This is a genomic window from Desulfovibrio gilichinskyi, from assembly GCF_900177375.1.
Lineage (GTDB): Bacteria > Desulfobacterota > Desulfovibrionia > Desulfovibrionales > Desulfovibrionaceae > Maridesulfovibrio > Maridesulfovibrio gilichinskyi.
Genome location: NZ_FWZU01000004.1, coordinates 115,343 through 173,013 on the forward strand (window position 1 = coordinate 115,343; position 57,671 = coordinate 173,013).

At 42.9% G+C, this 57,671-nt stretch carries 51 protein-coding genes, 2 tRNA genes and 1 pseudogene (1 of these 54 cut by a window edge); 28 read left to right on the forward strand and 26 right to left on the reverse strand.

The window, feature by feature from the left end:
- Window positions 1–154: 154 nt before the first annotated feature.
- The 7 genes from B9N78_RS12010 to B9N78_RS12040 form a co-directional block, all read right to left on the reverse strand.
- The gene (locus B9N78_RS12010; RefSeq protein ID WP_085102592.1) at window positions 155–1,492 is read right to left on the reverse strand and encodes an HD domain-containing protein; all 1,338 of its coding nucleotides are present in this window, start codon (window positions 1,490–1,492) and stop codon (window positions 155–157) included.
- Between the two features lie 80 nt (window positions 1,493–1,572).
- Window positions 1,573–2,841, reverse strand: coding sequence for a dihydroorotase (locus tag B9N78_RS12015; RefSeq protein ID WP_085102594.1), 1,269 nt, complete (start codon window positions 2,839–2,841; stop codon window positions 1,573–1,575).
- A gap of 15 nt (window positions 2,842–2,856) precedes the next feature.
- Window positions 2,857–3,780 (reverse strand): aspartate carbamoyltransferase catalytic subunit, encoded by a 924-nt coding sequence (locus tag B9N78_RS12020; RefSeq protein ID WP_085102595.1) that lies wholly within the window; start codon window positions 3,778–3,780, stop codon window positions 2,857–2,859.
- Window positions 3,781–3,843: 63 nt separating this feature from the next.
- Complete coding sequence (locus B9N78_RS12025) at window positions 3,844–4,986, reverse strand: amidohydrolase family protein (RefSeq protein WP_085102597.1); 1,143 nt, start codon at window positions 4,984–4,986, stop codon at window positions 3,844–3,846.
- 45 nt (window positions 4,987–5,031) lie between these two features.
- Window positions 5,032–5,379 (reverse strand): hypothetical protein, encoded by a 348-nt coding sequence (locus B9N78_RS12030; protein ID WP_085102599.1) that lies wholly within the window; start codon window positions 5,377–5,379, stop codon window positions 5,032–5,034.
- A gap of 92 nt (window positions 5,380–5,471) precedes the next feature.
- The gene (sppA, locus tag B9N78_RS12035; protein ID WP_085102600.1) at window positions 5,472–6,437 is read right to left on the reverse strand and encodes a signal peptide peptidase SppA; all 966 of its coding nucleotides are present in this window, start codon (window positions 6,435–6,437) and stop codon (window positions 5,472–5,474) included.
- A 161-nt stretch (window positions 6,438–6,598) separates the two neighbouring features.
- Complete coding sequence (locus B9N78_RS12040) at window positions 6,599–6,853, reverse strand: hypothetical protein (RefSeq protein ID WP_085102602.1); 255 nt, start codon at window positions 6,851–6,853, stop codon at window positions 6,599–6,601.
- A gap of 1,036 nt (window positions 6,854–7,889) precedes the next feature.
- On the opposite strand from B9N78_RS12040, the gene B9N78_RS12045 reads away from it, so the two are divergent.
- On the forward strand, window positions 7,890–8,729 hold the full coding sequence (locus B9N78_RS12045; RefSeq protein ID WP_085102604.1) for a class I SAM-dependent methyltransferase: 840 nt from the start codon (window positions 7,890–7,892) through the stop codon (window positions 8,727–8,729).
- A gap of 68 nt (window positions 8,730–8,797) precedes the next feature.
- Here B9N78_RS12045 and B9N78_RS12050 read toward each other — a convergent pair whose 3' ends face one another.
- From B9N78_RS12050 to chrA, 3 genes are all read right to left on the reverse strand, one after another.
- On the reverse strand, window positions 8,798–9,718 hold the full coding sequence (locus B9N78_RS12050) for a zinc dependent phospholipase C family protein (protein ID WP_085102606.1): 921 nt from the start codon (window positions 9,716–9,718) through the stop codon (window positions 8,798–8,800).
- 117 nt (window positions 9,719–9,835) lie between these two features.
- A complete protein-coding gene (locus B9N78_RS12055; RefSeq protein ID WP_085102608.1) occupies window positions 9,836–11,221 on the reverse strand; it encodes a phospholipase D-like domain-containing protein in 1,386 nt (461 codons plus the stop codon).
- Window positions 11,222–11,242: 21 nt separating this feature from the next.
- Window positions 11,243–12,418, reverse strand: coding sequence for a chromate efflux transporter (gene chrA / locus B9N78_RS12060; protein WP_085102610.1), 1,176 nt, complete (start codon window positions 12,416–12,418; stop codon window positions 11,243–11,245).
- 185 nt (window positions 12,419–12,603) lie between these two features.
- Between chrA and B9N78_RS12065 the strand changes: the two genes are divergently transcribed.
- From B9N78_RS12065 to B9N78_RS12075, 3 genes are read left to right on the forward strand one after another with little or no spacing between them, the layout of a single operon-like run.
- Window positions 12,604–13,767 (forward strand): cyclic nucleotide-binding domain-containing protein, encoded by a 1,164-nt coding sequence (locus B9N78_RS12065; RefSeq protein ID WP_085102612.1) that lies wholly within the window; start codon window positions 12,604–12,606, stop codon window positions 13,765–13,767.
- Entirely contained in the window at window positions 13,767–14,543 is a 777-nt protein-coding gene (locus B9N78_RS12070) for a motility protein A (RefSeq protein ID WP_085102613.1), read from the forward strand. Before B9N78_RS12065 ends, B9N78_RS12070 begins: the two co-directional genes overlap by 1 nt.
- A 17-nt stretch (window positions 14,544–14,560) precedes the next feature.
- Window positions 14,561–15,301 carry an OmpA family protein gene (locus tag B9N78_RS12075; protein ID WP_085102615.1) on the forward strand — a complete coding sequence of 247 codons (741 nt, stop codon included), beginning with the start codon at window positions 14,561–14,563 and terminating at the stop codon, window positions 15,299–15,301.
- Between the two features lie 27 nt (window positions 15,302–15,328).
- On the opposite strand, the gene B9N78_RS12080 is transcribed toward B9N78_RS12075, so the two are convergent.
- From B9N78_RS12080 to B9N78_RS12100, 5 genes are all read right to left on the reverse strand, one after another.
- The gene (locus B9N78_RS12080; RefSeq protein WP_085102617.1) at window positions 15,329–16,684 is read right to left on the reverse strand and encodes a DUF4062 domain-containing protein; all 1,356 of its coding nucleotides are present in this window, start codon (window positions 16,682–16,684) and stop codon (window positions 15,329–15,331) included.
- A 275-nt stretch (window positions 16,685–16,959) separates the two neighbouring features.
- On the reverse strand, window positions 16,960–17,946 hold the full coding sequence (locus B9N78_RS12085) for a glycosyltransferase family 2 protein (protein ID WP_085102619.1): 987 nt from the start codon (window positions 17,944–17,946) through the stop codon (window positions 16,960–16,962).
- Complete coding sequence (locus B9N78_RS12090) at window positions 17,946–18,812, reverse strand: ChbG/HpnK family deacetylase (protein ID WP_085102621.1); 867 nt, start codon at window positions 18,810–18,812, stop codon at window positions 17,946–17,948. The genes B9N78_RS12085 and B9N78_RS12090 overlap by 1 nt, the downstream gene beginning before the upstream one ends.
- A gap of 145 nt (window positions 18,813–18,957) precedes the next feature.
- Entirely contained in the window at window positions 18,958–19,179 is a 222-nt protein-coding gene (locus B9N78_RS12095) for a flagellar biosynthesis anti-sigma factor FlgM (protein WP_085102623.1), read from the reverse strand.
- 158 nt (window positions 19,180–19,337) lie between these two features.
- Window positions 19,338–20,336, reverse strand: coding sequence for a glycosyltransferase family 4 protein (locus tag B9N78_RS12100; RefSeq protein ID WP_245805544.1), 999 nt, complete (start codon window positions 20,334–20,336; stop codon window positions 19,338–19,340).
- Window positions 20,337–20,661: 325 nt separating this feature from the next.
- Here B9N78_RS12100 and B9N78_RS12105 point away from each other — a divergent pair, with 325 nt between their 5' ends.
- A complete protein-coding gene (locus B9N78_RS12105; protein ID WP_085102627.1) occupies window positions 20,662–21,294 on the forward strand; it encodes a LysE family transporter in 633 nt (210 codons plus the stop codon).
- Window positions 21,295–21,401: 107 nt separating this feature from the next.
- Here B9N78_RS12105 and B9N78_RS12110 read toward each other — a convergent pair whose 3' ends face one another.
- Window positions 21,402–24,287, reverse strand: a complete 2,886-nt coding sequence (locus tag B9N78_RS12110; protein ID WP_085102629.1) for an insulinase family protein — start codon at window positions 24,285–24,287, stop codon at window positions 21,402–21,404.
- A gap of 249 nt (window positions 24,288–24,536) precedes the next feature.
- Between B9N78_RS12110 and B9N78_RS12115 the strand changes: the two genes are divergently transcribed.
- From B9N78_RS12115 to B9N78_RS12125, 3 genes are all read left to right on the forward strand, one after another.
- The gene (locus tag B9N78_RS12115; protein ID WP_085102631.1) at window positions 24,537–25,169 is read left to right on the forward strand and encodes a peroxiredoxin; all 633 of its coding nucleotides are present in this window, start codon (window positions 24,537–24,539) and stop codon (window positions 25,167–25,169) included.
- A gap of 184 nt (window positions 25,170–25,353) precedes the next feature.
- Complete coding sequence (locus B9N78_RS12120; RefSeq protein ID WP_085102632.1) at window positions 25,354–26,157, forward strand: class I SAM-dependent methyltransferase; 804 nt, start codon at window positions 25,354–25,356, stop codon at window positions 26,155–26,157.
- A 101-nt stretch (window positions 26,158–26,258) separates the two neighbouring features.
- The gene (locus tag B9N78_RS12125; RefSeq protein WP_085102634.1) at window positions 26,259–26,690 is read left to right on the forward strand and encodes a glycine zipper domain-containing protein; all 432 of its coding nucleotides are present in this window, start codon (window positions 26,259–26,261) and stop codon (window positions 26,688–26,690) included.
- A gap of 81 nt (window positions 26,691–26,771) precedes the next feature.
- Here the strand turns inward: B9N78_RS12125 and B9N78_RS12130 are convergent, their stop codons facing one another.
- The 3 genes from B9N78_RS12130 to B9N78_RS12140 all read right to left on the reverse strand — a co-directional run bounded on the left by B9N78_RS12130 (window position 26,772) and on the right by B9N78_RS12140 (window position 30,210).
- Entirely contained in the window at window positions 26,772–28,148 is a 1,377-nt protein-coding gene (locus B9N78_RS12130; protein WP_245805545.1) for a glycerate kinase type-2 family protein, read from the reverse strand.
- Window positions 28,135–28,806, reverse strand: a complete 672-nt coding sequence (locus tag B9N78_RS12135; protein WP_085102636.1) for a tetratricopeptide repeat protein — start codon at window positions 28,804–28,806, stop codon at window positions 28,135–28,137. The genes B9N78_RS12130 and B9N78_RS12135 overlap by 14 nt, the downstream gene beginning before the upstream one ends.
- A gap of 72 nt (window positions 28,807–28,878) precedes the next feature.
- Complete coding sequence (locus B9N78_RS12140) at window positions 28,879–30,210, reverse strand: GntP family permease (protein WP_085102638.1); 1,332 nt, start codon at window positions 30,208–30,210, stop codon at window positions 28,879–28,881.
- Between the two features lie 519 nt (window positions 30,211–30,729).
- Here B9N78_RS12140 and B9N78_RS12145 point away from each other — a divergent pair.
- Entirely contained in the window at window positions 30,730–32,682 is a 1,953-nt protein-coding gene (locus B9N78_RS12145; protein WP_085102640.1) for a methyl-accepting chemotaxis protein, read from the forward strand.
- Between the two features lie 87 nt (window positions 32,683–32,769).
- Here the strand turns inward: B9N78_RS12145 and B9N78_RS12150 are convergent, their stop codons facing one another.
- The 4 genes from B9N78_RS12150 to B9N78_RS12165 form a co-directional block, all read right to left on the reverse strand.
- On the reverse strand, window positions 32,770–34,212 hold the full coding sequence (locus B9N78_RS12150; protein WP_085102642.1) for a hypothetical protein: 1,443 nt from the start codon (window positions 34,210–34,212) through the stop codon (window positions 32,770–32,772).
- Window positions 34,209–36,509, reverse strand: a complete 2,301-nt coding sequence (locus B9N78_RS12155; protein ID WP_085102644.1) for a hypothetical protein — start codon at window positions 36,507–36,509, stop codon at window positions 34,209–34,211. Before B9N78_RS12155 ends, B9N78_RS12150 begins: the two co-directional genes overlap by 4 nt.
- A 221-nt stretch (window positions 36,510–36,730) precedes the next feature.
- Window positions 36,731–36,806: transfer RNA gene (locus tag B9N78_RS12160), tRNA-Lys, on the reverse strand.
- Window positions 36,807–36,985: 179 nt separating this feature from the next.
- A tRNA-Lys gene (locus B9N78_RS12165) sits at window positions 36,986–37,061 on the reverse strand.
- A 422-nt stretch (window positions 37,062–37,483) separates the two neighbouring features.
- Here B9N78_RS12165 and B9N78_RS12170 point away from each other — a divergent pair.
- The 13 genes and pseudogenes from B9N78_RS12170 (at window position 37,484) to B9N78_RS12230 (ending at window position 49,607) form a co-directional block, all read left to right on the forward strand.
- Entirely contained in the window at window positions 37,484–38,749 is a 1,266-nt protein-coding gene (locus B9N78_RS12170) for a phenylacetate--CoA ligase family protein (protein ID WP_085102646.1), read from the forward strand.
- 13 nt (window positions 38,750–38,762) lie between these two features.
- Entirely contained in the window at window positions 38,763–39,938 is a 1,176-nt protein-coding gene (locus B9N78_RS12175; protein ID WP_085102648.1) for a ChaN family lipoprotein, read from the forward strand.
- A 40-nt stretch (window positions 39,939–39,978) separates the two neighbouring features.
- Window positions 39,979–40,803, forward strand: a complete 825-nt coding sequence (gene mutM, locus B9N78_RS12180; protein ID WP_085102650.1) for a bifunctional DNA-formamidopyrimidine glycosylase/DNA-(apurinic or apyrimidinic site) lyase — start codon at window positions 39,979–39,981, stop codon at window positions 40,801–40,803.
- Window positions 40,804–40,910: 107 nt separating this feature from the next.
- A complete protein-coding gene (gene murJ, locus B9N78_RS12185) occupies window positions 40,911–42,434 on the forward strand; it encodes a murein biosynthesis integral membrane protein MurJ (protein ID WP_085102652.1) in 1,524 nt (507 codons plus the stop codon).
- Between the two features lie 3 nt (window positions 42,435–42,437).
- A complete protein-coding gene (locus B9N78_RS12190) occupies window positions 42,438–43,172 on the forward strand; it encodes a tRNA1(Val) (adenine(37)-N6)-methyltransferase (RefSeq protein ID WP_085102654.1) in 735 nt (244 codons plus the stop codon).
- A gap of 105 nt (window positions 43,173–43,277) precedes the next feature.
- Window positions 43,278–44,618 carry an AAA family ATPase gene (locus B9N78_RS12195; protein ID WP_085102657.1) on the forward strand — a complete coding sequence of 447 codons (1,341 nt, stop codon included), beginning with the start codon at window positions 43,278–43,280 and terminating at the stop codon, window positions 44,616–44,618.
- Window positions 44,608–45,576: a metallophosphoesterase gene (locus B9N78_RS12200; RefSeq protein ID WP_085102659.1), complete on the forward strand. Its 969-nt coding sequence runs from the start codon at window positions 44,608–44,610 to the stop codon at window positions 45,574–45,576. The genes B9N78_RS12195 and B9N78_RS12200 overlap by 11 nt, the downstream gene beginning before the upstream one ends.
- Window positions 45,563–45,868 (forward strand): hypothetical protein, encoded by a 306-nt coding sequence (locus B9N78_RS12205; protein ID WP_085102661.1) that lies wholly within the window; start codon window positions 45,563–45,565, stop codon window positions 45,866–45,868. The genes B9N78_RS12200 and B9N78_RS12205 overlap by 14 nt, the downstream gene beginning before the upstream one ends.
- Before the next feature lie 2 nt (window positions 45,869–45,870).
- Window positions 45,871–46,515, forward strand: coding sequence for an AAA family ATPase (locus tag B9N78_RS12210; protein ID WP_425429861.1), 645 nt, complete (start codon window positions 45,871–45,873; stop codon window positions 46,513–46,515).
- A 130-nt stretch (window positions 46,516–46,645) separates the two neighbouring features.
- Window positions 46,646–46,891: pseudogene (gene fliN / locus B9N78_RS12215) on the forward strand (flagellar motor switch protein FliN); the annotation flags it as partial.
- A 147-nt stretch (window positions 46,892–47,038) separates the two neighbouring features.
- Window positions 47,039–48,631 carry an ArnT family glycosyltransferase gene (locus B9N78_RS12220; protein ID WP_085102667.1) on the forward strand — a complete coding sequence of 531 codons (1,593 nt, stop codon included), beginning with the start codon at window positions 47,039–47,041 and terminating at the stop codon, window positions 48,629–48,631.
- Window positions 48,632–48,965: 334 nt separating this feature from the next.
- A complete protein-coding gene (locus B9N78_RS12225) occupies window positions 48,966–49,202 on the forward strand; it encodes a helix-turn-helix domain-containing protein (RefSeq protein WP_085102669.1) in 237 nt (78 codons plus the stop codon).
- 21 nt (window positions 49,203–49,223) lie between these two features.
- Complete coding sequence (locus tag B9N78_RS12230; protein ID WP_085102671.1) at window positions 49,224–49,607, forward strand: hypothetical protein; 384 nt, start codon at window positions 49,224–49,226, stop codon at window positions 49,605–49,607.
- A gap of 57 nt (window positions 49,608–49,664) precedes the next feature.
- On the opposite strand, the gene B9N78_RS12235 is transcribed toward B9N78_RS12230, so the two are convergent.
- Both B9N78_RS12235 and B9N78_RS12240 read right to left on the reverse strand, forming a co-directional pair.
- Window positions 49,665–49,859, reverse strand: coding sequence for a hypothetical protein (locus B9N78_RS12235; protein ID WP_085102673.1), 195 nt, complete (start codon window positions 49,857–49,859; stop codon window positions 49,665–49,667).
- A 114-nt stretch (window positions 49,860–49,973) separates the two neighbouring features.
- Window positions 49,974–50,444 (reverse strand): DUF2628 domain-containing protein, encoded by a 471-nt coding sequence (locus tag B9N78_RS12240; protein ID WP_085102675.1) that lies wholly within the window; start codon window positions 50,442–50,444, stop codon window positions 49,974–49,976.
- 236 nt (window positions 50,445–50,680) lie between these two features.
- Between B9N78_RS12240 and hisS the strand changes: the two genes are divergently transcribed.
- The 6 genes from hisS to B9N78_RS12270 all read left to right on the forward strand — a co-directional run bounded on the left by hisS (window position 50,681) and on the right by B9N78_RS12270 (window position 57,559).
- Window positions 50,681–51,916 carry a histidine--tRNA ligase gene (gene hisS / locus B9N78_RS12245; RefSeq protein ID WP_085102677.1) on the forward strand — a complete coding sequence of 412 codons (1,236 nt, stop codon included), beginning with the start codon at window positions 50,681–50,683 and terminating at the stop codon, window positions 51,914–51,916.
- 22 nt (window positions 51,917–51,938) lie between these two features.
- Window positions 51,939–53,762 (forward strand): aspartate--tRNA ligase, encoded by a 1,824-nt coding sequence (aspS, locus tag B9N78_RS12250; protein ID WP_085102679.1) that lies wholly within the window; start codon window positions 51,939–51,941, stop codon window positions 53,760–53,762.
- A 164-nt stretch (window positions 53,763–53,926) separates the two neighbouring features.
- Window positions 53,927–54,448 (forward strand): peptide deformylase, encoded by a 522-nt coding sequence (gene def, locus B9N78_RS12255; protein ID WP_085102681.1) that lies wholly within the window; start codon window positions 53,927–53,929, stop codon window positions 54,446–54,448.
- Window positions 54,412–55,437, forward strand: coding sequence for a methionyl-tRNA formyltransferase (fmt, locus tag B9N78_RS12260; protein WP_085102683.1), 1,026 nt, complete (start codon window positions 54,412–54,414; stop codon window positions 55,435–55,437). The genes def and fmt overlap by 37 nt, the downstream gene beginning before the upstream one ends.
- A gap of 2 nt (window positions 55,438–55,439) precedes the next feature.
- Window positions 55,440–56,258 carry a DUF116 domain-containing protein gene (locus B9N78_RS12265; RefSeq protein ID WP_085102685.1) on the forward strand — a complete coding sequence of 273 codons (819 nt, stop codon included), beginning with the start codon at window positions 55,440–55,442 and terminating at the stop codon, window positions 56,256–56,258.
- A 17-nt stretch (window positions 56,259–56,275) separates the two neighbouring features.
- Window positions 56,276–57,559 (forward strand): transcription antitermination factor NusB, encoded by a 1,284-nt coding sequence (locus B9N78_RS12270; protein ID WP_085102687.1) that lies wholly within the window; start codon window positions 56,276–56,278, stop codon window positions 57,557–57,559.
- A gap of 101 nt (window positions 57,560–57,660) precedes the next feature.
- Here B9N78_RS12270 and B9N78_RS12275 read toward each other — a convergent pair whose 3' ends face one another.
- A protein-coding gene (locus tag B9N78_RS12275) for a tetratricopeptide repeat protein (RefSeq protein ID WP_085102689.1) crosses the window boundary here: on the reverse strand, window positions 57,661–57,671 show its final stretch. 745 nt of this gene lie beyond the right edge of the window; the window shows 11 of its 756 coding nt (coding positions 746–756); its start codon lies beyond the right edge, outside the window; its stop codon occupies window positions 57,661–57,663.

Below are 57,671 nucleotides of genomic sequence, written 5' to 3' on the forward strand. Positions count from 1 at the left end.
ACTTATACCAATATCGGCAACTTGTAACTCATCGTTGTACTTGTATAATGATTGTTTTAAATATCTTGTTTCAGATAAATATTTTCACAAAAGACAAAAAAGCCCATGCCTAAATATTTAGGCATGGGCTTTTAAAACTAATTGATATCAGCGGCTATTGGATCAGTTTTTCCATTCTAGCCTGATTTTTTACATACTCGATTGCTTCTTCCATTGTGGAAACATCACCTGAAATCTGTGCGATGAGCAGAGATTCACGAATGATACCGACAACAGGTCCGGGGTTGAGTCCGGTGTACTGCATGATTTCATTTCCGTTGAGGAAAGGATCAAGTGCTTCTTCCGGAATGTCCGCGCGTTCGAGCATTTTAAGGTTATGGTTGAATTCTTTATACTGTGATCCGCGGGCCTTGATGTCTGCACGGACCATTTCGATAAGGCGTGGGTATTCAGCTATAGCTTTAAATTTCCTGATACCCTTATCGGTAAGCATGAAATGAAAACGCATATGGTTGCGAACTATTCCGCAGATGAGATCCACATCCTCCTGCGGGAAGTTGAGGCGGGTAAGAATTTTTCTGGTAACTTTAGCTCCTACGCGATGGTGCTGCAGGAACTGCCATTCTCCGTCAACTTTTTCCGCGGTGAATACTTTACCAACGTCGTGGAACAGACATGCAACCACGCCGAACCAGTCGTAAGGAAGTTCTTCAGGGTAGAGGCGCATTACATCAAGGGTGTGATTAAATACGGTCTCAGTTTCACCTGTTTTGCTGTTTTTCACCTGTGTGAAGCGTGAAAGGCCCGCAATTTCAGGGATAAGTCCATGCAGAAGCATGGTTTCGAAAAGCAGAGAAACAAATATGTACATGTTTTCTGCTTCGACTTTGCGCCATTCATCCATGATTTCAGGGATTGGCACATAGTCTAAAATACGTTTGCATGCTCTGATGATGGATGCTTTGGTATTACTTTCAATGGGAAGATTATAGTTTGCAGCAAAGCGCAGTGCTCTGATTCCCATGAGGTAATCTTTTTTAAGAGTCTGGTCAGGAATTCCAAGAAAGCAGACTTCTCCAGTGCTTAGCGAGGCAAATCCTTCGTAAGGATCTCTTGCTTTAGGAATATAAGGACAAGCTGAAGACATTGGGATTTCTTGTTTCTTTTCCAAGGCCTTAAGCAGTCTCGGAGTCATGCGTGAAACGCACTCTTCAGGGTGAGAAGAGTTGCTTGTGTCAGACATGTAGAAATAGAAGGAGGATTCTCCTTCTTTCAAAATCGCTGTTACTTCGTTTTTTCCTGCTATTTGAATATTGGGAAAAAGCTTGCTCAGCCCCTTGAAATCGAGTTCGGTGGAAATATCAATGACTATTTCTTTACCTTTATCTTCAATGGTAAGCTTTTGAAGCCTTTCGCTGATAATGTAGGCGTCATAGCCGTTGCGCATAATGGTTTTACAAATTCCAACCGCGTCTTTAAAGGGTTCGCTCATAGTTTCTCCTTAAGGCGAAATATATTAAATCTTTAATCGTTTACCTAGTTTGCAGAAATGGTCTCTGCTGTTTCATGGAGTCATACTATTTTTTTGCCGCCAAGGAAATGACTTATCACCCGTCCTTTCAGGGTTTGCCTCAAGAAAGGCGTGTTTTTGCTTTTTGAGTGCATGTTTTCAGCACAAAGAGTCCATTCTTCGTCAGGAGCAAAGAGGAAGAAGTCCGCTACATCACCCTTTTTAAAACGGTTCAACGGTAGGGAGAAAGTTTTACACGGCGCAGTGGTCCACATTCTTATAAAATCGTCAAATGTGATTTTTCCGGCAGCAACAAGTGACCATGTAAGTGGCAGTGCTGAATCAATTCCTGATATTCCGCATGGCGCGACCATGAATTCAACTTCTTTTTCATGCGCTGCATGGGGGGCATGATCCGTTGCAAACATGTCGATAACACCTTCACGAATAGCTTGTAGAAGGGCTTCAACGTCGTCCGCTGTGCGCAGTGGAGGATTTACCTTTGTATTAGTCCCGTAGCCGTGCACAGCTTCTTCAGTAAGCAGCAGATAGTGCGGACATGTTTCAGCCGTAACCTTAACGCCGCGTTTTTTGGCCCATGCGATAAGATCAACTGATTTACGGCACGAAATGTGTGCAAGATGGATATGTATGTCGAGATATTCTGCGAAAAGCAGGTCCCGTGCAACTTGCGCAGCTTCCGCAACATCAGGCTGTCCGGCAAGTCCGAGAAGACTTGAGACTGCGCCTTCATTCATTCCTGCACCAAGTTCAAGATATGGATCTTCACAGTGATCAATCACAGGTTTTCCGGTATCTGAAGCATATTCTAATGCTCTGCGGAAAAGCTCAGTGTTTTTAACAGGTACACCGTCATTTGAAAAAGCAACGCATCCAGCCGAGGCAAGATCGTGCATAGAAGTCAGCTCTTCACCTTCAAGCCCTTTGGTCAACGCTCCGATAGGGAAAAGACGCGGTCCGTTTGGAAATGTCGCGCGGGCTTTTCGTATCATTTCAGAAGTGACTACCGCATTATCATTTACCGGGCTGGTGTTGGCCATGCACATAATGTTTGAAAAACCGCCGTGCGCGGCTGCTTTAAGGCCGGATGCAATGTCTTCTTTATATTCAAAGCCGGGATCTCTCAGATGCGTATGAACATCAGTAAGACTCGGCATCAGCAGATATCCTCTGGCAGCGACAACCTCGGCTCCTTCGTACATAGAGTCTGATGAAGGGATTATATCGAGTACCTTTCCGTCTGCTACGAGGAGATCGACCTCTTCACCTTTCCATACCGCTTTGCGGATAACCAGTTCAGGATTGGTCATAGTCAATTTTCCTTATTATTTCTTGCGGGTGAGATAGAGATAAAGAAGTGCCATACGCACAGCTACGCCGCTTGCCACCTGATCTAGCACAAGGCTGGCGGCTGAGTCAGCAATTGCTGAATCTATTTCAACACCGCGGTTTATCGGGCCGGGGTGCAGTATTTTAACATCCGGTGAAGCCAGTTCCATCTGCCGTTGACCCAGTCCGAAATAGCGTGAATATTCCCTCAAATCTGGAAGGAGTCCGGCTTTTTGTCTTTCGAGTTGCAGTCGCAGACACATGATAGCGTCGACACCTTTGGACGCCGCGTTTACGTCAGAAAAAACTTCAACAGGCCAGCTTTTGATATTTGGCGGGAGAAGAGTTCTAGGTGCGCAAAATCTGACTTTCGCACCCATCATGGTAAGCATTATTACGTTTGACCTTGCAACTCTACTGTGAGCTATATCGCCCAGAATGAGCACCGTTTTGCCCTCGAGTGATCCCCATTCCTGATAGAGTGTGAATCCGTCCAGCAGAGCCTGAGTCGGGTGGGCGTGTCTGCCGTCTCCGGCGTTGATAACGCTGCAATCAAGCCTTTCGGCAAGGAAGGCGGCTGCCCCGCTGGCCCAGTGGCGGATAACAACTCCGTCAATGTTCATGGCTTCAAGAGTAAGGCCGGTGTCTTTAAGTGTTTCCCCTTTGGTTAAGCTGCTTGAGCTTTTAGCAAGAGAGAATGTGTCGCAGGAAAGTCTTTTCCCCGCCATATCAAAAGAAGTTTTAGTTCTGGTGCTTGGCTCGGCAAAAAAAAGGACCACGCTATGGCCTTTTAATGTCGGTACTTTTTTTACCGGACGGGAGTTAATCTCCCGAAAGTAGGTGGCTGTTTCAAAAATATGAGCCACGTCCTCTTTCGAGAGCTGTGTAATATCCAGTAAGTCTTTGTGTCGCCACTCCATAAGCTGTCCTCTGCTTGCGCCTGTTTTTGAGGCGAGATTAGCGGTTTGCCGTATATAACGGAGTTATAGGAATAAAAGATCTTCAAGATGGCTTGGAACAGTCGCAAAGACCGGTCTTTTTCCAACTTCAATTGATCCGTATAAATTCTCTACCATCAATGCTTTAGCACCGTTTTTGGTAACCAGAGACAAAGCCTGCTGGGTTGTAAGGGGAATTTTGATATTTTTTAAGAGATATTCCAGTTCGTTCCACATATTCAGGTCATGGTTGGATGCTATGCTGTCAGTGCCTAAACAGGTGTTGATACCGGAGCTGATGATTTTTTCCCACGGAGCGCGACCTTCGCCGATGAATTCATTGCTTCGCGGACACAGGCAAACGTTGGTTTTCGTTTCTGCTAATATGTTTATATCATTATCTGAAACTCTTACGCAATGAATCGCCAGTGTGGAGTCGTCAAGTATTCCAAGTGAAAGAGCGTATTCCACAGGGGAGAACCCTTTCTTGCCGCAATCTGCCAGCAATCCTGCTCCGCTTAGCATCTGGGCGAACGCACCTGTTCCTTTTGCTACTATTTCGTCCTCTTCTTCGTTTTCAGCCAAATGAATAGAGTAGGGACGGTTTGCCGCTGAATCCGCTTTTTTAATAGCGCGGAGCATGTCAGCATGAGTAGAGTAAGGAGCATGTCCCGCACCTGACAAGCGGCCGAGAGGGTATGTTTTATCAGGAAAGAATGATGCTCCCTCTTTCGGAATCTGCGGTCCTATAGCTTCACAGAAAGCGTAGAATCCGATACCTGCTTCGTGCAGAAGTTCCGCAACCTTAGAGCAGTTTTGCGTAGAGATATCAGCGCAAAAAGCTGTTCCGGTTTTAAGCATGGATGAAACAGCATTACGGATTGCAGTTTCATCTATGGCATAGGTGGCGTTGCTAAGCAGTGATATTATCCAGGGCATGAACCCTTGGCCCTGTAAGGTTTTCCCTTCAAGGTGCGAAAGTTCAAGGTGAACATGTGCATTGATAAGGGCGGGGACAAGAATCACATCCCCTAAATCGGTTACGTCACCGGAAAAAGATTTTTTAATAGAGGACCATGTTCCTGTTTCCAGAATCTCGGTTCCGTTGTGGATACAGGCAAAGTCTTCGACTAATCCCGTTCCTTCCTGAAGTGTTATGGCTTTAGCCGCTCTGATACAGTTTTTCATAAGCAAAAAAATGCCGGGCCAAATGGCCCGGCTGAGTTTGTTGTTTTATGGTTGTTCATAAAAGACATAATTAGTGGAGTAGTCACTGAATTCAAAATAGACTTTCTTTTCGTCAGGATCATTTATGCCGTTGAAGTTGGCATCAAGAACACCGTATCCGAAACGGTAAGGGCGATAGAATTTGTCATCGGTTCCGGTTGCTGTGGACAACTTATCAATTTTTACAAACTTTCTGACAAGTTTACCGCCGGAATAAACTTCAAGAACGCCATTAACACCGGTCCAGTTCTGAATAGATCTGCCGATTTTATTTTGAGTTTCCTGAGTACATCCTGCGATCAAAACAAAAGAGACCAGAGTAAAGACTGCAAGTATGATTTTAATTTTGTTCACTGTGAATTTCTCCTGAGAGTGTTTGCCCCGTCTGGCGACAAACTTGCAGTTCATACATCTTTTTGTAACTAAAGCAAAGGATACCTGCGGTGCTATTCTGCGGCCGGATACCATAGATAATGAAAGCCGGCCTTGGGCGGCAGAAAATGTCCGGCATCTACATTAATAAGTGAAGGAGCAACTGCCTGTGATGATGCCGAATTATACAAAGTGTCGTTTGGATAAGTCTTACGTTTATACGTGATGACTTTTGCATCCTTAGAAATACCGGCAAGTTCACAAGCTTTATCAACAGCGTCCGGAATGTAGCCTATGCTGTCTACAAGACCTATTTTTTTTGCATCATCAGCACTGAAAACTTGCGCGGTGAAGATTTGTTTGAGGTCTGCTTCAGATATTGAACGGTGTTTTTTTACCAGTGACTTAAATCTGTTCGCATAATTGGTAATGATTCCATCAATTATTTCTTTCTGCTCAGGGGTATCCGGTTTGAAAGGGGCTCCCATATCTTTGTTGCGTCCAGATTTGGATACTTCAACTGAAACTCCGATTTTATCCATCAACCCTTCAAATTTCGGGCGGATGAAAATAACACCGACTGAACCGGTAAGAGTTGTAGGATGTGCCATGATCTCATCAGCCGGCAGACTGACATAGTAACCGCCGGAAGCAGCAACATCCATCATGGAGACAACAATCTTCGCCCCTGTCTTTTTCTTAAACAGCATGAGTTCGTTGTATAGAACATCACTGGCTGTCACCGATCCGCCGGGGGAATTGATTTTCAGCACCAATGCTTTGATGTTTTTGTCTTTTTCAGCGAGTTGCAACCGTGAGGAAACTTCTTGGACCAGACTTGGTCTTGCGCCGAAAAGGCTGTCCTTTGCCTGGTCGGAAATTGTTCCGTCAATTGATATAACAAGTACTTTATCTGAAGCGTCACCTTGAATAGTTTTTTCCAGTAGAGGGTCAGTGCCGTCCGGGAAAAGGTTCATTTTGGGTTGGCAGCCACAAATCAGTGTTGCAATCAGCAGGATAAAAAGGGAAATTTTTTTCATTTAAGAATACTCCGTTTGTTTGACTTAAAATAGCAGAACAGGAGTTTTTAAGCAAAGGATGTCTTCAGGAGAATGCTGAAAAAAAGGTGGCCCCTTGGAGAGTGAGATCCAAGGGGCCTGATGTGAGTGAGGAGTGCAGTATATATAAAATTAGCTGAACGCTAAGACATGCGAGCAAGTTGACGTTTGTACTCAGGGGAAATGTTAAGTCTTTCGATGTCGCGAAGGTTAACAAGAGTTCCTCTCATTTGAGCGCGGTCACGCTGTCCGCTACGGAAGCATAATGCTGTCCATACTGGAAGCCATAATCCGAAAGTTGCAAGGGTTATAACAGCGTGGAGGCTGTGGTTGACATTACTTCCGCTGAGAGCGTGACGCTTAGCTGCCCATGCTTTGATAGTTCTTAATGTGTACATTTTTATATCCTCAAAAAACTGGTTAGTTTTGTTTCGTTTGCAAGTCCCAACTATGTCCGGTCTCAATGCAAGTCAACAGCAATCAATGTATTAACTTAAAAAGTATAGTAAATTTTATTCAGCATATTTTGCACAATATAACATGCTAAAATATAAGTATTAATATTGTAGATCCTGTTTTTTACAAGTGTTTTTAGTCAATTTTTTTGGAATTGATTTTGTAATCATTGCAGAGACTAAAGTACTCGTTGCTATGATTCTTACATTTATGTTTAACAATAATGGTAAGAATTATGATGAATTAATAGTTTGATTTTATTAAGTTTAATAAATTACGCTATAATTATTTGCCAATTTTGTAATTCGCAATAAACGAATTTGGCATCTTTGAGTGATTGGTCAATCATACGCTGTTTATATTGTTTTAGTACAATGAAGATATATCTGATGCAGTACTGATGTATATCTGATGCAGTAATTCTAATAGTTGCATTAAATTTTAAAAAGTTACATTGATTATACATTGCTTGTCAGTTGTAAATAAGAATGGCAAAAATTAATCGGGTTTCAGGAATAAAATTTGTAGGTATGAGAATAAACAAGAATTTTAGAATTGTTTTATTTAAAACATTAGAATTTTATTCTTAATAATGGTCTGTTTTTTTAGGTCATAGGTAAATAAAAAAATATTAAAGGGTCAAAAAAATCTTATTTGCTAAATTTGCCTTTTGAAAATGAAGAAACGCGCAAGTTTCGAAGGATTCAGTCCGTCGGGTATAACTAGGTAATACATTGTGTTTTTAGGAAGTTGACTGTGCTGATATGTTTTTATAAATAAAGCGCATGTATTCCTAATTCGCTATAAGTTAAATCGTAATTTGTCTCTATGCGCTTAGTACGAAGATCCAATGATTACATTTTAGGTGATCACCTGAGTGTTATAGCGTGCAGAAGCACGAATGTAATGCATCGAATTTTAAGATTCTGGTGCAGTTATTTGTGTATTTAAAAAACGAGCATTTTCTTGGAGTACATAATGATCAATAATTTAATAAGGTTAGTTAATAGTCCCGTCTCATCAGCTTCTCTTTGGAACTCCGCATACAAAATCCCATGGAATGATCCTGTCTTTAGTGCAAGGATTTTAAGAGAACACCTTTCGCAAAATCATCAACTTGCCAGCCGTAAAACTGGAGTAATAGACGCACAAGTTAAATGGATCAGCGACAATTTCCTTAACTGTTCTTCGATGAATATTCTTGATCTAGGCTGCGGCCCTGGTCTTTATTCGCGTAAACTTACTGCTGGTCTTCACCAATATACCGGTTTTGACTTCAGTCCGGCATCTATCCAGTATGCTCAGCATGAATACGCCATCAAAGGACAGTGCGAGTTTATTTTGGGTGATATCTTAGAGGTTGATTTTGGAGCGAACTATGATCTTGCCATGATGATTTATGGTGAGGTTAATGTCTTTTCTCCAAGAAATTGCAGACATATTCTCTCAAAAGCATATGAAGCTCTTGCTTTAAGAGGGACTTTGTTAATCGAAGTTCAAAGCTTTGATGCAATAGAAAGAATGGCTCAAAGTCCTAACACTTGGAGTAGCGCAGAAGCCGGGTTATTTACTGAATCTCCGCATATTTGCCTAACTGAAAACAGATGGTTTGCTGACGAAACAACATCTTTCCAGCAGTTCCATGTGATTACAGGTGATGGAGATGATCATGTTACGTACAGAAGCACAACAAAAGCATGGACTGAAGATGAATTTGAAACTTTACTTCGTAGTGCAGGATTTGTAGGGGTGCGTAAACATACGGAGTGGCCAAACGCAAACAGTGATTTAATACTCTTTTCAGCTACTAAGAGTTAATAGAAACGGCCTCTTGCGTAAGCAGGAGGCCGCATTTGTAAGTGCGCTAGGGGCATGAATAGAAATGTTTAAGAAAAGAGACGAGGAATCCGGAGTGATGGATCTTTAAGTAGGCAGTCCACGCCTTCACACTTCGGGAGCTCAGTAATAATATTAGATACTTCAAATCTAGGCGCAAATTTAAGCGGGCGTTTTAATGAATTTCGCCACGTCTTATCTGCTTTAGCAAGTGCAAGGTGGTCGCTGCCGATGGGATCAAAGTTCAGAGCAATCGCATTATGCGGGTCGCAGAGCATGTTAATTACAAGCCTATATGAATAGTCGAGTATGGACTCAAGGTACTCAGCCTGATACGCAGGCACTACCTTTTTTGAAAAATTGAGTGAGGCGTTAATGGATTTTTTTTCCAACAATCCTATGCTTTGCCGGAAGACCCGCTTTTTCAGTAAAAAGCTTAATTTCTTGGAATCCATATATTCACGCAGACTGAGATCCGCGTCATGATTGGGTTGCTTGAACAGCCTCGCCGCCTGCTGCGATGACCAGTTGGCCTGATCATCTGCCAGCATTTCAATATATACATGACTGATCTTGCCGCCGGATGGAGCCTGTTTTATAAGATTCGGTACATAATAATTATGAGCAACAATATCCGCCGCAAGGTGTGAGAGGTAGCCGAGGGCATATGCCGTAAGGTGTGGGTCTTTCGCTGAGTCTAAAAGAGCAAATCCGGTTTGCCAGTTATGACTATGTTTTTTCTTGGCTTTGCTTCCTTTGCCTATAAAGATATCAGCACTCAGGCACCCGTATAAAAAAACAGCTGAGTTCGCGATCAGCATTCTTGCTATTCCGGCAGGAAGGAGTTCAGGCCTAGCAAGCACTGCGTTGCCTATTGCCATGTGGATTCCGGGGCCCCATGCATAAGATGTGGCCGCAAACCCCAGAAGAGTCAGCGCAGTAAAAAATAAAACCAGAACTGTTTTTTTCATATTCCTTACAGATTTTGTTCCAAGCGTTGCGAGCTGTTTACCTTTTAACTAAGGTCTAATTGTAAAGAGTAGTGCCGCCTCGGTTCGTGGTCAAGGGGTAATAAAAATGAACCACTTCTATAGAAGCGGAGCAATCAGCCTTGCCACTCCCTCTGCTGTGTCGCGCATCGGACCGACCGCTTGAACTCCCTGCTTGCCTTCTTTCATGAGACTTTCGACCCAGTCATGCACAGGTTTAATCTCTGCTTTGGAATATGAAAACATTACTATTTCGTAGTTCAGAAAAAGACTGCGCATATCCATGTTTGCCGATCCTACAACTCCCAGTCTGTCATCAACCACGACTACCTTTGCATGGACCATGTGAGGATATTTAATTACTTTGCCGCCGCATTCAGCCAGTTCGCGCAGGTGCGTTCCACGGGCAAGGTCTGCAAGTCTGTGGTTTGATTTTTCAGGAACCAGAACCCTCAGATCAACACCTCGCTGAGCCGCAAGTCTAAGGGCCTGAGCAAGAGCCTCGTCCGGTACATAGTAAGGTGTAACAATCCAGAGACGCTTTTCCGCAGTATAGGCCGCAGTCAGCAGGGCGTCATGGACAGGATCTTTAGGAACGTCAGGTCCGGAAGGAACAACTTGCACAACCCCTTTGCCGCTTTTTTCAGAAACTTTTCTGCAAGGAGGAATTATATTAACTGTTTCTCCTGAGGCGAATTCCCAGTCGGACTGAAAGACTTCTAAATAATGGCGCACAGCCGGTCCTTTCAAAACAAAGGAAAGATCCAGCCAGCGGTCTTCAAAAGGAGTGGGTCCGATATATTCCTTGGCAATATTCGTCCCTCCGGCAAGAACAAGCTTCTGGTCGGCAATTGCTATTTTACGGTGATTACGCAGATTGGTCCGTCCATGAAAAGGAGCTCTTAGAAGAGGCATGAAGTAGGCGACCTTGCCTCCATTTTTAAGCAGAGGGGCAAGAAATCTTCTGGAAGTAAAGAGCGAGCCTATATCGTCGAGCAGCAGTCTTACGGTGACACCGCTGGCAGCTTTTTTTGCCAGTTTTTCAACAACAGCCTTTCCTATTTCATCGCGGGAAAGAATAAAAGTTGTGATGAGAATCTGGTGCTCGGCTGTATCAATAAGTTTGATCAGTTCATTATATGTTTCCACCCCGTTCTGACAAAGCCGGACTTCATTGCCGCATGTTGCGCCTGGAATTCCATATTCGCGCAGAAGAGCATCAATGGGGTCGGCGTCTTCCAGTGGAATGGTATCCTGACCGACAAGGTGGATATTCTCTTTGGTATGAGCATCGCGTTTAAGTTTCCGCCCGCCTAAAGCAAGGTAGAGCGGTACTCCTATATATGGTGCGAAAAAGATAACCATCAACCATGCAAATGCGGAGGATGAAGTCCTCTGCTTGCGCAGAATGGACATTACAAGAATAGCGGCAAGTAAAAAACCGCAAACAACAGCAAAATGCCAGAAAAGTAAATTCCATTCCATAACGATTGCAGCTCCTTATCGTTAAAAAAGAGTACTGAAAAGAAGTGACAATAGGGCACAGCAAGGTACGACAATAACTATGTTCGTTCCCCGTCTTAATAATATAAAAGACGTAATGAGTATAAGGATATCTCCTGGTTCCGGCTTTACGGTCAGAAGAAACTGTCCTGTCATGGCGGCCATTAGTCCGACTAATGAGATTAAACTGCCGTATAAAGCTCTTTGCAGGATAGCACTGGAGCGAAGTCTGTCGTAAAAAGGCGCGACAAGATTGATCATAATAAATGACGGTGCAAAAACAGAAATTGTGGCAACAGCCGCTCCGAGAACCCCATCTAGCATGTAGCCGATAAAGGCGGAGGTCATGACAACGGGGCCTGGAGTAATCTGTCCGAGAGCTATTCCGTCCATGAATACGGACTGTGTCATCCAGTGGTAGTTGTTTACAACTTCGTGGAGCATTATCGGAAGGGATACATACCCGCCTCCGAAGGCAAAAAGATCGACCTTGGCCATGGTGAAGGCTAGGTGGAAAAATCTGCTTCCTGTAAGGAACAATACTGTAAGGATTAGAATGGCTCCTGCAATGAGAAATAACGGTCCTTTTACCCCGTATTTTACTTGTGAATGTTCTTTTGGATTCAGCCCTGTTATGTCGGTAAAAATAAGAGCGGATAAAGCACACATTACGACTAGAATTATAATAGGATTACCATTGAAAGCAAGCCAGCATCCGACCGCAAAGGCCATAAACTTTGCTGAATTTCTGCTGAGGTAGCGTAGTGAAAAATTGATGGCAGCGTGCGCGATAAGAGCTGTAACAACGGCTTTTAATCCGCCAAACATTGCTTCAATAGCCGGAATATTACCAAGAGATATGTACACTGCTGACAGTGCGCAAATCATAATAAAAGCAGGTAGTCCGAACCCTACGTATGCGACGAAAGATCCGGCAAGACCTCTTGTGTTCAGCCCGGCCCACGCTGTAACCTGCATAGCCGTTGCTCCGGGTACCAGCTGTGCCAAAGCTGTTCCGGCGGAGAAGTCTTCTTCGGATACCCATTTTTTTTTGTCCACAACTTCATTGCGGATGTACGGGATCATCGCCGGACCACCGAATGCGGTCATTCCTAGCCTTAGAAAACTGATGAAAATTGCAGGGAAGGTTGCTTTAGAAATTGGCTTATCTCGTTTCATTGTGCGTTAATTGTAACCATATTGTTCTTTATAATAAACTAAGCTACATATAGCTAGAAAACATAAATCTTATTGTGGCAGAATGAAATTGTTTGTCAAATAGAGTTCACCAATTTTTACTGAATTATCTTAGTCAAAATACTTTATTCAGCCCCTGCTTCGGGGCGTTATTTGGGGAGTCGTTTATGGGGCCCAGTAGTCCGAATATTAAATCCTTTTTCAAAGGTCAGGAGATTTTTAAAGAAGGACAGGAAAGCTCCGTTGCCTATATGATCAAAAAGGGCGCGGTAAATATTTATAAGGTCCTCAATAACGAAAAAATAATTCTTGCAAGGCTTGGCGAAGGCGAGATTTTTGGCGAGATGGGCGTTATTTCGAAAGGAACACGCTCAGCTAATGCCGAAGCAGCTGATTACTGTGATTTAATTATTCTTACCGATCAGATCATTTTCAAGCTCCTTGAACAATGCCCTAAAACCGTCCAGTACATGATCCGTCTTTTCGTAAAACGTCTTGCCCGTACTGGGGAGATGATTTCAGCTAAGGGACACCGCAGCAATTTTACAAGTATTTGTAGAATTTTAGATCTCTGCTATCAGAATCATTTGAATCTGCCCCGTGAACAAGCCAAAAAAGAGCGCAACCACGATATGGGGCTTGAATATAATAAACTCTGCAAGACCATTCGCGGAATAATTCTGGTTTCTCAGGGAGAGATTGATGCTGTAATTAACAAGCTTAAGAGCCTGAGAATTCTTGAGATCAGCGACATCCGTACAGGCAGAGCTTTCCCTGACAGATTTGTTCAGATCGTCGATCCCTTAAATTTTCTTGAAGTATCCAACAACCTTTTCAAAGAACTGCAAAAAACGGCTTACACTTCAACATCAGAGCTGCAAGTTGTCGACATATATGAAGTAGCTGAAATGCTCAATAGCGATCCAAAGATCCTGTATAAGAAGATTGCAAACGAAGATTTTCCAGAAACAATGTTCCTTTTTGACCGCTGTAAAGTAAGTGAATGGGCCGCTCATAAGGAGCCTGAATATTTCAGCAAGGTTAAGAAAAAGAAAAAAGGGCTTGATGAACTGGAAGATATTGAAGACATAATTTTTGTTGATAACGGAACTCTTAAAGAAGTTTTCAATCGCTTAGGATACCATAAGTTAGGTGTGCTAATAAGCATTGCACAAGATGATGCCCGTAAGAAAATTTTAATGAATCTTGCCAGAAAAATAGCTCAGATTGTTCAAGATGAAGTTCGCGGAAGTGTGGATGAAGCTGAGGCGGAAGATGTTGTCTTTGAACTTTTTGAAATGGTACGTGAGATAAAAGGGGGCAGTAAATAGTGAATATTGCAACCATATTCGGGATTATTTTCGGTATAGCCATTTTGGCTGTGGCAACTTATACCTCTACTGATTCTGTAGGTGTCTTTATCAATATTCCCGGCATTGCGATTGTAGGCGGCGGAACCATTGCGGCGACTTTTATCTGTTACCCGCTGCGCGAAGTTATGCGCGTGTTAAAGGTGTTCATGATGGCTATGGGAGCCGATGAACTGCCGCTTGAGAACTACATCAATGTTATTGTTAATCTTTCCAAACAGGTTGCGGCTAAAGGCGAAGAAAATCTGGAAGGAAGCCTTAAATCAATTGAAAATGAATTTTTGCGTGAAGGGTTGCAGATGCTTGTGGACGGATACTCTAAGGAAGAGATCAAAGAGATCCTAGATAACCGTATTCAGCAATATAATGAGCAGGAACATTGTGCTGCCGGGATTTATAGAACAATGGCGACTCTTTCACCTGCGTTCGGGATTATCGGAACCCTTATCGGTCTTATTGCTATGATGCAGGGTATGGGCGGCAATGTCGGCTCAATCGGGCCTGCAATGGCTACAGCTCTTACTACAACTCTCTACGGAGCCTTGTTCGCAAATATGCTTTTTACGCCTATCGCAATTAAGGTTGAAAACAGGATTGATGAAATTACTCTTCTTATGCGTGTAATCCGTGACGGTATCCTTTTTATTAAAGACAAAACTCCGTCAGCCATTGTCATGGATAAGCTCAAAGGCTATCTGCCTCCACGCAAGTGGGCGACAGTTAAAGCTTCTAAGTAAAGTGGCAGGGAAGATCAATGTCCGATGAATTCCTACTGAATAGAAGAAATAAGCATAAAGAGGATCTTGGCTGGGCATTGACGCTGGCTGATATGATGATGCTTTTGCTGTGTTTTTTTGTAATGCTTATTGCAATCGCTGACATTGACGAAAGTAAATATGAAAATGTTTCCGATTCTCTTGCAAGCGCAATGGGCGTTAAAGTTCCACCCAAGGGCGAGGTAGAAGTTAAAACGGAAGAAGGTGCACCTGTTGCCAGAAGAACAATCAGCAATGAACAGAGAAATCTTTTTCAGATGCAGCTGGAGATGTCCAGACTCGTCGGTAAAGAGGCTGATGCTCTGAAAATCAAGCTCAGATCTGATTCGGTAGCTATTATACTCAAGGGCGATGTTTTCTTCGGTCTCGGTAAAGCTGATCTGACGACGCGCGCGGAAAATGTACTTGCCAGGATTGCTCCGGCCCTTGCTAAATCTCCATATGATGTAGTTGTGGAAGGTCATTCAGATAATATTCCGATGTCATCAAGACAGTTTCCTTCTAACTGGGAACTTTCCGCCGCCAGAGCAAGCGCCGTTGCCAGATACTTGCTTGCGAACGGTTTTGATAAGCAAAGAATAAAAGTCTTAGGAATGGCGGATACCAGTCCTATGTGGCCGAATGAAGATGAAAAAGGAAATGCCCTTCCTGATAATCAAAAGCGCAACCGCAGAGTTGTTCTGCTGATATTTCCGCCGAAAATAGCTTCTGTTAAGTAACCTCCGTTTAAACTTTTAGTTTTATTTCTATTTAGATACGTTAATGGGAAAAGTATAGTTCTCAGCCTCATCATATTCTTCGCAAATAATACTAATATTTATAAATCCAGATCCTGCTTTTAAAGGTAATAGGACAAAATCATCAAAAGTTTTTTGTCTAGTATGGATTAAATTTTTTACGTTTATAGTAATAGTTTTGTCTTTTACAGAAGACCAAGAATTTATACTCTGAGATTTTGTTAAATGTGGGATGATGTCATCATAAGTTGAGGAGAACTCGAGACTGTATGGTTTTATTATAGAACCAAGCGCAACAAGACCTCCTGTGACGCCGAAAGATGTTTTCGGTTTTATATTATTATCCTTAATATATTTTTCCTTAGCTTTTTCTAGTAGAGATTTAGGAATAGGATTTTTAGGTAAAACATTTTTGTAGCTGTCGAATTTATCCTGAACCTCAACAAAATCAGGTAATTCAATTGTTACAAATATATCTTTTGCTTTTAGTTTTCCATCGTTTTTAATTGAGATATCAAAATCAATAGAAGCTTTTTTTAAATGATAATATCTAGTGTTTTTGTTGTATTCTTCGAATTCTTCTTTGGAAGGAAGAGAGTTATTGTATGAAGTAATGTCATAGTCTGTTATATAAGGAGTAAGATGAGCAGGTATGTGATCTCTTCTTAATAGTTGTGGATACTTCGAGGGAGAGGGGAGAGTTGGAACAGTTAATTCTATCGGGTCATTAGAATTAAGGCTGACACTAAGAACAGGTTTTTGGGTTACTAGTAATTTTTCTAATTCTTCAATTTTTTCCCTTAGTTTCCTATTTTCGGAAATTGTTTCTGCAAGTTCACTCGATACTGCTTGCAGTTTTTCTCCTTTGACCCTTGTCCATCCAATTTGTGGGTTTGCTGTAAATGCTTTTACAAGAGCTATAGCTATTTTACCTGGTAACTCTTCAGGTTTTTTCCAGAAGTCGCACATTTTTGTAGCACTAACTTTGTCAATAAAGTTATTTAGTTTGATGGACATTGAAGGATCTTGTTCTCTTTCATCTGTGGTGGTGGGAACATTTCTATCTTGGATAAATGTGAGAATAGGTATCTTGCATTCTTTCGCGTAGTCATATTCTTTTTCTGTATAGCTAATTCCTTCCTGCGTTAGGCTTCCATAGCGATGTCCGATAAGAATAATATAATAATCACTAAGATTAATAGTTTGTTTAATGACTTCCCATTGCTCTGAATCATCCGCGCTAAACATTTCCATGCCTATAGGGAATTGATAAAGGCCAAGAATTGTTTCCATAGCTTTATTTCGAGCAGTTATTAAATCTTTGTAGGTAGAACTGATAAAAATTTGGTATTTCTTTTTATTCATATCGTGTGGCTCGTTGTCGAATTATTGGGCTTATGTTGATGAAAATACTTGATAAAGTATATGTGATTTGTTGTATAAGCAGTTGCGTAGATCTGTGTCAACAGTTGAAAAGTTAGAAGAAGGTGTTTTTGATATCTTTCAAAATAAAAAAGGCTGGGTTTTCTAAAAGAGAAAACTCAGCCTTTTACTTTTTAAAATGAATATCTTTTAACAGGGATTCCAAAGGGCAAAGCCCGCTGGCCGCCGGAACCCTGTATAGGCAAAACTTGGCTAACCTAATCCTTTTTACTATCTGCAATCACCTGCGAAATAATCTCGCGTATCTGGTAGGTTTTTGTCCCCATAACGGCTTCATAGGTATTTGCTAAAGATTCGAGGATGAATCCTGTGGACATAAATCCTAGTGAGCTGAGGTACAACAGAATTGCCCCCATGAACGGAGGGCGTGTGCCCATGTGGATTCCGAAAAATATTTTGCCATAAAGCAGCCAGACCATGATGAGCGAGGCAACCATGAACAACAGCAGGCTGATGCGTCCAAAAAGGTAAATAGGCCTTTGTTTAAAAGAAGATTGGAACCACAGCATAACGATGTCAAAGAGGACATCTATTGAGCGGCCGATGCCGTAATGGCTCTTGCCTGCAAAACGCGGAGGCGCGGAAATAGGTACTTCGGATACAGATCCGCCCATTGAATAAACAAGAGCGGGAATAAGTCTGTGCTGTCCTTCACGGAGGGTCATGGAGCGTGCGAGCTTGCCCTTAAGGCAGGAGAGGCCACCCATGTCTTGAACCTGACAGCCGCTGGTTGCGCGCATAAGATAGTTGGCGATTTTGCTGGGTAGCTTGCGTTTAATCATGGATTCACCGCGATTAGTGCGGCAACCTGAGACCAGATCATATCCTTTGCGTATTTCGCGGATAAGTGAGGGGATCTCTTCAGGTTTATGTTGAAGATCTCCATCCATTATAACAACGTAACGGCCGCAACTTTCCTGAATGCCTGCGTATATTGCGGTGCATTGTCCTCTGTTGCGGGCAAGCATAATCCCCTTGAGATGAGGGTCATTTGCAGACAGTTCACGGATAATATCTTCGGTACTATCTGTTGAACCGTCATTAACCAGTAAAATTTCGTATGTAGCATCCATGCCTTGTAGAGCCGCGGAAATTCTGCTGTGGAATTCTCTTACGCAACCTTCTTCATTATGCATGGGGGTTACTATACTGATCTCAATTTCTTTTATTGTTTTATCTTGCATTACTTAAATTCTCCGGTTCGGGGATCAAGTTGGCCGTAGTTTACGGGCTTTGCACCGATTTTTTCGAATATTTTAAGCCATCCCTTCTGAGACAGCGAGTTGAATTCTTCTTTCCACTGAGCTTCTACACGCATTGGGCCGAAATCAGAAGGCAGCGGTCCGTCTCCTGCGTCTGGATAACCAGGATGGCATACAATCTCAATAACATCAGGTCTATATATATTAATATACTTTTCAAAAAGTATCGGGTCCAATTTGTCTTTTTGGTCAGCAATACCCCATACGCAATCAGCTGTGCGCGGTGTATCAAAAGATCTGCTTCCGAGAAGGCATATTTGTAGAAAGCGAGTTCTAAGCATTCCTTTATCTAAACGGCTGGCAGGGTTTTTTTCCAGAGGCTTGCGAATCCAGCCTACACCGTACTTACGGGCGAGTTTTCCGGCAAGTCCGAAGAGTCCGGGCCATGCATGTATATGTTTTTCGCTGTCAAAGTGTGTCAGTCTTACTTTGTGATCAAGAAGGTATTCTATTTGGGCCGACCATTCAGCTTCAACCTCTGAAAGCTTTATTTGCCCTGTTGCGTAGCGCATGAGAAGCGACGAGTAATTGCCGAACAGTAATCCGTCATCATCAACAAGAGACGGTATATGGTCTGGGTTGGAAATCGGTTTTCCGCGTAGCAAATTAAGATGCGCACCCAGTCCAAGCGAGGGGTGTGTATCTTGAAGCAATACAGATTCAGAGAGGTCAGGGCCGTTGGCCAGCAACGTTGATGACGTTACGACTCCAGCTTTAGCCAGTAAATCTACAGCTCTGCGCACTGCGGGGTGTAATCCCAGATCGTCCACATTGGTTACAACAAGCATTATACCTCCGGTTTGAGAAGGCGATAGTCTAAATCTATGTGTGGAGAAGGTAAAGCTTTGCGTAACGAAAGGGGTAATTAGTTGCTTAAAAAGCTATAGCAATGAGAATTTAGAAGCAAAAGGAGCTTAGATGATTAACTTAACGTTAAATTTTAAAGCACTCAGCTCCATATCTGCCTCTTACAAGATGGATAGCAATTTCACCGATAGTAGGCTTGTACGTTCCTGCCCGAATTTGTTCTTTAAGACTTAAGAGCATCTTTTTCCGCTCAAGCAATTCTTCATCTACCATTTCCGGCTCATTTATTTCAGATGTAAGGCCGCATGAAATAGTCATAAGTTCATTGTTTTTATCATGGAAAGGCATATTGACTCCAAGATCCATTATTATTTCTTAAGTTGTCGTTATATGTGTCATCGCAGTCCTTACTTTAAGTATCGGTTGATTCCAGTAGAAATTTAGCCGTATTTTAGAATAAAATTTTTATTTTAAAATATAGTGATATATTAATGTGTTAAATTTGATCAGCTTATTTTTTCAAGTCTGGCCCAGAGTTTTTTGGCAAGAGGATCTAAGCTGAATTTTTCAACGACTGTTTCGCGTGCTTTTTTAGCCATGCTATGTCTTAAATCAGAGTCATTAGAAAGTAGCTCTACGTACTTTGCCCATTCGTCATGTTCGTTGATCAGAAATCCGTTTACTCCGTGCTCGATTATTTCAGTATTGAATCCTACGTTTGAAGCTAGTGGGACCGCTCCGCAAGCCATATACTGTAAGAGCTTAAATCCGCATTTGCCCTTGGTATAGTCATCATCAGTCAGGGGCATAAGTCCTATGTCCATATTCTGAAGCTGCTTAACTTCATTTTCGCCTGACCATTTTTCAAATTGAGCTAACCCGGCAATATGTTTAGGCAAGGGCTTATCTGAAATTATACTTATTCTTGATGGTGTAACGTTTGCGGAAAGGCTTTTAAGAACATCCGGAAGAAAAAAAAGATTGCATGATGTCCCCATCCAGCCAATTATGGGGGCTTTATTATTGTCCCTTGTTTCAGGAGGAAGATATTTATCTGTATCAAGAGGTGTCGGAATTATTTCAATATTCTGATTGAAACTTTTTATATAATCACGCAGATAATTATTTCCGGCCACAACCAAGTCTGCTTTTAAACAAGTTTTTTTAAGCAGTATTGCATTGCGTTTATCTGTCCGGTCCCGTCTAGGTCCGAGCGGAACACTTGGATGAGAGGTCCAAAGGGCGTCGTCAAAATCGAAAACAAGAGCAGAGCGTCTGTTTTTGAGCAAAGCTAGTTGAAACCCTGTAAGCATTTTTTTTTGTAAAATTACAATGGTGTTTCTTGGAATGGTAAGAAAGAAGGCGAGCCTTTTATGAAAAGCTTTCGGTATTCTTTTCCAGTCTACAGTATGGCCTTCTTTTCTGGCATGTTCCACAAATGGCAGAACTCTAAAGCGTACACTCGGAAGATCCGGCCCTGACTGGGTAATAAACAGGATATTCAAAATATGATTTCTCTTATTTAATATATTTAAATTATTAATATTAACTTCTAAGTTGCCATGAAAAGGTGATTTATGGCGAAAGGTTATAAGCTCTAAGGCTGCTTCATTTTATATACATTTGGCTTAAGCTTAGATTTTTGCAAAGTTAAGTGCATTAATCAACCGCTTTGAATTGCCAAGGGAGACTTGCATTGTCTTTTCAAATTAGGCTAGCTACTTATGAAATTTAATTCAGTATTAAAGGATACCACGCAGAGATATCCGTTAACTCGTTTAAAAAAGAAAATTTATTATATTTATTAACATGTTGCACTAGAGAAGAAATATGAATTCTGATGCATTCGGATATATGGCTGCCGGTGCCGCACTCGGCCTTGGTGCAGGCTTAACTCCCGGGCCACTGCTTACACTTGTTTTGACCCAGACTTTTTCTCATGGGACCAAGGAAGGAGCTAAAGTCGCTTTTACGCCGCTTCTTACTGATGGGCCTATTTTATGCGCATCATTTCTGGCTATGTCATGGATGAAAACCCATCCATCCGTAATGGGTATTATTTCTATCGTGGGCGCGTTTGTTGTCACTATGTTCGGGTATGAGTGTTTTAAAACGCGCGCAATAGCAATACCCGAAATGAATATAAAGCCGAGGTCAATTAAAAAAGGGCTTCTTGCCAATTATATGAATCCCCATGTTTATATTTTCTGGGCAACTGTTGGCGCGCCGACTGCTGTTCGGGCTTCGGAGTCTGGCTTGCTAGCTCCGTCACTATTTTTATCAGGATTTTTTGTGTCTCTCATCGGAGCAAAAATTACGGTCGCTTACCTTGCAGGGCGGTTCAGAGCTTTGCTTTCGAGTCGCACATATTTAATCATTATGCGGGTGCTCGGTTTGGCACTTTTCACTTTTGCCTTGTTCTTGTTGCGGGACGGATTGCGGTTTTTGAATGTTATAAACTGAAAAGTATAAGTCTCAGCACCCATCCGCGTGCGAATTTTATTTAAATAAAACCGTTAGCACCCCTTATACAATAAAGGCTGCTAACGGTTTTTATATTTTATGATTTATTATAGGATGTCGACGAGTTTCAGGTCGAGTCCTGACTCTTCCATAGCCTTTCTGCTACCGAGGACTACAACATCTCCATTATCTGCAACAGATTGTGCTGCTTCTGCAAAGAGGCGGAAGTCTTTTTCACTGGAAGCTAAAACCTGTTCTCTAAGCTCCTGCCTGAAAGCTGCGTCTTCCCCGCTCAGATGGCGTACCATTGAGGTGTAACCCTTGGCATCCGGCAGCATATAACTGTCTATATCACCGATTCCGCCTAAGATGGTTTTTTCAAGCTCATCATTATTTACTTCAATCTTTCTAAGGTAGTCAGCAACACCGTCGTAAGTCTCCAGAGTGCGGGCTACGTTAGGGTCGCGGTAGGATACAAAGCTCAGGCTTCCTGCGGTGCGGTCGAACATGGAGAAAGAGCCGTAAGCACCGCCCTGTACGCGGACTTTATCCCACAGGTAGCCGGTGCGTAAGTATCGGCTGACAACCTGTGCGGAGCCTGAATATTTATATCCGTAGTTATAAACATTGGTTCCCTTGGCAACATAGTTAACCTGCGCAGGGATGCATAATCCTTCCATCTTTTCAAATGACAGGGGAGATCGCGTTACTGCCGAGCTGGTTCCTGCCGGTAATGCGGAAGACAACTCGCCAAGGGCCGAGCTGACAGTGTTGTAAGTTTTGCCGTCCAGTGTGACGTTTGAAAGCAGGTTTGCCTGATTAAGGATTGTTGCGCGAATTTCTTCAAGGTCAGCAACAACTGCGGCAAAATCATTTTCCACCCGTGTTGCAAGCTGCCTCAAGAATTGCAGACTTGAAACACCGTTCATCAGTTCATTGATGTATCCGGCTTCGCTGAATCGTGCTTTCATGCGAGTCGCTGCAATCATATGACCTGACGGAATGAGATGCTGTTCCATGCGGGCTTTTGATTCAAGAACAATCTGACGAACCCTGTCACGGTTATCAAGATTGGCTTCAAGCATCAGTTCGCTGATGATTTCAATCAGATCTCCGGTTCTATCTGCGGTTGCCTTACCGCGCAGAACAAAGCGGGATAAAGTATCAGTTGTACCATGTTTGGTTGCAACAATGGAGGAAGGTGAAATTCCGCCCGTCTTGGCAGCCATCCGTGTGGTCATGGTTACAAAGTCTGTGGACTTAGTTCCGGTTTGCAGTAAGGCACGCCCGAAAATAGGTATATAAGGAACCAGCCTGTCTGGAAGTCCTGAGAAATTGAAAGCTAAATCAAGGTAAAGAATGCCGTTGGTATCCAGATCGTGGAAAAGCAGTTCACCTTTTTTCTCGCAATCAATTTCAGTTCCCACGCGGGGCAGGTCAGCAACTTTGAGTCTTGGAATGGTATCCAGTGCTTCCGGAGAATCAGGAGCTTCCTGTTCTTTTTGTAGTTCCTCAGCTTTTTTTACGACTGCTTTGTATTCTGCGTCGCTCATTGCGTTGCGAGCTTTTTCAAGCTTGACTTCTTCACGTTTTTCTCTTGCCGCGCCGACGTTTTTGTCAGGAGTCAGCAGAACTGTGGAACGGTAATTGTTATCTATAAACAGCTTCTGAATCAGCGGTTCAAAGATCTTTTCACCGTCAGCCAAACGTTTTTTCAGATCAGCAATAGGCTTTTCGTAGCGTACATGTTCAAGAGGATCTCCGTCATAGAGCCATGAAGTCATAGCTGTGGTCATTACAGACAGACCGCGGGGGTAAGATCCGGTATTGTTTTCGCGCAGATCAAATTCAATGGTGTTGATAGCCGCTTCGATGTCTTCGTTATTTATTCCGTTTGCGACAAGGTCTTTAAAAGTCGAAAAGATTAGCTCTTCAACTTTCGGTGCGTCTTCGGCTTCAATGCCTTTTAGACCTGTGGAAAAGTAGAGCTGACGAAGTTCATTCTCCAATCCTACTCCGGCAACATCTTCACCGAGTTCAGAGTCTATAAGTGCTTTATGCAAAGGAGAAGAGGGCAGACCTATGAGAATCAGTTCAAGGATTTCCAGTTCAAGGTCAATTCTGGCATCGCGTTCATGCCCAAGTCCGAAATTTACAACGAACAGGGCTTTTTGATTGCCGTCATCTGATACATCGTATTTATCTTCAATAACAACAGGAGTATCAAACGGGGTTTGAATTTCTATTTCAGATTCAGGATTAATTTTTTCAAACTGAGAGAAATATTCATCAAGCATTTTTAAACGATGCTCAGGATCGTCATCTCCGTAGAAGAAAGCGTATGAATTGGAAGGGTGATAATACTTTTTATGAAAGTTAATAAAATCATCAAAAGTCAGATCAGGGATAACCTCGGGGTTACCGCCGGAATCAAGGCCGTAAGTCGTGTCAGGAAAAAGCGAATGCTGTGCATGTTCATACAGCAGGCTGTCGGGTGAGGAATAGGCTCCTTTCATTTCATTAAAAACTACACCCTTATATGTGAGTTTGCCGTTTTCTTCAGGAACGTAGTGCCAGCCTTCCTGCATCAAGGTGTTCGGAGTCAGGTTGGGGAAGAAAACCGCATCAAGATAAACTCCTACCAGATTGCGGAAATCCTGCTCGTTCGGACTGGCAACGGGGTACACTGTTTTGTCGGGATAGGTCATTGCGTTAAGAAAGGTTTGGAGAGAGCTTTTCAGCAGTTCTACAAAAGGTTCTTTAACAGGATATTTCTTTGATCCGCATAGGACTGAATGTTCAAGAATATGCGGAAGCCCCGTGCTGTCAGCCGGAGGCGTACGGAAGCTTATTCCGAATGTTTTATTCTCGTCTCCATTAATGACAGATAGAACCCTGCCGCCTGTTTTTTCATGTTCATATATAACGGCATCACCGTTTAACTCAGGAAGAGTTTCGCGTGATATTTCTTTGAATCCATAAACTTTGGTCATTTGTGTATGCTCCATGTTTTTTGATCAGTTGAAATTACATAAAATAAATGTTGAAGGCAACACATCAAGTAAAGTGTAAATTATTACGAAACCACATATAATCAAAATGTTAGTATCATAATAGGAAAGATTATGATTATCGTTGACAACAGAATGAGATTTTAATAATCTCTTTTTCAGGCAACGAGATAATTATGTTAAAAGTTAATTCAATATTAATTAAATATTTAAAATAAACGGAGATACACCATGAGTTGTGGACATGATCATTCAGTTGAATTTCTTCCTGAAGCAATAATCGGACAAAAAGTTGAAAACTTTGTACTTGAAGCATTCGATCCTGAAGATTGCGGTTTCTGCGAAGTTGATCTTGAAAAAATCCAGAAAGAAGGAAAATGGACTATCCTTTTCTTCTACCCGGCAGACTTTACTTTTGTCTGCCCGACAGAACTGGCAGACCTTGCCACAAAACATGCAGAGCTTGAAAAACTTGGTTGTGAAGTAGTTTCTGTTTCTACAGATACCAAATTTGTTCATCTTGCATGGAAAAATGATGAAAGATTGCTGCAGGACGTAAAGTTCAAAATGGCCGCAGACCCTACCGGTGAAGTTTCTGACTTCTTCGGAGTTTATGATCCTGAAACAGGTTTGGCTTTGCGCGGAACATTTATCATTAATCCGGAAGGTGTTCTGGTTTCATCAGAAATCAACTTCTATAACGTCGGTCGTAATGCTGATGAACTGTTGCGTAAGGTTGAAGCAAATGTTTACCTTAAAGATCACCCGTTTGAAGCCTGCCCTGCCAAGTGGACCCCGGGTGAAAAGACTCTGACTCCTTCTGAAAAGTTGGTAGGCAAAGTTTACGAACAGTTGAACGATTAAAACTCAGCCTCCTCCATTAAGCGTTAATTACAGTCAAGTTGATGCTTTAAGTATGGTTCCATAGTGCTATAGAGCGGATTTCAGTCACCGATAAGGTTTGACCGGAATCCGCTCTCTGTTTATATCTATATAGTGGGCTTAATTTTTAGCACATATGGTTTTTAAAATTTGAAGGTAATTACTTATGACTTGGGACGGATCTGACGCCGAAAAATTTGATACGTGGTTCAGAACTCCTGAAGGGCGTTTCGCGCTTGAGCAGGAAGTGAACCTTATGGATCACTTGATCTCAAGCTGGCCGCGCCGTAAAAGGAAATTACTTGAAATAGGTTGCGGAACAGGAATTTTTTTAGAACATCTTTATCGAAGCGGGTTTGACGTTACAGGAGTTGATAAATCTTCTGTGATGCTTGACGGCGCAATAGAAAGACTTGGTAAAAGAGCTTCCCTTTACCAATGTAACGGTGAAATCCTTCCCTTTGATGACAATGAATTTGATTTTACAGTGATCTGGACTGTTCTTGAATTCTGCTCCGATCCCGAGGCTCTGATAACCGAGGCCGCAAGGGTTTCCGCCGGAGGTCTGCTTGTCGGCTTTCTCAATCGTCATTCCATATATTATTTTACTCATGGTAAAATGTGGCCGTGGGCTTCTGCAAATACGTTAAGAATGTCCCATTGGTTTTCTCCTTCTGAAATGCGGGGAGCCTTATACGGAGGGACTGGGTACAAGCCGTCTATTACACGGTCTGTTCTGCCGGGGCCTATGTGGAGCTGGAAAACAAAAGTCCCTTGGAAGTATCTGAACGGTTTTATATATCCTCCTTATATAGGAGCTTTCACCGGCTGCAGAGTAGATTTTTGCAACAGGATTCCTCTTAACCCCCTCCATGCATGGAAATCAGCTCCCGCCGGAATGTCTTCTGCAAAACGCAAAGACTTAAAGCCGGAATGTTATCGGGGGTCGAAGTGTTCTTTGGAAAAATAAAAGTGTTAAAATGGTTACTTTGATTAATATTTCTTATGCGTGACCTTGTCTGAGGTTTCTGGTACTATAAAAAAGAATTAAATAATCAGGAGATTCCTAAGATGAAAAAAATGATTTTACTTGCAATAATCTGTGTTCTTATGCTCGGATCAGGCTGTGCGAATAAAGCTCAATCCGGGGCTGGAATAGGAGCACTCGCAGGAGCAACAATCGGAGCCTTGACGTTTAAAAACAAGGCTTCAGGAGCGGCCATCGGAGCTGGAGTCGGACTTCTGATGGGGTACATTGTCGGTAATGAATGGGATAAATACGATGAGCAGAAAGTAGCGCAGTCTCTGGAAAACACAAGATCAGGTGAAACCGTTGCATGGAAGAATCCTGATACCGGTAAATCATACACTGCGGTTCCATCGCCTGCTTACATGAACCAGGATAAAATATGCCGTGACGTAACTATAACCGCAGACGGCGGGGAAAAGATCATGGCGAAAGCCTGCCGCGGAGATGACGGGGTCTGGCGGCTTAATCAATAATTTTAATGTAAATAAGCAAAAAGAGCTCACTTTGGTAATTATATCAAAGTGAGCTCTTTTTTTAGCAGATTCTTTTAAGAACTATTTAACTATAAGTATCTGCACATCGCAGACGTTTGTGTTTGTCGGTCCTGTTTTGTGGAGTGCTCCCACCTTATCTAAAAAATGGTAGGAGTCGTTGTCTTTTAAATAGTCAGCGATGGAAAGTCCCATCTGGCGGGATTTATTCAGAATTGCGCCGTCTGCAAAACCTCCGGCGGCATCGGTCGGACCATCATTGCCGTCTGTTGAAGCGGCAAGAAAGTGTATATCTTTTCCTTCAAGTTTATCCTGCCCGAGTCTCATTAAAAACGACAGGGCCATTTCCTGATTGCGTCCGCCCTTGCCGTTTCCTTTGATGGTGACAACTGTTTCACCGCCGGCGATGATACAGGCCGGTTTCTTTTCAAGCAGTTCCCACTGTCTTTCATCTTGCGCAATAGCCCAGAACATATCCGCTGCATTTGCGGCTTCACCATCAAGGCGAGAGGTCAGAATTTGAACATTGTAGCCAAGCTCTATGGCTTTATCCCGAGCTCCGAGCAACGCAATACGGTTAGTTCCGATAAGAATGTTCTCGGCCCGCTCTGCATTGAATTCATCTTTTTTTAAAGTTTCAATAAGCTTACCGTGATTACCGAGTTCAAGAGCCTTAAGTGCGTTTGGCGGTATTTTACCTCGCAGCTTGTAGTGATCGATAATAGAAATTGCATCACAATATGTGGAGTGGTCAAAGCTGGTCATGCCTGAGGCTATGGTGTCGAGATTGTCACCTACCACGTCGGAAAGAATGAAGTTCAGAGAGCGCGCCGGACGCAGACAACGCAGCAGCCGTCCACCCTTAAGGTTCGACAGATGTTTGCGGATGCAGTTGATCTCGCTGATATCGGCCCCGCATGCAAGCAGGGCTTTTGTTACATTCTGCTTATCTTCAAGCGTGACGGTAATCTTTTCTCCTTCAACTTCTGCGTTCATGGGGCTGGGCAGAAGAGCAGATCCCCCCCCGGAAATAAGATTGATAACCAGAGTCTTATCTGTAGCGGAGCAGGCTAAACTTTCGATCATGTGAGCGGCTTTGACTCCGTTCTCATCAGGAACCGGGTGCGCGGCCTCAATTGTTTTAATGTATTTAAGATTTTCGGTGTGTCCGTATTTAACTGAAATAATGCCGGACTCAATACGATCCCCTAAAATATCTTCAATGGCGCGGGCCATTTTTGCCGTGGCCTTGCCTGCACCTATAACAAGAATACGCTCAAAGTCTTTCAGATTAACCGAGATATTCCCTTCATCCATAGTAACCGTGAGTACTTCGTTTGAGAGGGTTAAGCGGTTAGTGATGATTTTATAGGGGTCAACCTGGTCGAGAGCTTTGGAGAATATTTGTGCAAGATGTTCCTGTTCTTTAGTCATCAGCATTGTTCTGCTCCTTAAGTATCGCTTCATTAAGTTTGTGAATATTCATTTGAACAGCCGGAATATCATTCAGCTCATCAGCTTTTTCAAAATGAGTCAGGGCCAGTTTGTAATCGTTGAAATGATTCATCGCAATCACCCCGAGGTTATTATGAGCTTGAAAGCATGTTGGATCCAGCTTTGTGGCCTTGGTGAAATTTTTGCGGGCATTAACGTAGTCTCCTTGTTCAAGAAGAGTGTCACCTTTATCCATATAGTCACGGCTTTTTAAGGCTTCTTTAAAAGCTGTTTCATTTTCCATGATTTTCTTTTTCAGTTCAGTGAATCTGCGTGTTTTTTCAGGCAGATTTTCTTTAAGAATTTTTTCGTAATAACTGAGGGCCTTTTTGCGATTACCGCATAGAAAAGAGTTTTCAGCCAGAGCCTGAAGTAGGGGAAGGCTGGGCGATCCGTGTTCAAGTTCTTTTTGCAGAAATTTTTCAGCATCTTCATACCGGCGAAGTGAAATAAGGCATACGGCTGTATTGAAGTCGGTTCCTTTTTTGTCGGGTGCGATGGCGGCAATTTTCTTGAAATGTTTCAGTGCAGTTTCAAATTCAGATTTTACGAAACCGTTTAAGGCCATTCTTTCATGGTATTTTAAGCGAAATTTTTTAAACATTATGCACCATGTTGTATTTAATCAGAATGCAGGAACGGCTGCAGCCGTTCCTGCCTGAGAGTTTTACTGTTACTAGAATACAACAGACAAGGCTGCAACACAAAGAATAGAAACTACGCCGAGCACAAATGTGGCAGAGGTGTAGGCCCTGTATGCAACAGGGACTTCCATGTTTGAGAATTGGGAAACAACCCAGAAGTATGAATCATTGGCATGTGAGACGGTCATAGCTCCTGCGCCGATGGCAAGAACAGTAAAAGCAGGATCAAGGCCCAGTCCCGCCATGAGCGGAGCCATGATAGATGCTGTTGTGATAATTGAAACTGTTGACGAACCCTGAGCAGTCTTAATTGCCGCCGCGATTACAAACGGCAGCAGAATCCCGAGGTTCATGGTTGAAAGAGTGGCTCCGAGATAGTCAGAAAGAGGCGATGACTTCAAAATTTTACCGAAAGCCCCACCTGCGCCGGTGATGGCAAGGATAAGTGCTGCGTCTTTAACTCCTTTGCTCATCCAGTCGGAAACAGCTTCGCCCATCATCTCTTTTCTAACCAGAGTAAGAGCAATCACAATACCGAGCATCAATGCCGTAACAGGGTCACCGATGAAAGCAAGGAAATGCGCCAGTGATCCTTCTCCAAAAGGTTTTGTAGGGTATGCTGCAATGGATTTTAATAAAATAAGCAAGATAGGAATAAGAATAGGCATGAAAGCATGAAGTCCACCGGGTAATTCTCCGAATTTAGACACCAGTGATTCATATGATTCTGCTTCGCCTAAATCAACTGTGTACCGTTTTGCAAAATGTACTGCCCAGAAATAGCCTGCGAGCATGCCTGGAACGGAAACAAGAAGACCGAATCCAATGACCCGTCCTAGATCTGCGCCGAGGATACCTGCCGCAGCAATGGGGCCGGGAGTTGGAGGAACAAGGCAGTGTGTGGCATAAAGACCTGTCGCAAGCGCAACAGCCATAACCGCCATGGATTTACCTGTTTCACGGGCAAGAGCTTTGTTGAGAGGGGTAAGGATAACGTATCCTGAATCACAGAAAACCGGAATGGATACGACATATCCGGCAATACTCATTGCCAGAGGAGCACGCTCCTTACCTACAATTTTCAGAATAGCTCTGGTCATTGAAAGGGCTGCACCTGTTTTCTCCAGAATTGTTCCGATAATAGTCCCTGCCACGATAACAATACCGATGTATCCCAGAGTTCCGCCGAATCCGTCGCGAATAAATTTTACAATGTTATCAAGTGGCATACCGACGAGTAGCCCGAACAGAAATGCAACTCCTATGAGTACGACAAAGGCGTTAACCTTGTAGCGGGACGTCAAAAGAATGATAATCCCGACACACAACAGAAGAAATAATACAGCCAGCCCACCCGAAACCATAGCAGCCTCCTTTTGCAAAAAAGTTAATTGATAGAAAACGGCCAAGTATAACCTCAAAGCACTTCAAAATAGCTCAGGTCAGCAAGTCCTGATTTACAGCCACCGAAGAGAACTCGAACCATCTTAAAAATATCAATTTTCAGAGAGACCTGCCTTACACAATTCTTTTTTGATAGGCTTAAACATATAAACCTCTAAGATTAGCTGATTATATTTTTAATGATTGTATCATCTGTGAGATTGAATTGTGTTGTGAAAAGCTGCGTTTTCTTCATGAAATACGTGGGTATTTGAGTAGATAGCTGTTTAGATGGGAGTACTATTAATATTATTGAATAACTCCTTAGTCAAGCGACTGTATGAATTTCAGTACAGTATGAAGGGATTTGTTATTTGTTTAGAACTTGTGTTATACATAATAATGTGTGAGTACTCATTGCTTAAAAAATAATTTGTTATAATCTGGCTAAAAGTAATAGGGTGTCTTCGATTTTAGAAAATAGTTTTGAGGAGTATGTAATGAATTGGAAGGATTTAAAATTAGTATATAAATTTTCAGTAGGCTTTGGTTCTGTCATCGTCTTGCTGATTATGCTTGGTGTTTGGTCCGTTTTAGGGATCGGAGACATTGTGCATAACGCTGAAGAAGTTATTGCCGGGAACAAACTTCGGGGGGATTTTGTTCAGAAAATTGTTGACCATCTCAACTGGGCCAATAAGGTAAACAGTTTACTTACTGATAAAAATATTAACACACTAGATGTCCAGACAGACCCTCACAAATGCGGATTCGGTAAGTGGTATTATAGTGACGCCCGCAAAGCGGCTGAAGAGCTTGTTCCTGCAATTAAACCTCTTTTAGGTAAAGTAGAAAATTTTCATAATCAGCTTCATAAGTCGGCTATTCTTATTAAAGAAAAATATCAGCCGGTAGACCCGACTCTCGGCAGTTTTTTGAGAGAAAAGAAACTGGATCATCTTAAATGGATGAACACAGTGATGAAAGAGCTGATGGACCCCGATATCAACGTTATTGATGTTCAGGCTGATGACCATAAATGCGGGCTTGGTAAATGGCTTTACTCTTCTAAAACACAGGAAGATAGTAATAAAGATCCTGAGTATGGCGCGTTAGTGAGTGCAATTCTGACGCCGCATGCTCATTTGCATGATTCAGTGAGAGAATTGAATCGTTTGCTGGCAAATGGGAACCGCGACGCTGCTAAAAAATATTTCGCAACAGAAGTTGAAAAAGACGCTGCGGACACGCTCGCGAAAATTGATAAGGTAATTTTGTGGCATGATGGAAGGCTAAAATCTCTTGATGAAGCCGCTAATATTTATGCTACCCAGACGGTCCCGGCTCTTAAATCTGTTCAGGAAATTTTGACAGAAGTCAGATCTATTGTTTCAAACAATATTATGACAGACGAACAAATGTTGCATGATGCTGCAAATACGAAACAAGTTATCTTTATTGTTGTTATTGTCGCTGCCGTTGCAGGTATTTTTATGGCGTGGCTTATTTCCAGCGGTATACTTGGCCCGCTGCGTAAGGGACTTGATTTCGTCCGCGAGGTGAGCACAGGGAATCTTGCTGCCAAGGTAGATCTGGATCGTAAGGATGAGCTGGGTTTACTTGCTGAGGGCATGCGTAACATGGTCGGCAGGCTTAGAGAAGTTGTTGCCAGCGTGAACAGTGCTACTGAAAATGTCGCCAGCGGGAGCGAAGAGCTGTCCGGCTCTGCAGAGGACCTTTCGCAAGGGGCGACTGAGCAGGCCGCTTCTATTGAGGAAGTTTCATCTTCAATGGAAGAAATGGGAGCTAATATCAGGCATAATGCAGATAATGCAAAGCAGACTGAAGGTGTTGCAGAAAAAGCGCAGCTTCAGGCCGAGCAGAGTGGTAAAGCTGTAGGCGAAGCTGTTGTTGCGATGAAGAGCATTGCTGAAAAAATTATGATAATTGAAGAAATAGCGAGGCAGACTAATTTGCTTGCTCTTAATGCTGCCATTGAAGCTGCTCGCGCCGGAGAACACGGCAAAGGGTTTGCTGTTGTTGCGGCAGAAGTCAGAAAGCTGGCTGAGAGAAGCGGAATAGCTGCTTCAGAGATCAGAGGTTTGTCCGCTTCATCCGTCGAGGTCGCAGAGTTGGCCGGAGGAATGTTGAAAGAACTGGTTCCGAGTATCCGCATGACTGCAGATCTTGTTCAGGAAATATCAGCGGCCAGTAATGAACAGAATACCGGTGTTACTCAGATCAATCAGGCAATCCAGCAACTTGATAAAGTCATTCAGCAGAATGCTTCTGCATCTGAGGAAATGGCCTCAACCGCTGAAGAATTGTCTGCGCAAGGACAGCTGTTGCAGCAAAGTATGACCTTCTTCAAACTGGACAGGGGTGGTGCAAGAATGCTTTCAGCCGGTTCAGGCGGCCGCACTGACGATGAAGACGGATTCGATAGATTTTAATTTAGATAGCATCTATAAAAGAAATCCCGCTCTGGGAATATTCCGGGGCGGGATTTTTTGTATGTAAAGTCTTATGGAAGTTGGGTGTTAAACATCGTGTGCTGCTCTCAGGCGTATCCTGCTTATACCAGTCCCCTCGGAATCTAAGTATCCGAAGTCAGGATGGAAAAAGAGTTGTTCCTGCTCAGGCATGAATTTTTTATTGTTTTCTATCACGTCTCTAATACTCGGATAATAGCTTATTATCGTGAGTTCTTTGCTCTTTTTATTAAACTGAAGTTTAACTTTAGAACACTTTGATCCATACTCAATGCTTATAGGACTTTCCGTTGTAGATTCTTTTTTAGAGAATTTTGCATTTATTCTTCCGAAGTTCTGTATGGAGTCCGCTAGTACAAGAATGTAAGAGAGTGGAGAGGTGCGAAATCGTACCCTTAAATGCTTATGTTTAAATGTAATTTCTTTGTTTTTAGCTTTCGTTATGTAGAGCCCGCACATGTCGTGCATAAGGATCGCTTTCGCCGCCCATTCAAGGCAGAATCTGCTGAGCGGGCTTTGTTCAGGGTCATCCGGGAACTTTCGTATTCTGTCATTTAAAAAAAGAAAATTGAGAGCACTGTGCATTCCATGGGTACTGCGCAGACTCTCTTTAATAATTTCAAAATATTTTTCACCCCAAGTGCTGGGAGCAGAGCGTGAGTGAGTTCGGTATCCATCAAGAGGGTGAAAGACCAGCCGGTTTTTATATGTGTTTCCAATTGATTTAGCGAGCGTGTCCAGTGAAACCAGAGCCTGCGAATGCTCGCGCAGGTTGTTTTGAATTTTACCGACAAATTGATATGGATACCCTATGTCATGAAAAAGGGCAGCAAGGTATGTAGTTTCTTTTATGCACATTTCCGCAAGATATTGTGAGAATTGTCCACTATATACGAGTTTAGGAAATCGTAGCTCCTTCATATAATCACGGAGATATTGGCAGTCCGGACCTTCCCTTAATAATGTTGCGGCCTTACCTAAAAGATTGAGGTTGAATGAAGAACTTGGATCAGTGGCGGTTGTTGAACTGTCAATGCTGCTTTCTCCGAGCAGAACCATGGCCACATAGGCTGTCATCGGTTGGTGTACAATGTGGTCGCGATGAAATGCCTTATGAGGGCTTACGGCAGAGGTCCATTCATCATTAATGAATTCTTTTACAAGAAATTTATATGCTGGAAAACTACGCTGCGCTGTTAGCATCGTATGGCTGATTCCTCCACGCATCTTTGCGAAAGAGGATGAATCCATACGTTTTTCAAAGTCGTCCATAAAGGCTTTGTTAAATGAGTTCTTCTGTTCCCAATCAAAATATTTTTGCCGATCTACATTAATAAACGGGCTTAAATGTTGTGGTGTTGTGAGGGGCCTTCCTCGGTGTCTGATGAACATGTTAAAACTTTGTTCTGATAAAATTTCTGAAACAATGTCTTCTTTTTTATCATGATCAGTCTCATTAATTCCTGAGCTAGATAGTATATCTTTGTTCATTCCGACCACCTCAAGCGTGCGGCTGGATTACAAAGTTTTTGCTGTATGTCTATTAGAACAGTAGTGATAGCAATAGTTTCAAGGTTATCTATACGAAAAACTTCTTGCAATGAGTTGCAGATGTCGCTCTCTCGTTTCTTGGGATCCCAAAGTTCTTTATTGTGTAAATGAAGCACCCGTAGCATATATTGTTTTTTTTTGTTGTTTATTTCTTCCTCAAAGAGCTTATCGCATATGAATTTTATGGAAAAGATTTTCCTGCTGGCATTATCAATGATATTAATAGTGGATAGAAGCATATCAAGCTCGTCAGCATTTTTTATTTTAGTGAGAGATGATTCCTTTTTAAAATACTCATAAATTGCATTCCATGGAGAGACGTGAAATTCTTTGATTTGTGAATTTTTAGCTGAATATATAAATTCCATGATTAAGTTCAAAAGCGCGGAGTTCACATTACTCATGTCCATGTCTTCAGGGCTATATGCACTGATACATGCTATGACTGCTCTAATGCTTTCAGCTAACTTGGTGTAACTTTCTTTTGCTTCCTGATTTTCAAATTGTGAAATGTTATGCTTAGTATTATTTTGACGGTAAAGTTCTGTGGATTTTTCAATGTAGTCAGGTTCATTAATATTCCAATCAGTTCCGTATGATTTGTCACCCTGATTTTCATCAACACGAAAGCTGCCATAATCTTTAATGAACTTTTTAATTATCGACTGTAAGCTCAATTCCTGTTCTAAACTGGCGACATCAGAATATCTCCTCATTTTATCAAGAATATCTTTTAATGTTGTGTCATGCCACTTTATAGCTCCATGGAAATCTTTGATAATAGAAGCTGTAGACTTAGGTTTTGAGGAGTCTTGCTCGGTCAGTATTAAGGCGGATTTTTTACTACGATCGCTTTGCCATGCTTCTTTTAAGTCACGAATGTCGCTAGGCTGAATTTTAGAAAAGGTTTTATCATCGTTATCCTCTGAAAGTGTTGCAAGAGAATACAAGAACATGAGTTCTTCTTTTGAGTCTAATTTGGTTGTGTTGCAGTCTTCAATTTTTTTTTCTTCATTTTTTAAATATTCATTATATAATGCCCGCGCTGCAAAGGTAGTAAGGGCCTTATTTGTTATAATGCTGAATTTTAAGCCCTTAACATCGAAAATCGGCTCCACTTTATCATTATTTGATGACCCACTATCAGCTTCGGCGACTTTTTCGGCAACTATTTGTCTATAGTAGCAAAAATTACAGCGTTGGCATTTGTGTGTTTTTTTATTTTTAGAAGCTGTTTTTTCTGAAGATGTCTTTTCTGAAGTCGAATTTTCTGAATGTGTGTCGTTTGAAGTCTCACAAAAAGGGCAATATGTTTCTTCGTCCCCAAGAGAAAGTAGTTTACTATAGAAAAGGTCATATTTTTCGCGGTAGTTCTTTATTTCCTGTTTTTTTGAATCTCTGAATAGCGTGCGTTTGTTTGGATCAGGTTTATCGGAAGTTGACTTTGCTTCATTTACTGCAAGCATATAGTCGTGAACAGCATATGTTTTAGCCTGAATTTGTCCTTTAACTCTTTCGAGAGAGTCTACCGCTCCGATAAAATCCTGTCCGTCTAAAGTTGTTATGAAATAAAACTTACAAATAACTGGTCCTAAGTCCGTCAACCAGTCTTCAAGTGCCGGCAGCAATCCTGTATATCCCGGAGAGTTGTCAAAAATTATGTAGAGCGAAGTTTCTGAACCATTAAGAGCTGAACCGATTATTGATTTGATCATGTCAATAAGCCAGATGGAGTGCATCTGGTCGAAGAGAACATCTGGAGTGTAGACCGAGTTCTTATTAAGAAATGATCCAATAACATTAATTTTATTTTTGGTTAAAAAGAGGGTCTGTTTTGTAGGATAGTTCGTATATTCTAAACTTTTTTTTTGGCCGTGAGATATCCACTCAACGGAGAACTCTGTTCCGGCCATGTAGTTTTCAAAAAGGGAAACAATGTTTAACGGATTTGTTTTATCATCTGAAGAGTTCTGTTCTTGAAGGTCATTATTTGAATCTTTAGGGGAAAATCCTACTTCAAGGCTCTTATTCCAAAATCCTATTTTGTTAAGCCTGTTTACTGTTTTTACAGTGTCTGTTCCATTGATGTCTAAGTCGAAAAAAATTATTTTAGCATCTTGATCTTTGCTGGCATCCAATATCTCTTTTGCTTTCAGGAGAGACAGAGTTGTTTTGCCGACTCCGCCCTTACGTGAAGTAAAGTTGCTGATACTACATTTAGAAAATGAACTCCCCATCTTCCGCCCCCTTTTCTTCATATCTATAAGTATTACGATAAGTAGAGGGTCTTCTATCAATATTATATGTATAATGTCAAATATGTTGTGTATTATGTGTCATAAAATGATCTATTATATAGATTAAAAAAAACAGTAAAAGCTATTTTAATACTGATATTGAATATTAAAGGGCAAAATAAAACCCTCGCATTTCTGCGAGGGCGTATATAATAAATTCATGGTGGGCCGTGCTGGGTTCGAACCAGCGACTCTCTGATTAAAAGTCAGATACTCTACCAACTGAGTTAACGGCCCATCCGTGTGAACGAAGTAGGGGTTTAACGATAGTAGCTCTTTGTGTCAAGCAATACAATGCAGATTTGTAATTTTTCTTACAACTTTTTATCGATAGCGCTGAACTACAGAGATTTAAAACAGATTTGTTGCAAAATAAAACCCCCGCATTTCTGCGAGGGTGTATATAATAAAATTCATGGTGGGCCGTGCTGGGTTCGAACCAGCGACTCTCTGATTAAAAGTCAGATACTCTACCAACTGAGTTAACGGCCCTCCGTGTGAACGAAGTAGTGTCTATCTAGACAGTCGAGTACTGTCAAGTAAAAATATAAAAAAATAAGAAAAAGATGCATAACCAGCGAGATTTCAGCCCATAATTACCAATATCTTATTGGTTCAGTGAGTTATTTATGCTACAATTGCAGGGGCGAATGTTCTCCATACGCTGAACTCAATAATTACTTAAAGAGTGAAGTCCTATTAATCAATGAAAGTTATTACTGTTTTCCTTTAAAGTGTGTTTTTTGATTCTTAGATAATTAAATGTGATAAAAGTAAAAAAAGACTATAAGATATTGAAATATAATGTTATATTCATAAGATGCTTGACAAATAAGTAAAATTCACATATGTTGCATACGCTGAGTGAAGAGCCCGCTCTTCTCTTGGCAATAAACTTTGGAGGAAACCTATTAATGACTCGTAAAGACCGCACCGAAGGCATATACAGCCGTCGAGAAGTGCTGGATGAGAGCGAAAGGCGTCAATATTGCGCTTTGCAGCTTAAAGAGCTTCTGACTTATGCCTATCGCTATTCTGAAGACGTTAAAAAGCGTTTCGATAGAGCTCAGTTTCAGGTTGAAAAGTTTAAAGACCTTTCTGACCTCAAGCTTATTCCTATACTAAAAAAGAAAGAACTTATATTTTTGCAATCCATGGGACCGCGTCTTGGCGGATTGTTAACTAAAGATCTCGGCGAGCTTCGCCGCGTCTTTCTTTCCCCCGGTCCTATTTTTGATCCTGAAGACCGCAGTGAAGATTACTGGGGATGGACTGAAGGATTTTATGCTGCCGGATTCCGTTCCGGTGATGTTGCTCAGATTACTTTGAACTATCATCTGGCTCCTGCAGGACTGATGTTTGAAGAGCCCCTGCGTAATCTGAACTGTGCCGTTATTCCTGCCGGACCTGGCAGCACTAACAGCCAGCTGGAAATTATGCAGAAGCTCAGAGTTACCGGTTATGTCGGAACCCCGAGCTACCTAATGCATCTTGCGCAGAAGGCTGAAGAAGCCGGACTCAACCTGCGTAAAGATCTGTACCTTGAAGTTGCATTTGTTACAGGTGAAAAATTCTCAGAAAAGGTTCGTTCCTCTCTTGAGAAAAAATTCGACCTTATCATGCGTCAAGGATACGGAACTGCTGATGTCGGTTGTATCGGTTACGAATGCTATCATAAAAACGGTCTGCATATTACTAATCGCGCTTATGTTGAAATATGCCATCCTGACACAGGTATTCCTCTTAAGGACGGCGAAGTCGGTGAAATTGTTATTACCGCTTTCAATAAAACATATCCGCTGATCAGACTTGCAACCGGAGATCTCAGTTATATCGACCGCACTCCTTGTGCTTGCGGACGTTCAACTCCGAGACTCGGAAATATTGTCGGCCGCGTCGACACAACTGCCCGTATCAAGGGTATGTTTGTTTACCCTCATCAGGTTGAGCAGGTTATGGCTTATTTTGATGAAGTTAAACGTTGGCAGATCGAAGTTACCAACCCGGGCGGTATTGATGAATTAATTCTCAATGTCGAGGTTTCAAACTTTAAGCGTGAAGATGAGCTTCTGCACATGTTCCGCGAAAAGATTAAACTGCGTCCTCTCCTCAAGGTGTTGACTCCTGGTTCACTGCCTCCGCAGGTCAGACCGATTGAAGACAAGCGTATCTGGGATTAACCAGGAATTCTGCATGTTCCAATATATTGTTGATATCCGCGCAGGGGGTCTTCGGGCCCTTTGCGCGCTTTTTTTTATTTTGATGATATCAGGGTGTTCTAAACAGATTCACTCCGATATGGCTGTGTCTTTTTTGCCCTGTTCGGGCGAATTTATCAGTTCCGCAGGGGATAAACTTTCTCTTGCAGATGTCGTGCACAATGCCAGCCGCGCTGACTATGTTTTGATAGGTGAAGGGCACACAAGCCTCTGTGATCATGACGTTCAGTTCAAACTGATACAGGGGCTGACAGAGAATCATCGCAAGGTAGCTATCGGGTTTGAGATGGTCAGTTCAGACAAACAGGGCGTTCTCAACCGTTTCAACCTTGGACAGCTCAGTCTGGACGACTTGCCGGAAAAGCTGGACTGGAAAAACGAGTGGCGATATGACTTCAATTTCTTCCGCCCTGTATTTGAACTTGCAAAGGAACGTGAACTTACTGTAGCTGCGCTGAATTTCCCCTTCAGGCTCATGAAAGAAGTTCATACAAAGGGCCTTGAAGGCTTATCAGCAGCGGATCGGGCTTTATTGCCTCAGAACGTTATTATGCCCCCGAAGGAGCAGGAAGAAGGCTTAAAAGAAGTTCTCTCCATGCACCCCAATCGTGACCCGTCTGACTCTGAGCAGGTCCAAAGATTTTTACTCATTCAGTCTTTATGGGATACAACAATGGCTGAGCGCGCTGTCAGCCTTCGGCATAGTGCCGGAACCCCTGTTGTTGTGCTCGCAGGAGCCGGGCATGTAGAGCAGGGCTGGGGTATTGCGCACAGGCTTAAAAAGCTTGATCCGGAAGCAAAAATTTTCATGTTTATGCCGTGGCGTGGAGATGATTTTTATCCCGCCGAAGCAGATTCTTTTTTCTATTGCCCTCCTTCGTATGAAAGCAGACTTGGAATGACCGTGGAAATGCGTCAGGGAAAAGCTGTGATTGTTGCTGTTAAACGTGATCAAAAAGCGTTCAAAATCGGCATCCGTCCCGGAGATGTTCTGGCTGAAGCTCAGGGAATTCCTGTGCATTCACTTTCAGCTTTGCATATGGCAGGATCAAAAGCGCACAAAGAAAATAAGCCTCTTGTGTTTAAAATGAATAGAAGAGGAAATACGTTTAATATCGATTTAGGGCTGCTTGTCAGCACAAAAAAATAGCAGTCCGGTCTAAATAAATTATCAGAAATCAGGGTTTATAATGCCAGAATTACCAGAAGTAGAAGTTATCTCACGCGGTCTTGCCAAGGCTCTAGTCGGTAAGACCATTAAATCAGTAAGTATTTTAAATCACGGCACTGTTAAAATGCCTTGGCAGATTTTTGCCTCAAGGGTTGCAGGCTGCACCATTACCCGCGTCCACAGACGTGCCAAATTAGTCATTATAGATCTTGGTGATGATTTACATATAACCTTCCATCTTAAAATGACTGGCCGAGTGCTTGCGCATGAAAGTGCAACTTCTCCGGAAAAGCATACACGTGTTGTTTTTGATTTAACAGATGGCGGCTCCATCGAATTTCACGATACCCGTAAATTCGGAGAGGTCCGCGCGTTAAGTACGGAAGAACTGGAAGAATGGTCTTTTTACCGCAAGCTCGGGCCGGAGCCGCTTGAAACTTCTGTTTCAGATCTTGCTGAACGTTTGGTTGGAAAGAAAGCAAATATTAAAGGACTATTGCTGAATCAGTCCATAGTTGCCGGAATCGGCAATATTTATGCTGATGAGTCCCTTTTCCGCGCCGGCATTCATCCCAAAGCCAAGCCTTCAGATCTTTCAAAGCAGAGTCTTGAAAATTTGTTCGTAGAAGTTCAAAAGGTGCTGAAACAGGCAATCAGCGAGAACGGCAGCTCTATCCGCAATTATGTTGATGCAGGCGGGGATTCCGGCGGCTTTCAGAACAGTTTTAAAGTTTACGGCAAAAAGGGAGAATTATGCCCTCAGTGCGGCGAGCAGTTTGAAACCGGAACTGTTGCCGGACGCGGGTCGACTTTTTGTGCCAAATGCCAAAAAATGAGCGATTAACAAGTTTTTATTTATCGCCTCCGGCGGCATAAGACCGTTTTAATAGTTTTATGCCCGTATCCTATGACATTATCTAAAGCCCCAATTTAGCGGAGGCCTTTTTATATATGACAGCTGAATCAGCTAATATTGTTCGAAACGCTTCGGTTGTTGCCGGAGCGACTTTGCTTTCAAGGATACTTGGATTTGTCCGTGATTTGATTGTGGCTTTTGCTTTGGGGGCCGGGTTGCCTGCCGATGCTTTTTTTGTCGCATTTCGTATACCTAATCTGCTTCGCCGTTTATTCGGGGAAGGATCTCTCACCATGGCCTTTGTTCCGGTTTTCAGCCGTGTAAAGAATGAGCAGGGACAGGAAGCAGCATTTGATATGGCTCGTTCTGCGCTCGTCTGGTTACTGCTGATTTTAGGAGTGATAACTGTTTTGGCAATTGCGGGCGCAAAGCCGCTGGTTTTGATGATTGCGCCGGGTTTTGGTCGTAACCCTGAATTGATGTCCCTTACGGTATCTCTTTTAAGAATTTGTTTTCCCTATGTAATTTTTATTTGCGGTGTTGCGTTGTGCATGGGTATTTTGAACAGCATGGGCCATTTTCTGGCTCCTGCCCTTGCTCCGTGTGCATTGAATCTCGCGCTCATCGGCTCCGCACTCACCGGATATTACACCGGAAACAATGTTGCCGTATTTATGGCTTGGGGTGTTTTAATCGGCGGGCTTTTACAATGGTTTTTGCAGCAGCCGTATTTGCGAAAATTCGGTCTTTCATGGCGGGGAAGTCGCAGTCTTGCCAATCCCGGTGTTAAACGCATGGGTAAACTCATGCTGCCGACTGTTTTCGGAGCCGCTGTTTATCAGATTAACATTGTTTTAGGCACTCTTCTGGCCTCATTTCTGCCGGTGGGCAGTGTTTCATATCTTTATTATTCAGACCGTCTTGTGCAGTTCCCGCTTGGTGTTTTCGGAATTGCTGTCGGAACCGCTGCACTGCCGAGTCTTTCCGCTCTTTGTGCTAAAGGGAAAGACCGTGAGTTTGCTGAAACTTTGAAAAATACGGTAGGCTTGACTCTCTTTATCAGCCTGCCGGCAATGGCCGGGTTGGTGACTCTCGCCGAGCCGCTTATTCAGCTTCTTTTTCAGCGCGGAGCTTTTAATGCGATGGCTGTTACCGCAACGTCGCAGGCTTTGATGGCCTACGGGATCGGGCTTCCTTTTATCGCAATGTCCCGTCCTTTAGTTTCAGCTTTTTATGCTCAGGAAGATACTAAAACTCCCGTTAAAGTTGCGATCCTTTGCCTCGCGGCTAATGTGAGCATCGGTTATATTCTCATGCAGTCCATTGCTCATGTAGGTTTGGCTTTAGCTGTGTCCTGTTCCTCTATGCTTAATTTCTTATTACTAGCTGCTATCATGTGGCGCAGGACAGGAGTCTGTCCTTTGCCGTGGGCTGGTGCATCAAAAAGTCTTTTCCTCAGTTGTCTTGTCGGAGCAGGGGCTTGGTGTTCTGTTTCTTACGGGATATTATGGTTCTTGCTGATTCCGGTTTGGATACTGATTTACGGGGGCGGTTCTTTGCTTCTTAAATCTGATGACGCTTTGATACTGATGAATGCTCTGCGTCGCAGGAGAGCTTAGCACGTGAGTAGTGAGGCAAGGCAGAGGTTTCCGAAAGGGCTTAAGCAGCCGGAAACAGGATTCAGATTTTCTATAGATTCGTTGCTGCTCAGCAGCTTTGTGCCGGTTTCAGGGAAAACGGATATCCTTGATTTAGGTACAGGGTGCGGAGTTATCCCGCTGGGCATAGCGCTCAATAATCCGGATTCTGAGTTAAGCCTCACAGGCGTAGATATCAGCCCCGATATGCTAAAATCAGCTGAACAGAATATAAATTTGCTGGGCTTTGCTGATAAAATTAAAATTATCGAAGGGGATGTTTCAAATCCAATTTTTGCTCCTGCTGAAAGTTTTGACATGGTTGTGTCCAATCCTCCATATTGGTGTGAAGGAAGAGGGAGAGCCTGTCCTGACACGGATAGAAATAGAGCCAGATTTGAAGTTGAAACTGAATTAGAAGATTTTGTAAAGACCGCGGCGCGAATGGTCCGTTTTCGAGGCAAAGTCTGCTTTGTATTCATTGCGGAAAGAGTTACTCAACTTTTAGCCGCACTGGCTTATTTTAAACTGGAACCCAAAAGAATAAAATTTGTGCACAGCCGAATTGATCGTCCGGCTAAGGTGGTTTTAGTCGAAGCTGTTAAAAGAGGTAAATCCGGATTAATAGTTGAACAGCCTTTAATTTTATTCGATGAGAAAAAAGAAGGTTCAGTTTATCGACAAACTGCATTAAATTATTGTAAATTTATAGCTGTTTAATCTTTATAATTTTAAAATAACCTTAGTCTTACTAATAGGGTTTCCAAAGGGGATTATCCTCTTTGGTCCAGCTGAAAGCGAAATCTTATTCTTTTCTTATATAAAATGATTAAAAAAATTATCCTCAAAAATTTTCTGGCCCATGCACATACCGAGATAGAACTGGGACCGGGTATGACGGTGCTGACCGGTCCAAATAATAGTGGTAAATCCTCTGTTGTTGAGGCGTTGCGCTGTATTGCTACTAATCCGCTGCCAAAGCATTTTGTGCGGCACGGCGCAAAAGTTGCGCGGGTTGAACTTGAGATGGATGACGGGACAAAAGTTGCCTGGATTCGTAAAAAAGCGACCGCCTGGTATGAAATTACAAGACCCGGTGAGCAGGAGCATGAAACTTACGCAAAATTCGGGCGTAAGCCTCCTGAAGATGTGATGGCTATTTTACGTCTTAATCAGGTGTTGCTGGAAGGTGATAAGTTTTTAGATGTCCATATCGGAGATCAGCGTAAACCGATCTTCCTGCTTGACCAGCCTGCAAGTGTTGCGGCCCAGTTTTTTGCATCTTCATCGGAAGCATCACATCTGCTCGCTATGCAGACCGAGCTTAAGAGTCGCGTTAGAAATGCGAATCGTGATAAAAAGTTTCAGCAGGAAAAAATGGATTATATCGCAGCTGAACTTAATGAGTTGCAGGATTTACCAAAGGCTAATCTTGAGCTTGAAACTGCTCACGAATTAAAAGCGCGATCAGAAAAATTTTTAAGCGAAATTCCGCGTATTGAGGATTTATTAAATCGTAAAAATCAGCTCCAAAGTGAAAAAGTAAAGCTTACTGCGAAAGAGAAAAGTTTGTGCGGACTTGAAAAAGGTCCTGACCTTTTCCCTGTAAGGGGGCTTGAGCAAACAAATTTGCAGCTTGGAAATTTCCGCCATCAGAGCTCAAACCTGAAAAGCAGGGCACACAGTTTAGAAGAACTTGCGGAGCCGCCTCAACTTTTTCCTGTTAAAGATTTGGAATTAAAAATTGTACGCTATAAGCAACTCTCTTCAGCAGTAAAGGCTCAAAGTAAGAGACAAAAAGTTCTGTCATTACTGGCATCTCCTCCTATGGTGGAGAATCTTTCAGCTCTTTGCGCAACCATCAGCAATATTGTACGCAACAAAATTTTTGCCGAAAATATTTCCCGCAGAGCACAGGCTTTAAAGCCGTTAGCTTCTGCTCCTGAACTGTTTGATAATTCAAATTTAATCCAGATAATCGGTAGTATCAATTCTCTTAAAAAAAGTCAGGAACAGTCGAGATGTGTACTGGAAAAACTGGAAGAATCCAGAGTGATGCTTGAATCTAAAATTAAAAAAAGATTAGCCGAAATAGGCAGTTGCCCGCTGTGCGGAAATGAACTCACTGCGGATAAACTTATCGGAGAAATCGGTCATGAATCTTGAGCATATACAAGCTGACGGGCTTTTTTTGATTGGTGATCCGCATATTGCGGCAACTCCACCCGGACAACGTTTAAGCTCTTATACTTCAGATATTCTGGATAAACTGGAAGCGTGTCTAAAACGGTCAAAAGAATTGAACCTTGTTCCGCTTATTTTAGGTGATCTTTTTCATTGGCCTCGTGACAATTCAAACAGTTTATTGGTAGATTTAATCGCTTTGTTCGGTCCGTATAAACCCTTTGTGCTTATCGGCAATCACGACAAGTATCAGGCCAGATTTACACCTGATGTTTCAATGGCCGTACTGGACGCTGCAAATGTTGTCAGATTGATGAGCGAACCGGGACCGGCTTTTGTGCTTGAAACTCCTGAAGGAAATGTTCTCGTAGGCGCAAGTCCTGACGGATTTCCTATTCCTAAAGAATTTGAGCGTGAGGAGTTTGAGAGGGAGAATGGTAAATTCATCAAGGTCGTATGGGTTGCTCATCATAATGTGGCTTTCCCAAATTATAAAAAGCCTCATTATGCCATTAAAGAAATTCCCGGAATTGACTGGCTGATAAACGGTCATATTCATGGTCCGCGCCCAAGTAGTACCGCAGGCGGAACAACATGGGCTAACCCCGGTAATATATCACGTATGGCGTTTACCAGGCTTTCATTAGAGCGCAAGCCGCAAGCAACAATCTGGACTCCGCACTGTACTGACCTGGAAAGATGGGACATCCCGCATCGCGGTTTTTACGAGGTCTTTCCAAATCAGGAATTTTTGCCGGAGCAGGATGATGCAGACGCGGCTGAATCCAAGTTTTTGCAGGGTCTTGAGAGACTTGCATGGAAGAGAACCCATGAAGGTTCAGGTCTTAAACAATTTTTGGAAGAGAACATTGATCCTGATCAGCCGGAAAGTAAGCTGATTTGGGATTTATATACGGAGGTAACGGATGGCAACAGGTAACGCAGTAAATGATAATGGACTTGAGCAGGAACTTAATCTGCTTAAACAGCAATATGAAAGACTCCGTGAGGATAAAGTCCGTACTGAGCAGAATCTTGATAATATAGGCAGGCAACTTGCCGAGCTGGAAGAACAAGCCGCTCAGCAATACGGAACATCCGATCCTGAAAAACTCAGTCAGTTGCTTGAAGAAAAAAGAACTGAAAATTCCAGACTCGTCGCAGAATACAGGGCGCATATTACTTCTATCGTAGACGGGCTGCAGAAGCTTGAAAACGGTGGCGGACAATAGCTGTGAATTTCAGTGAAGAACTTCCTTCTTTAGAGTCTCTTGAGCGCAGAGCCGGACAACTTACAGCAAAAGCATCCGCACGAGCTGATGACTGGATTAAGCTGCGAGCTGGAATTCAGAAGATTGATGAATTCCTTCAAATAGCTCCTGAAGCTGAAAAGAGGATGGAAGAGCTTACAACTGCACTGTTCGGAGAGCTTCTAAGCGAGCTTGAAACAAATCTCACCCACGCTATAAGAGAGATTCTCGGGCAGGAGCGCGAGGTCAAAGCGATTGCTTCTATCCGCGATAAAAAACTGCAGGTTGATTTTCAGATTCTCAATCAGGGCGGCGAGGAAGATATCATGGTCGGACAGGGCGGTTCTGTCTGCAACATCCTTTCTGTAGGGCTCAGGCTCATTGCTCTTTCAAGGCTTAATCCTGAGTTACATCGTCCTTTTCTTGTGTTAGATGAACAGGATTGCTGGTTAAGACCTAATCTTGTACCTAGGTTCATGGAGCTGATAAGCATTATTGCGAAAAGGCTTGATTTTCAGGTGCTGGTCATAAGCCATCACCCTCTGGAACTTTTTGCAAACAGCGCGGAAAGTATCCTTGCACTTGAGCCGGATCGAGAATCCGGCGTTAAGATAGAAAGAGTTAAATAGCAGCTGGTTACGCTTAAATTAGGGCGTGTTTGGTTTTACTGGTTGTTTGTGTTCTTTTGGGGTATATTTTCAAAAGTTCAACTATTAACCACCTTGGAGCCGTATGGGAAGGGAAGACGGACTTAGACGAATTTTGGATATCCCTCTTGAAGTAAAAGTTGAGATGGGACGTACAAAACTGTTGGTTAACGAAATCATCCAGTTCGGTCAGGGAACTGTGATCGAGTTACATAAGCTTGCTGGCGAACCTCTGGATATGTATGTGGAGGGTCGTTTGGTCGCTCGTGGAGAACTCGTTGTTATCAATGAAAATTTCGGATTCAGAATCACTCAGATAATCACACCTGAAGAGCGTATTAAAAGCCTTGGTCTTTGATTTAAATAAATTCTTTTTTGTCGGTTTTCGCCCCCGATTTCCGGGGGTTTTGTTTTTTCAAGATTAATATTATTTCGAATCTTTGCCGCCTTGTTATAAACTTCGACAGGCTCGGATAAAATTATCCTCGTAAGGAGGTCCTCTTAAGTGTCATCATTATCGAATTCTTTTAAAAATAAGCCTATGATCTGGGCTGTCATAATAATTGTTTTCACAACCTTCGCGCGGATATGGTTTTTAGGGTCAGGTCAGCTTAATCTTGTTCAGGATGAAGCGCAGTATTGGGACTGGACCCGCAACATGCAGCTTACCTATTATTCCAAAGGACCGCTGATAGCCTGCATTATTTCGACGTGGACTTTCGTTTTCGGCAACACTGAATTCGGAGTTCGTTTCGGATCTGTCGTAGGCTCTATGCTGACTCAGATTGTCCTTTTCTGGGGAATGGCAAAACTCTGGAAACGCCCCGGAGCTGCCGTCTGGACGCTCATTATTTATAATTCCATGCCGGTTTTTCTCGCGCTTGGAATACTTATGACTACAGATAACCCGTTTATTCTGTGCTGGACATGTGCTTTATTTGCTTTATATTCCGCAACCATTCCTTATCCTCCGGGCCTTGAGCGGGACTCAAATGAATCCCGAAAGCTTCCTTTTGTTCTTATCGCTGTATTCCTTGCTATAGGCATACTTGCAAAATATACAATGCTAGGTTTCATAGGACTTTCAATCTTTTATGCATTGATTTTGCTTAAGAAAGAAGGACTTCCAAGCGGATTTTTCAAGAAGCTGCTTGCAGCTCTCGGATCAGGTGTTTTTATCGGTTTTCTGCCCACCTTGATCTGGAACTGTCAGAATAATTTTGTGGGATATAAGCATGTTCTATATCTGATTGGAGCTGAAGGTTCAAAAGCTTCACAGCTTATCAGATTTGATAGAGTGCTGCCTTACCTAGGAGAACAAATCGGCATGGTCAGTCCATGGTGGTTTGTTTTTATGGTTATTGGCGGATGCAGCGCAATCGCTGTTGTTGTTAAGAAAAAACCTAAAAATATATTAGGATTAAGCAATAAACAGGGCGCACTGCTTGCCGTTTTCTTTATTCCTGTATGGCTTTTCTTTTTTATATGGAGTTTTCACGCCAAGGTTCTCGGCAACTGGGCAGTTATTTCATATGTGGCAGGTGTAATGCTTGCCGGTCTCAGTTTCGATCACTTCTGGAGTAGAAGGGGACATTTACGGTCTGTCTGGTTGTTCCTCGGTATATTGATATTTTTACTGCTTCATTTTCAGAATCTTGTTCCAATACCTGATAATCTTAATCCGGCTCATCGTCTTAAGGGATGGACAGATCTGGGTGAGCAGGTGGTGAATCTCGAAAAAACACAGTTTAAAGACCCTTCAAAGGTTTTTATAATGAGTGAACAGTATGATATGACAGCAGCATTGGCCTTCTATGTCCCGGGGCAGCCCCGCACTTACTGCGCATGGATAGACAGGCGTATGAATCAGTATGACCTGTGGGCAGGGCCGCAAGATAAGATAGGATGGGATTCTATCTATGTACTTAAAGATTTTAAAGAAAGTCCGGATAGAGAGCTTGTGAAAATGTTTAAACGCATTAGCCCTCCTATTCATTTACAGACTACTTTCCGAGGTAAACCTGCACGTAAATTCACAATTTTTCTGTGCTATGATTACAAAGGTTACTGGCCCAGAGATAAACGGCTCAGATTTTAAAGTCTTGATCCATTAAATCAATTACAAAATCCCCTCAGAGGCAATCTGCCTCTGAGGGGATTTTGTTGTGAAACGATCATTGCAATGCTGAGATAACCGTTTTTTTCGTAGAAATATGAAAAAAAGGGAAATATTTTTTTCAGCCACGTTTGTGGTTGCGATCCTTTTGGTTGCTCATGAGTGATTATTTTGTCTGTAATTTTAATGAACTTGATGCATGTTGGAGTGTTGTTGCAGATAAATGTGAGCAGGAATGACAATCTTTGACTTTTTTTGACAAACTGTGTCATAGGATACTAATTGTAGTGTAATAATGAAAAATTAGGATAAGTCTTTGACTCCGTCGCCTACTCTCTACACGGTGCGTGAGATCGCTGATACGCTTCGAATCCACTCCAGAACGGCTTACAGGCTGATTCAGGAAGGGAAGATTCGCGGTATCAAAGTAGGGAGCCAATGGCGCGTACCTGAAAGCTCTTTGCTGGAATACATTGAGTCTGCGTTGCAAGCACCGCGGAGCAAAGAAAAAGACGAAAAGACCGGTTCTAAACAACTGAAACTGCCCATTTAAGCAAAACTGGTGGACGTGATCATGAAAAAAAAAGGAAGACTTAAGCGAGTCAATTTAGAAAACGACTTCGGTGGTCCGATTTCTTTTGCCGGAAAGCTTGAAAACGAGGCCATGAATTACTGCGAGCGGAGCGGTGAGCTTGTTTCAGAAAAAATTTACTTAAGCGAAAAAGGTCGCACCGGATATTCTGTGTCCTCCAGAAAAGGGGATGAGCGCGAAAAACGTGCTTATTTAATGGAAGATCAAGGTGAAATGTGTCTGGTTTCAAATGGATCTATTCTGCTGGGAGTGGATACAGAAAACCTGATTACCTTTTTTGCCAAGGTTTTAGACGAACAAGCATCAGAAAAATCCGTTGATGAGTTGGAGTATATCCGCAAACAGCTTGAAGCTGTTAACGAATAATCTGACAGCCTATAAAGATCGGCGTCCTTAACAGACGCAGTTGCTACAAGAGAAATTTTAATTAAGGGGAAGCCGTATCGGTTTTCCCTTAATTTTTTTAACAGGCAGCCTAGTTTTATCTTCAATAAAATAAACGCCTGCTTCAGAGATTGCAGTGGTAGTTCTTTTTATCACTGTTCCATCGTCACGGCTAAGAACAAGTGTTTTGCCAAGGGGTGGGCCTAAAAAGATCGAGGCATCATTTTGATGCATACGAACTTTGGCAACCAGAAAAAATCACAATTAGAATTAATAAAAAACTAATTGATGTGAATTTCCACTTTTGCGCCAGTCCATGGATTATTAAGTGTTGCCCCACAACCAACATTACATCATCACATGCTGAAATGAAAAAAGAAATGCCCCGCCGAAAAATAGCGACACAAAAAAGATCCATGCCGGTTGCAGGAAGAAACAAATTACCCCCACAATCTTAACCCAGCCGTGTACACCGCCGGTATCTTCCAGAATCATGCGGGTGTTCTGGCTTGGATACATAGACATTATGCCAGCGATTTTAGAGGTGGTATCGCGGTAATAAAAAAAGTACGCACTGAGACCGTACCCGAGCTGGGCAATCAGATTTCCAAAAGGAAGAAAGCCTACTAAAAATGTGACAAAAGCCCAGAAATACATTTTGCGGTACAAAAACCACCAGAACCCGAACAAAAATGCAGGCCAGTGCCATGTGGCGACAAAACCATCACGCAGTGATTGAAACTTGGCGAAATTAAATAGATATTTCCCTGCATTAGGACCTATAAAACTTGCATAATCATCTGTACTTATCACGTTCATAATATATTCTCCGAAGTCTTTTGAATTATCATTGTTTTATCTAAAATCTAACATTACCTGATTCATGCCGTACGTTGAAAAATTTGGCAATCCCGATAGATCTGATATTTCCCGCAAAGCTTGCTTTTTTTGACATTCACAGCATATTGGACTAACGAAATTTGGTTCCACGCTCCGAACCAATTTAGAGCCTGTTTTGTTACTAATTACCTTGGAAATAAGCAAAGAGAAGAGTTATGGCAAAAATACAAAAAATAAAAGGTGTTGCAGACCTTTTTCCTGAAGAAAGTGCAAAATATGCCTTCATGGAAAGAACCGCCAGAGAAGTTTTTTCAGCTTACGGTTACGGCGAGCTTAGAATTCCGATTCTGGAAAAAACTGAACTTTTCTGTCGTTCCATCGGTGAAGAAACCGATGTTGTACAAAAAGAAATGTACACTTTTCCTGACCGCAAGGGCCGCTCTTTAACCATGCGCCCCGAAGCCACAGCCGGAGTCGTCCGCGCTTACGTGGAAAATAAAATTTACCAGCCGGGCAAAGTAACCAAGCTTTACACTTACGGCCCCATGTTTCGCTACGAAAGACCGCAGGCAGGCCGCATGCGCCAGTTCCATCAGCTTGATGCAGAAATTTTCGGAGCCAGCGAACCTCAGGCTGATGCAGAAGTACTGCTCATGCTCGCAACTTTTCTAAATAAAATCGGTCTGGAAAAACTTTCCTTTGAGCTTAACTCTCTTGGATGCCCGGAATGCAGACCGCTTTACCGCAAAGCTCTTGATGACTTTTTTAACAGTATAAATAAAGAAGAGCTTTGTGAAGACTGCCAGCGTCGCGTAAATTCCAACCCGCTCAGAGTTCTGGATTGTAAAAATAAAAAATGCGCAGAACTGACAAAAGATGCTCCCTCCATACCTGACCACCTTTGCGGAGATTGCAGAGATCACTTTGATGCGGTAATTGCTCTTATCAATGAAGCCGGACTGGTCTACACTCTCAATCCTCGCCTTGTACGCGGGCTTGATTACTATCAAAGAACAGCTTTTGAAGTCACATCCGGTGATATCGGTGCGCAGACAGCAGTAGCAGGCGGAGGTCGCTATGACGGGCTTGTTGAGAGCCTTGGTGGGCCTAAACAGGTTCCCGGCATAGGTTTTGCCTGCGGAATGGAAAGACTCGCCATGCTGCTAAGCGGTAATTTTGAAGAAAAACTTGATTTCTATGTAGCTCTGGTTGATCAGAGGGCTGCCGGAGACGCCTTGATTTTTGCAGAAAAACTGCGCAAATCAGGACTCAAAGGTGAAGCGGCTTTTGTCGCCACCAGCATGAAAAGTCAATTACGTCAGGCCAACAAGCTTGAAGTAAAGAAATGTTTTATATTCGGAACTGATGAAGTTGAAAACGGAACGGTTACTGTCAAAGACATGATTGAAGGCGGACAGGAATCCCTGCCACGCGACGAATATTTCAAATAAAATCCCGGGAGAGACTATAACAATGTCTGAACAAACAGAAGAGCGCAGTTACGACGAATACAGAGTTATTGAAGACCTTGGCGGTTGGAAAAGAACTCACAACTGTAATGAAGTAACTGCAAAAAATCTCGGTGAAGAAGTCCTGCTGATGGGCTGGGTTCAATTTCGCCGCGATCACGGCGGCCTGATTTTTATTGACCTGCGTGACCGCGAAGGGCTTACACAGGTTGTTTTCAGCCCCGAACACAACACAGATGTTCATGAACGCGCTCACGCTATCCGTTCTGAATATGTTGTTGCTATTAAAGGAAATGTCAGATTGCGCCCAGATGGCATGGTCAACAAGAACCTGACTACAGGCGAAGTTGAAATCATCGTTGACGAGTGGAAGCTTCTTAATACTTCCGAAACTCCTCCCTTCGCTATTGAAGATCGTACTGACGCGGCTGAACAGCTCCGTCTTAAATATCGCTTTTTAGACCTGCGCCGCCCTATCCTTGCCAAGAATTTTATTCTGCGCAACAAAGCTGCACAGTCAGTTCGCCGCTATCTGGACGGACTCGGATTCCTTGAAGTTGAAACACCTGTTCTGACTAAGAGTACCCCTGAAGGCGCGCGTGACTTTCTGGTCCCGAGCCGCATGAACAACGGTGAATTTTACGCTCTTCCGCAGTCTCCGCAGCTCTTTAAGCAGATGCTCATGGTTTCCGGCCTAGACCGTTATTTCCAGATTGTTAAATGTTTCAGAGATGAAGATCTGCGCGCAGACCGTCAGCCTGAATTTACTCAGATTGATATTGAAATGAGCTTCACTGACGAAGAAACAATCATGAACATGGCTGAAAACATGATTCGTACTGTTTTCAGTGAAACAATTGCGAAAGAACTTCCTGCAGCGTTCCCGCGCATGACCTTCGCAGAAGCAATTAGAGATTACGGTGTTGATAAACCGGACGTTCGTTTCGACCTGAAACTTCAGGAAGCAACTGAAATATTCAAAGGTTCAGACTTCAAAGTTTTCAGTAAATCCGAACTGGTTAAAGTTCTGCGTGTTCCCGGCGGAGCGGAACTCAGCCGTAAAGAAATAGACGAATACACAAAGTTTGTTGAAATATACGGTTCAAAAGGTCTTGCATGGATCAAAATCAAAGAAGACGGCGAATGGCAGTCACCAATCGTTAAATTCTTCAGCGAAGATGAAATAGCAAAACTCAAAGAACTTACCGGAGTACAGCCCGGAGACATCCTCTTTTTCCAGGCCGGATCAGCAGATATTGCCAATACCGCACTTGGTTCACTGAGGCTTAAACTCGGCGAAAGATTCGGACTCATTGATGAAAGCGCATTTGCTCCGTTATGGGTTACCGACTTCCCGCTGCTTGAGTACAATCCTGAGGAAAAACGCTATGTTGCAAGACATCATCCTTTTACCTCTCCGCAGGTCGGACAGATGGACACAATAACCGAAAATCCGGACGCAGCTCTTGCACGTGCATATGATATCGTAATCAACGGTTACGAAATCGGCGGCGGTTCAATCCGTATCCATACACCGGAAATGCAGCAGAAAATGTTTTCAGCCTTAGGTATCGGTGAAGAAGAAGCCCGCTCCAAATTCGGCTTCCTCATGGACGCTCTCAAATTCGGAGCACCGCCTCATGGTGGTATTGCCTTTGGTCTGGATAGACTTATTATGATATTATGCGGAGCAAAATCCATCAGAGACGTTATCGCCTTCCCTAAAACCCAGAAGGCGACCTGCCTGATGACGGAAGCACCGTCTGCTGTTGCAAGCACACAACTTCGTGAGCTTGGAATCAGACTTCGCGAAAAGAAAGAAGCCTAAAAAACGGGCGTCTTTACAAATTAAATGATTAAAAGATAACACTCCGGCCTGTATAGAGCAGGCCGGAGTGGAAATGTCGCTAAGACACCATTATATGCCTTAAATAACTACGGAGTTCCGAAACAACTTTATGTGCGGAATATCCAAAGGGAATCTCAAGTACGATGAAACTCGATATTCTTAAATATCCTGATCCTAATCTTGCAGAGAAATGCGCTGTTGTTGAAAAAATTACTCCTGAGCTGAAAAAACTCATCGATGACATGGTTGAGACTATGTACGAAGATGACGGAGTAGGACTTGCCGCGCCGCAGATCGGAGAAAAGATCCGCCTGATCGTTATTGATCCGTCAGGCCCTAAAAACAGAGAAGATCTGCAAATAATTATCAACCCTGAGATTATTGCCAGCGAAGGCAAAGTTGATTCCGAAGAAAGCTGCCTGTCCTGCCCTACTTTCAGTTGCGTTATCAAGCGCAGCGAAAAAGTTACCGTGACCGGAATGGATGAAAACGGTAATGATCTAAAAATCGAAGCCGATGAATTTTTGGCTATCGTTCTGCAGCATGAAATAGATCACCTCGACGGAACTCTCATTGTCAACAGAGTGGGCCGTCTAAAAAAATCAATGTACGATAAGAAGATTAAAAAATGGCAGCAACAAGAGAAGATCGACGCTGGCGAATAGTTTTCATGGGTACTCCGGATTTCGCCTCCACCACTCTTGAATATCTTCAGGAATGGGACGGTTGCGATGTAATCGGAGTCTATACCCAGCCGGACCGGCCATGCGGACGCGGCCATAAACTTAAGCCTTCCCCTGTGAAAGAAGCAGCATTGAAACACAGTATTCCCGTGTTTCAGCCGCTGAATTTCAAAGACAAGGCCGATGTGGAACTATTGCGTTCACTGAAACCTGATTTCCTTGTTGTGGCTGCATATGGACTGATCCTCCCGCAGGAAGTTTTGGATATACCTGCGGTAATGCCTCTCAATGTACACGGTTCCCTGCTCCCTAAGTACAGAGGAGCTGCGCCCATTCAGCGTTGCATTCAGAACGGAGATATCGCTACCGGCATCACCATTATGAAAATGGAGGCAGGACTTGATACAGGTCCGATGCTTCTTCAGCAGGCGCTCGGGATTGCATGGAACGACTACGCAGGCAAAATTCATGATGAGCTGGCCGCTATGGGCGGTCCTTTGGTCATGGAAACAATTTCCCGCTATCAGGAAGGCAGACTCGCTGTAATGACGCAGGATGATGAACTTGCCACTTACGCCGCCAAGCTTACCAAAAAAGACGGATTAATAGACTGGAATAAAGATGCAAAGGAAGTGCATAATCAGATTCGCGCTATGCATCCTTCCCCCGGTGCATATTTCTTTTGGCAGCCAGATGATGAAAAAAGCGAGGGCAAAGAGCCACTGCGCTTAGTAGTAACTCCCGGCAAAGTCAGCGATAAAGACTCCGGGAACTACACTCCGGGCACAATCATCGGAGAATCTGACGGATTTCTGGAAATAGCTTGCAAAGATAAAATTTACCTTGCAGAAAAAGTAAAACCTGCAGGGAAAAAAGACATGGACGGACGTGCCTTCATGTGCGGATATATGAGCAATTTGCGTACACAGCCAACTAATACGGAGTCTTTATCCTCCGGTTCGGATTGCTAAAAGTGAGTGTTGAAAAAAAATCTAAAAAAAGATTATTCATCGGCCTGATTACCGGCACGAGCTTTTTGCTCTGCCTGTTTCTAGCTTCGCTATGGTATGTGCCGTATGTGGGGATATCCTCCTTCGGACCATGGGCTGCATGGATACTTGGTATAGTCGTTACAGCACTTATACTGCTTGTCGGATGGGCTTATCTGGCCTTGTTGGCGAGTATAGTTCTTGGGAAGACATTTCCTTTTTCTAAAAAAGCTCGCGGCCTGACAATAAAGCTGTTTCTTCCGCTGATGACGATACTTGGAAGAATTTTCGGCCTGTCCAAACGTAAAATCAGAGCTTCCTTTATTAAGGTCAACAATGAGCTGGTGCAGTCAAAAGCCGGAACATGCGACCCTGATAAAATTTTAATGCTTACGCCTCACTGTCTGCAAAACAGTAAATGCGATATGCGCCTTACTTATGATGTGGACAACTGCAAACGCTGCGGACTTTGTACCATAAAAGGTCTTCTGGAACTCCGCGATAAATACGGAGCACACTTCGCGGTTGCAACAGGCGGAACCATTGCAAGACGTATTGTTGTCGAAAAAAGGCCGCAGCTTATCATTGCTATAGCCTGCGAACGCGACCTTGCCAGCGGAATTCAGGACACTTATCCGCTACCGGTCTTCGGAGTCCTCAACGAGCGTCCGCACGGCCCTTGTCTTGATACTCAAGTGTCTATTATAGCAGTTGAAAATGCACTGCGTAAATTTATTAAAGCTGAAAAACTACCTGCGGATGCAGACAAGAATGTCGGCATGACGCCACTTAGCGGCCTCTAAAAAACGGAAATTATCTGATGAAAAATATATCCTTGCCGGGTCCCAGAGGGCTGGCTTTTGATTGTGTATCCAAAGCTCTTGATAGTGGAATGGATGCTCAGGCCATACTGGACTCAGCCCTTTCATCAAATGATCTGGCTCAACGTGACCGCGGCTTTATTACCGAAATTTTATACGGCTATCTACGGATGCGAATCCGTCTGCAACATGTTCTGGGCTGTTTTCTCTCCAGACCTGAAGGGCTTCCTGCTCCTGTTCTGCAGGTACTTGGAATTGCTTCCTACGAAATTCTGCATATGGATGTTCCAGCCTATGCTTCCGTAGACTGGGGTGTTGATTCTGTTAAACGGCTTACTCAGGGAAAACTTGGAGGTCTCGCCAATGCGGTGCTGCGTAAAGTGGCAAGACTAGCTGAGGACGGCGTAGATATCGAATTTTTCCGCAGAAATATTCATGATGAAATGAAAGCTCTAGCTGCCTACTACGCGTGTCCGCAGTGGATTGTTGAGCTTTGGATTGACAGTTACGGCAGAGATACAGCTATTAAATACCTTGAGGCTCAAATTTGTCCTCCTGCAGCCGGATTTGCAATTGATACTTCAGATGATGCCGGACAAGCGGCGGCGGCTACCATGCTCATGGAAAAAGAATTTATTGCTTCTGACGGCGAAGGTTTCGCCTTTCACTCAGGAGTTCGCCCCGAAGCACTAAGCGGGCTTTCGGAAAAAGTTCTTACCAGACAAAGTTACGCGGCAAGAGTGGCGCTTTCCATACTTGAACCTTCAAGCTGGCCGACACCGGTGTGGGACGGCTGTTCAGGGCGCGGCGGTAAATCCCGTTACTTGATGCACAACGAAATTTCACCGGTTCTTGCCAGTGATCCAAATATCGGCAGACTCAGTGCACTTAAAAAAGAATTTCCTAAAATTTCAGCGTTCAGAGGATCTGCAATCAATCCTCCGCTGGCTCATGAATCAATCGGAACCGCGCTCTTGGATGTTCCTTGCTCAGGTCTTGGGGTTTTATCAAGAAGACCGGATACCAAGTTCAAGCGTTCCCTTGAAGATACGGAATCTCTGGTTCTTTTGCAGTCTAAAATACTTGATAACGGCTGGAAAACAATTCGTAAGGGTGGATTTTTAGCATACATAACCTGCACACTCAATCCGGCAGAGAATAATGAGCAAATCGCTAATTTTTTAAAGAAAAATAAAGATGGACGTCTAAAAAAGGAATGGACTACATCTCCTGATTCACAGCTGAAAGAATTTTTCTATTCTGCCCTGCTGGAAAAGATATAGATAGAATCTTACTATTTACTACGTTATTTAAAGCAACTATTCTGAAAGAGTAGTTGCTTTTTTAATAAGAATCAGTTTCAAAAAGAGATATTTATTCCTACCTACGCTTTGG

Coding starts and splice junctions, on each gene's coding strand:
- B9N78_RS12010 (WP_085102592.1), bottom strand. CDS start 1,492: ATGAGCGAACCCTTTAAAGACGCGGTTGGAATTTGTAAAACCATTATG.
- B9N78_RS12015 (WP_085102594.1), bottom strand. CDS start 2,841: ATGACCAATCCTGAACTGGTTATCCGCAAAGCGGTATGGAAAGGTGAA.
- B9N78_RS12020 (WP_085102595.1), bottom strand. CDS start 3,780: ATGGAGTGGCGACACAAAGACTTACTGGATATTACACAGCTCTCGAAA.
- B9N78_RS12025 (WP_085102597.1), bottom strand. CDS start 4,986: ATGAAAAACTGTATCAGAGCGGCTAAAGCCATAACACTTCAGGAAGGA.
- sppA (WP_085102600.1), bottom strand. CDS start 6,437: ATGAAAAAAATTTCCCTTTTTATCCTGCTGATTGCAACACTGATTTGT.
- B9N78_RS12040 (WP_085102602.1), bottom strand. CDS start 6,853: ATGTACACATTAAGAACTATCAAAGCATGGGCAGCTAAGCGTCACGCT.
- B9N78_RS12045 (WP_085102604.1), top strand. CDS start 7,890: ATGATCAATAATTTAATAAGGTTAGTTAATAGTCCCGTCTCATCAGCT.
- B9N78_RS12050 (WP_085102606.1), bottom strand. CDS start 9,718: ATGAAAAAAACAGTTCTGGTTTTATTTTTTACTGCGCTGACTCTTCTG.
- B9N78_RS12055 (WP_085102608.1), bottom strand. CDS start 11,221: ATGGAATGGAATTTACTTTTCTGGCATTTTGCTGTTGTTTGCGGTTTT.
- chrA (WP_085102610.1), bottom strand. CDS start 12,418: ATGAAACGAGATAAGCCAATTTCTAAAGCAACCTTCCCTGCAATTTTC.
- B9N78_RS12065 (WP_085102612.1), top strand. CDS start 12,604: ATGGGGCCCAGTAGTCCGAATATTAAATCCTTTTTCAAAGGTCAGGAG.
- B9N78_RS12075 (WP_085102615.1), top strand. CDS start 14,561: ATGTCCGATGAATTCCTACTGAATAGAAGAAATAAGCATAAAGAGGAT.
- B9N78_RS12080 (WP_085102617.1), bottom strand. CDS start 16,684: ATGAATAAAAAGAAATACCAAATTTTTATCAGTTCTACCTACAAAGAT.
- B9N78_RS12085 (WP_085102619.1), bottom strand. CDS start 17,946: ATGCAAGATAAAACAATAAAAGAAATTGAGATCAGTATAGTAACCCCC.
- B9N78_RS12090 (WP_085102621.1), bottom strand. CDS start 18,812: ATGCTTGTTGTAACCAATGTGGACGATCTGGGATTACACCCCGCAGTG.
- B9N78_RS12095 (WP_085102623.1), bottom strand. CDS start 19,179: ATGCCTTTCCATGATAAAAACAATGAACTTATGACTATTTCATGCGGC.
- B9N78_RS12105 (WP_085102627.1), top strand. CDS start 20,662: ATGAATTCTGATGCATTCGGATATATGGCTGCCGGTGCCGCACTCGGC.
- B9N78_RS12110 (WP_085102629.1), bottom strand. CDS start 24,287: ATGACCAAAGTTTATGGATTCAAAGAAATATCACGCGAAACTCTTCCT.
- B9N78_RS12115 (WP_085102631.1), top strand. CDS start 24,537: ATGAGTTGTGGACATGATCATTCAGTTGAATTTCTTCCTGAAGCAATA.
- B9N78_RS12120 (WP_085102632.1), top strand. CDS start 25,354: ATGACTTGGGACGGATCTGACGCCGAAAAATTTGATACGTGGTTCAGA.
- B9N78_RS12125 (WP_085102634.1), top strand. CDS start 26,259: ATGAAAAAAATGATTTTACTTGCAATAATCTGTGTTCTTATGCTCGGA.
- B9N78_RS12130 (WP_245805545.1), bottom strand. CDS start 28,148: ATGCTGATGACTAAAGAACAGGAACATCTTGCACAAATATTCTCCAAA.
- B9N78_RS12135 (WP_085102636.1), bottom strand. CDS start 28,806: ATGTTTAAAAAATTTCGCTTAAAATACCATGAAAGAATGGCCTTAAAC.
- B9N78_RS12140 (WP_085102638.1), bottom strand. CDS start 30,210: ATGGTTTCGGGTGGGCTGGCTGTATTATTTCTTCTGTTGTGTGTCGGG.
- B9N78_RS12145 (WP_085102640.1), top strand. CDS start 30,730: ATGAATTGGAAGGATTTAAAATTAGTATATAAATTTTCAGTAGGCTTT.
- B9N78_RS12150 (WP_085102642.1), bottom strand. CDS start 34,212: ATGAACAAAGATATACTATCTAGCTCAGGAATTAATGAGACTGATCAT.
- B9N78_RS12155 (WP_085102644.1), bottom strand. CDS start 36,509: ATGGGGAGTTCATTTTCTAAATGTAGTATCAGCAACTTTACTTCACGT.
- B9N78_RS12170 (WP_085102646.1), top strand. CDS start 37,484: ATGACTCGTAAAGACCGCACCGAAGGCATATACAGCCGTCGAGAAGTG.
- B9N78_RS12175 (WP_085102648.1), top strand. CDS start 38,763: ATGTTCCAATATATTGTTGATATCCGCGCAGGGGGTCTTCGGGCCCTT.
- mutM (WP_085102650.1), top strand. CDS start 39,979: ATGCCAGAATTACCAGAAGTAGAAGTTATCTCACGCGGTCTTGCCAAG.
- murJ (WP_085102652.1), top strand. CDS start 40,911: ATGACAGCTGAATCAGCTAATATTGTTCGAAACGCTTCGGTTGTTGCC.
- B9N78_RS12195 (WP_085102657.1), top strand. CDS start 43,278: ATGATTAAAAAAATTATCCTCAAAAATTTTCTGGCCCATGCACATACC.
- B9N78_RS12200 (WP_085102659.1), top strand. CDS start 44,608: ATGAATCTTGAGCATATACAAGCTGACGGGCTTTTTTTGATTGGTGAT.
- B9N78_RS12205 (WP_085102661.1), top strand. CDS start 45,563: ATGGCAACAGGTAACGCAGTAAATGATAATGGACTTGAGCAGGAACTT.
- B9N78_RS12230 (WP_085102671.1), top strand. CDS start 49,224: ATGAAAAAAAAAGGAAGACTTAAGCGAGTCAATTTAGAAAACGACTTC.
- B9N78_RS12235 (WP_085102673.1), bottom strand. CDS start 49,859: ATGCATCAAAATGATGCCTCGATCTTTTTAGGCCCACCCCTTGGCAAA.
- B9N78_RS12240 (WP_085102675.1), bottom strand. CDS start 50,444: ATGAACGTGATAAGTACAGATGATTATGCAAGTTTTATAGGTCCTAAT.
- hisS (WP_085102677.1), top strand. CDS start 50,681: ATGGCAAAAATACAAAAAATAAAAGGTGTTGCAGACCTTTTTCCTGAA.
- aspS (WP_085102679.1), top strand. CDS start 51,939: ATGTCTGAACAAACAGAAGAGCGCAGTTACGACGAATACAGAGTTATT.
- def (WP_085102681.1), top strand. CDS start 53,927: ATGAAACTCGATATTCTTAAATATCCTGATCCTAATCTTGCAGAGAAA.
- fmt (WP_085102683.1), top strand. CDS start 54,412: ATGGCAGCAACAAGAGAAGATCGACGCTGGCGAATAGTTTTCATGGGT.
- B9N78_RS12270 (WP_085102687.1), top strand. CDS start 56,276: ATGAAAAATATATCCTTGCCGGGTCCCAGAGGGCTGGCTTTTGATTGT.